Below are 56,435 nucleotides of genomic sequence, written 5' to 3' on the forward strand. Positions count from 1 at the left end.
ACGCACACCCCCAACAAACAACAAATCCCCAGGTAGTTCACCGAAACGGTGTGTTACATGGGGACGTCGCCAAGCACTGCTGCCTAGTAGAGCTCTTCCTCCTGAGTGCGCTCGATGGTCGCCCCCAGCGTTTGCAGGTTCTCTACAAAGTTGGGATATCCGCGATCGATGTGGAAAACATCGTGGACGGTAGTCGTCTCATCTGCACAGAGCGCAGAGAGCACCAAACCGGCGCCCGCGCGAATGTCGGAGCTCCAGACATGCGTTGAAGACAACCGCTCCTGGCCGCGGATGACAACATGGTGGCCATCCACCTGAGCGTCGGCGCCGAGGCGCAACATCTCATCGACGAATCGGAAACGGGACTCGAACACGTTCTCCGTAATGATGGAAGTACCTTCCGCAACCGCGGACAGTCCAATAGCGATGGGCTGAAGATCCGTTGGAAAGCCTGGGTAAGGCAGCGTTTGGTAGTCCACGGCGGTGGGGCGCCCATCCATACGCACGCGGAAGCCGTTGACATAGTCCTCAATATCGGCACCGGCCGACTTGAGCTTTTCCAAAGGCAGGTGCAGGTGCTTGGGAGCGATGCCGCCCACCGTAATATCTCCGCGCGTCATGACTGCGGCATAGGCCCACGTCCCGGCCACGATGCGGTCACCGATGACCTCGTGTTCCGTCGGCTGAAGCTTGTCCACACCGCGAATCGTGATGGTGGACGTACCTTCACCAGTGATGTCAGCACCCATTTCCTTAAGCATCAGGCACAGATCGACGATTTCCGGTTCGCGGGCGGCGTTGTGGAGCTGAGTTTCGCCGTCGGCAAGCACGGCAGCGGTAAGAATATTCTCTGTGGCGCCCACAGAGGGGAAATCGAGCTTGATGCTTGCGCCGTGCAGGTGGTCAACCTCCGCTACGACGGCACCGTGCTCAATACGCGTGCTCGCACCCATTTTTTCGAGTCCGGACTGGTGCATGTCCAAGGGGCGGGAGCCAATGGCATCTCCACCCGGCAAAGCCACCTTGGCGTGACCGCACCGCGCCGTCAGCGGACCTAGCACGCACACGGACGCGCGGAACTGCCGCACGGCGTCGAAGTCCGCGTTGGAGTGCAGCTCGGCCGGAGTGGTGATGCGCACTGTGTGGCCATCGATCTCCACTGAGCACCCGAGACCTTCGAGGACCTTGCGCATCAGGGGAACATCAAGAATTTCAGGACAGTTGGTCAGCGTGGTCGTGCCCTCCGCCAACAGTGCCGCAGCCATCAGCTTCAGCACACTGTTTTTGGCACCGTCCACCTTGACGGTGCCCTGCAGGCGCGCCCCACCGGAGACAATAAATTGGTCTTTCACGCCCACCCAACTTACCTACAATCAGGGCAGCGCGCCGATACGACGGGCCGCATTGACCGCTTCATAGCGGGTGTGGGCCCCCAGTTTGCGCATGACAGAACGCAGATAAGACTTCACCGTTTCGGCTCCGATGCCCATTTCCTCTGCCGCCTCAACGTTGGTGTGCCCCAACGCCACGCAAGACAAAACATCGAGCTCGCGCGCAGACAACTTGGTGGTCTGCTTCACGCGCACCGGGGAGACCATCTGGTCGCAGAGGGCTTCCAATTCCTTGCGGAGGTCCTCATCGTTGACGCGGTTAGCCAGCATCCGCAGCTTGGAGTGCGTCGAGCGCACCTGCTCCCATTCGGCGCCGTTCATCACGTGCCCGCGAGCGGCGCCGCCCTTGCCCCCATCGGCGCGGCGCAGTGCGGAATTAACCGCTAAATCCTGCTCGAGGCAGCGGGCGGTCATGGTGACCTCCTCGATGACCTTGTCACCCAAGCGGACCGGCGAATGAACACCAACATAAAGAACGCCGCGGATCTCACGCTGCACAGTCACCGGCACCGCCACGATGGAGTGCAGTCCCTCATCCTGGATGTAACGGTCGTTCTCGTGGCTGATCGTCGTGGCGCGGGTGTAATCGGATACACCTACAGCGCGGCGAGTGCTGACAACGCGCCCGCCGACGCCCACATTCGCGTCAATCACCAAGTTCTGCAAGGCCGGGGTGCGCAGACCTACCCAGTGGGTAATCTGCAAACGATTATCCGGCAGCAAGGTTCCGTACATCGTAACGGGAATTCCCGTTGCGGTCTTCAGCGACGATAGCGCTGCGCGTACGGCTTCGTCATCATCCTTGAGTCGGTGCGGCTCCATGAGGCTCTCTCTTACTCGGGGGTAACCAGCAGGTGCACCCACATTCCCCGCCTGAAACGGGGGTAGGTGAACACTATTTGCGAAGTATAACCGTCCGACGGGGGTAATTCTAAATCGCACCGCGCCCTACTCCGTCACCCCAAATCCCACATACCATGCCCGAATGCTCTGTTCAGACTTTATATACTACTTTGTCTAGTAGCGGGGTGTAAGGTGTCTGCTGTACATCGGAAGTTATTTACAAGGAGTCCACATCGTGGCTGTATACGACAACATTCTAGAAACCATCGGCGGAACCCCGCTGGTCCGCCTCAACCGTTTGACCGAGGGCCTCGGCGCCGAGGTGCTCGTGAAGGTTGAGTCCTTCAACCCCGCAAATTCCGTCAAGGACCGCATCGCCAAGGCGATTGTCGACACCGCCGTAGAAGCCGGCGAGCTGAAGCCGGGCGGCACCATCGTTGAAGCCACCTCCGGCAACACCGGTATTGGCTTGGCGCTTGTCGGCGCAGCCCAGGGTTACAAGGTCATCCTGACCATGCCGGAGACCATGTCTAACGAGCGCAAGGTGCTGCTGCGCGCTTATGGCGCTGAGATCGTGTTGACCCCGGGCGCTGCCGGAATGAAGGGTGCCGTAGAGAAGGCCAACGAAATTATTGCCGAAACCCCCAACGCGATCCTGGCTTCCCAGTTCGCTAATGAAGCAAACCCGAAGATCCACGAGGCAACCACCGGCCCCGAGATCTGGGAGGACGCCGAGGGCAAGGTTGATGCTTTCGTAGCCGGCGTCGGCACCGGCGGCACCGTCACCGGCGTTGGTCGCTACCTGCGCTCCCAGAACCCGGATACCTACTTGGTAGCTGTAGAGCCCTCCGACTCCCCCGTCCTGTCCGAGGGCAAGGCAGGCCCGCACAAGATCCAGGGCATCGGCGCTAACTTCGTCCCGGAGGTTCTGGACCGCGAGATCCTCAACGAGGTTCTCACCGCCACCACCGAGGAATCTGTCTCCACTGCCCGCAAGCTGGCCACCGAGGAGGGCCTGCTCGTCGGCATTTCCTCCGGTGCCAACGTCTCCGCTGCTCTCAAGCTGGCTGCACGCGAAGAGTTCAAGGGCAAGACCATCGTGGTTGTCGCCCCGGACTTTGGTGAGCGTTATGTCTCCACCATCCTCTTCGAGGACATCCGCGAGGCTTAGAGTTCCCAGCGTGGCTTTCCGCGGGGCGTCGCAAAGCGCACTGCGGTGAGCACCCCGAATAAAAGCGCCCTCTGTGCTAGGGGGCGCTTTTTCTTTCTAGATAGGATGGTTTGCATGCACATCTTGAAGATGATTCGTGAAGACCTCGCCAACGCGCGCGAGCATGATCCGGCCGCGCGCGGCGACGTCGAGAACGCCGTGGTCTACTCCGGCCTCCACGCTATTTGGGCGCACCGCATTGCCCACCGCATGTGGAAGCGTGGCTGGCGCGGGCCGGCACGCATCTTGGCCCAGGTGAACCGCTTCTTCACCGGAATTGAGATCCACCCCGGCGCCACAATTGGTCGGCGCTTCTTCATTGACCACGGAATGGGAATCGTCATTGGTGAGACTGCCGAGATCGGCGATGGCGTTATGCTTTACCACGGTGTCACGCTCGGCGGCCAGGTTCTCACGCAGACAAAGCGCCACCCAACGATCGGGGACAACGTGACCATCGGCGCCGGCGCCAAGGTGCTGGGCCCCATCACTATCGGTGAGGGCTCCGCAGTGGGCGCCAATGCGGTGGTGACGAAGGATGTACCCCCTCATCACACCGCTACGGGTATTCCCGCTAAGAACCGTCCTCGCAAGAAGGATGAGCGCATCAAGCTGGTGGACCCAGACTTCTACATCTAAGGGCGGCCGACTCCGTATTTAGAGGTTGCCCTCACGGTTAGTCAGACGCTGGTATTCAGGGTTCTTCTCAATAAACCGCGCCACGGCGCTGCACGTTGGGATGACTTGGCGGGCTATCGTCGAGTCATCATCCAACGCCGCCTTGATCAGAGGCTTGGACAGGCCTTGGCCTTGAAAAGACTCAAAAATTTCCGTGTGCGTAAATTCGCGCGTGGTGGCGGAGTCACTGTATTCAGCGAAGCCTGCTTCCTCGCCATCGACGGTGATGACGAAGCGGGATCGATCGGTTTGGTGCGCAACTGAAGTAGTCATGGTGCCCCATTAAACCAAAAAGCAGCAGACCACTAGAGCAACTCCGGGGGAACAAGGAAACAAAAGAGCCCCCTCCAGTACTGGAGGGGGCTTTCTTGTGGCCAGAGCCAGGATCGAACTGGCGACCCCACACTTTTCAGGCGTGTGCTCTACCGACTGAGCTATCTGGCCAGAAGCCACAAGGACTTCGGCGACCCTGACGGGACTTGAACCCGCGACCTCCGCCGTGACAGGGCGGCGCGCTAACCAACTGCGCCACAGGGCCATTTTCAATTATCTCTTGTGCGCTGGGCACGAATAAGTACTCTACACAAAGCTTGAGAAACACACCAAATCAGCATGTCATCTACGGTTTTTAGGAGTAAAGAAGTATCGTCCACGTGACTGCCACACAGCACCTAGACCTATCGGTCCCGACCCCGCCTTGAGTGGGCTATGACAAGCAAAACAATTCAAGCCTCGAAGCGTGTTTCTACAAACACCGCTCCGAGGCTTGGTATGGCGACCCTGACGGGACTTGAACCCGCGACCTCCGCCGTGACAGGGCGGCGCGCTAACCAACTGCGCCACAGGGCCATACATATTGACTTATGTACCAACACGTTAGTGTTGGTACCCCCAACGGGATTCGAACCCGTGCCGCCGCCGTGAAAGGGCGGTGTCCTAGGCCGCTAGACGATGGGGGCCCGTTGCCTTGAGGCAACTTTGTAAAAATATACTGGAGACATCCCTACTTAACCAAATCGCCCCGGCAGAAAGGCGGAAAACCATGGCTGACCAGCGCGATACTTGCTCCTGCCACGAGCCCGGCGTTCACGGCTACAACTCCGATAGCGAGCAAAAGGCAAAATACTTAGCGCGTCTCAAGCGCATCGAGGGCCAAACCAGAGGCATCCACCGCATGATTGCGGAAGACCAATATTGCATCGACATCATCACGCAGATCTCCGCGGTCACCTCAGCGCTCGAGAACGTCTCCCTAGCGCTGCTAGAAGACCACATAGAGCACTGCGTGGCAGGAGCCGCCGCCGAGGACGGGCAAGTAGCCACAGAGAAGCTAGAGGAGGCCATGCGGGCCATCCGGAAGCTCGTGAAGAGCTAGAGGAGCAAAGCCTGCTGAGTGGGCCACCCTACAACGCAAAAGAGCCGCCCGAAGGCGGCTCTTTCTGTGGGCCCTGCGGGGCTCGAACCCGCGACCTGCGGATTAAAAGTCCGTAGCTCTACCAACTGAGCTAAAGGCCCAACGCCCATCCATCTTAGTAGGTGACACTAAGGAAAAGGAAATGGCCCTCACCTCCAGCGGTAAGGGCCACGACCGAGCGGCATGAGCGATTAACCGCGCATGTCACCCTTCTCCATGAAGTTCACCTGGAAGTCAAAGGCGGTCTTCAGATCGTGCGGGGTGTGCTGGAACTTATTAGCCTTGGCACGCTCGTAGTATTCCTCAAGCAGCGGGCGGTAGTCCGGGTGCGCCACGGCGATAACCTTCTCCACGCGCTCCTTCGGAGCGAGACCACGCAGGTCCGCCACACCGTACTCGGTGATGATGACCATGGTGTCGTGCTCGGTGTGGTCGGTGTGGGACACGAACGGCACGATGGCGGAGATTGCGCCATCCTTGGCCACCGACGGGGAGACGAAGGTGGAGATGTAAGCATTACGGGTGAAGTCACCGGAGCCACCGGTACCGTTCATGATGCGGGAACCGGAGACGTTGGTGGAGTTGATGTTGCCGTAAATGTCGCCCTCAATCATGCCGTTGGAGGAGATCAAGCCAACGCGGCGAATAACCTCCGGGTGGTTGGACACCTGCTGTGGGCGCAGGATGATGTGCTTGGCGTAGCGCTCAGCCTCAGCGTTCATCTTGTCCGCGTACTCCGGGGACAGAGCGAAGGAGGTAGCGGAGGCGACGGTCATCTTGCCGGCGTCGATCAAATCGAGCATGCCGTCCTGGATAACCTCGGTGTACGCCTGAATGTTTTCAAACTTGGAGTCCAGCAGGCCGGCCATCACAGCGTTCGGGACGTTGCCCACACCGGACTGCATGATGAACTTGTCGTACTCAAGGCGGCCAGCAGCGACCTCGCCCTCGAGGAACTCGATGAAGTTCGCAGCAATCTTCTCGGAGACCTCATCCGGAGCCTTGAACGGTGCGTTGCGGTCCGGAGCGTCGGTCTTGACCACTGCCACGACCTTCTCTTCTGGGATCTCAATGTAGGTGGTGCCAACACGGTCGGCCGGCTTGGTGATCGGAATGGGCTGACGGTTCGGCAGCTTCTCAATCCGGTAGATATCGTGCATGCCCTCAAGGTTGAGGGACTGCCACTCATTCACCTCGATGATGATCTTGTCGGCGGCCTCAATGTATTCGAGGTTGTTGCCCACGGCCGAGGACGGAACGATGTTTCCGTTCTCGTCGATACGCACGGCCTCAATAATGGCTACCTGGAAGTCACCGTAGAAGCCCTCCTCTACCTGCTGACCGGAGTGCGAAAGGTGGATGTCCTGGTACAGCGCGGAGCCGTCGTTGAAGCGTCCACGCAGAACTGGGTCGGAATTGTACGGGGAGCGGAAGCGGATGGCGTTAGCCTCAGCCAGCACGCCGTCGCAGTCCGGGGCAGTCGAAGCGCCGGAGAAGACGTCAATCTTGAACTCTTCACCCGCCTCGTGAGCCGCCTTTGCCTTTTCCGCGATGGCGGTAGGCAGGGCCTTGGGGTAGCCAGCACCAGTGAAGCCGGAGATTCCCACACGGTCACCGTGATTGACGAACTTAGCTGCCTCGTCAGCGCTCATAACGAGCTTCTCAAACGGCGCGTATGCAATTCTCTCAGACATGAGTCCTCCTTTTATGTGCAGAAAAGACCTAGGTTACGGTCCTTTCCTATTAGTTACATGCACCACACTAGCGAATCGGTGGCGAATTTACCGCACTCTGCCCCAAACCGTGTGCACCCCTCACTTTTTTCATCAGAATTTGCCACCCTAGGCTTGTTCCGCGCACAATTGGCGGCGTGACTCTTGCTATCGGAAACATCCAGCTCAACTCCCCCGTTGTCCTCGCCCCTATGGCGGGCGTGACCAACGTGGCCTTTCGCGTGCTGTGCCGCGAGCAAGAGATAGCGAAGACCGGAACCGTCTCCGGCCTCTACGTGTGTGAAATGGTCACCGCACGCGCCCTCGTTGAGCGCAACCCAAAGACCTTGCACATGACCACGTTTGCCCCCGAAGAACAGCCGCGCTCACTGCAGCTGTACACCGTCGATCCGGAGTACACGTACAAGGCGGCCAAGATGATCGTGGACGAGAACCTCGCAGACCACATCGACATGAACTTCGGCTGCCCGGTTCCCAAGGTCACGCGCCGCGGCGGTGGTTCTGCCCTGCCCTATAAGCGCCGTTTGTTTGGCAACATTGTCGCTGCGGCCGTCAAAGCCACGGAGGGCACGGACATTCCAGTCACCGTCAAGATGCGCGTCGGCATCGATGACGAGCACAAAACGCACCTCGACGCCGGCCGGATCGCCGTTGCTGAGGGTGCCGCGGCCGTCGCTCTCCACGGTCGCACGGCGGCCCAACGCTACTCCGGCCACGCCGACTGGGGAGAGATTGCCCGCCTCAAGGAACACCTAGCGGATACTGGCATTCCCGTCTTGGGTAACGGCGATATCTTCAAGGCAACCGATGCGCACGACATGATGGAGCAAACGGGATGCGACGGCGTCGTCGTAGGCCGCGGCTGTTTGGGCCGCCCCTGGCTCTTCGCGGAGCTCTCCGCCCACCTGCGGGGTGAGCCGGTGCCGCCGGAGCCCACTTTGGGGGAAGTCACGCAGATTATGATTCGCCACGCCGAACTGCTGACACAGCACGAAGGCGAGCGCCAGGCCAGCCGCGATATTCGCAAGCATATTGGGTGGTACCTCCGAGGCTTTCCGGTGGGCGGCCAGGTACGCGCGGGGCTTTCTCGCGTCAATTCCTTGGAGGATCTGCGCGAGCTATTGGCGCCGTGGGCGGACTCGCCCGCGCTTGCCGACGACGCCGATGGCGCCCGCGGCCGCCAGGGTTCACCCGCCAAGGTGGTCCTGCCCGAAGGGTGGCTCGATGATCCGGAAGATGCCACGGTTCCGGAAGGCGCGGAGATCATGCACTCCGGAGGCTAGGAGCAGAACCTGCCTTGATCGTGTTGCCCGACAGGCACTAGACCAATAGTTGGGCTAAAGTACGTGGCATGCGCGCAGCTTACCGTGAACAGTTGGATAACTTTGCCCATGATCTGATCATCATGAGCACGACCGTCCATAGGTTGATGACTCTTGCCTCCCAGGCATTAATCGAGGCTTCCCTGCAACCAGCTGAGGAGGCCGTGTCGCTGCGCGATGAACTGGATGAGGTCCGCACGCGCTGTGAAGACCGTGCGGTGTCCCTTCTGGCCTTGGAGAACCCTATGGCCAAGGACCTACGCCAAGTGATCTCCTCCATCTATATTGTGGAAGATTTCTACCGCATGGGCCGCCTATCCCAGCACATTGCAACGAGCGCGCGTCGCCGCCACCCAGAGCCGGTTGTACCGGCAGAAATCATGGGCTATTTCGAGGAGTACACCCGCCTCGTCCTCGACATGTCTGCAGGGCTCAAAGACATCCTCATCACCCGCGATCCGGAGCTCGCGCTGCGCCTGACCGAAGATGACGATGCCGTGGATGACATCAACCATCACCTGCTGCGCATGCTGACCCAGCGGGAGTGGAAGGGAACGGTGCGCCAAGCCGTGGAGACTTCGCAGCTGTCACGCTACTACGAGCGATTCGCAGATCATTGTGCCGCCGCTGCCGGGCGCATCATCTACCTGGCCACGGGCTTGGACCCGGATCGCTATATGCGCAAGCGCGACCAGGAGCAGCGCGACGCCGAGATGGAAGCCCGCATGGCGGAGCTCGAGCGCCAATTCCGCAACTAGGCAGGCGTGTGGGCGTGGGTGATCCACCCGGCTCGATCCGAAGCACAAGAAAGCCGGCGCCTCTCCTAGACCTTAAACAGGTGAGAGAGGGCGCCGGCTTTGGGCACTAGTGGCATTTAGCCGAAGCGGCCAGAGATGTAATCCTCGGTGTCCTTCTTGGACGGGTTTTCGAAGATCTTGGTGGTGTCATCGAACTCGACGAGGTGGCCCGGCTTGCCGGTGGCCTCTAGAGAGAAGAAACCAGTCTTATCGGACACGCGGGCTGCCTGCTGCATGTTGTGGGTCACGATAACGATGGTGAAGTTTTCCTTCAGCTCGTGGATGAGGTCCTCAACAGCCAGGGTGGAAATCGGGTCCAGCGCCGAGCACGGCTCATCCATGAGGAGAACCTCCGGCTCCACGGCAATCGCACGGGCGATGCACAGGCGCTGCTGCTGACCACCCGACAAGCCGCCGCCCGGCTTATCCAGACGGTCCTTCACCTCGTCCCAGAGGTTAGCGCCGCGCAGGGACTTCTCGGCGACTTCCTTGAGCTTCTTCTTGTTCTTCTCACCGGACAGCTTCAGGCCGGCGACAACGTTGTCCTCGATGGACATGGTCGGGAACGGGTTGGCCTTCTGGAATACCATGCCGATGGTGTTGCGGACAGACACCGGGTCAACCTTGGAGCCGTAGATGTTCTGTCCATCCAAGAGGATCTCACCCTTGACGTAGGCGCCGGGGATGACCTCGTGCATACGGTTGAGGGTGCGCAGAACGGTGGACTTACCGCAGCCGGAGGGGCCGATGAAGGCGGTGACGGCCTTCGCCGGAATTTGCATGTTGACATTCTGTACGGCGTGGAAGTCACCGTAGTAGATGTTCACGTCGTTGAGCTCAAGCTTGGACATGAGTAGTGCTCCTATTGGGGGTAGGTGGAAAGTGAATACGGTTACTTCTTGACGGAGAACTTCGCCGAAACGATGCGCGCGCCGATATTGAGAATCGCGATGAGGACAACCAACGTGAGGGCGGCGCCCCACAGCTTGTCCAAGACAGCCGGATCAGCACCGGACTTGTACATATCCAGCATCATCAGTGGCAGCGAGGACTGCGCGCCCTTGAGGGCATCCCAGTTGATGGAGGACGTAGAGCCCACCAACACCAGCACCGGCGCGGACTCACCCATGATGCGGGCCACGGCGAGCATGATGCCGGTGACGATGCCGGAGAGAGCGGTCGGCAGAACGATGCGGGCGATGGTCTTCCACTTCGGTACACCGAGGGCATAGGAAGCCTCACGCAGGTCCATGGGGACCACACGGAGCATCTCCTCCGTATTGCGGACCACAATCGGAATCATCAGGAGTACCAAGGACAGCGCCACAGCCATACCGGAGCGCTTGAAGCCGAACAGCGTAATCCACATGGCGAAGATGAACAGTGCGGCCACGATGGAGGGCACACCGGACAGAATGTCCACCATGAAGGTGGTGAGGCGGCTCAGGGGGCCACCGCGGGAGTACTCCACAAGGTAAATCGCGGTAAAGATACCAATCGGAACCGAAATAACGGTCGCGATGATGGTCTGAACGAACGTACCGATGATGGCGTGCAGTGCACCACCGCCGGCTTCAGTATCCAGGATGCCGCGCTGGGATTCGGTCCACCACTCGGGGCTCAGGACAGCACCGGAACCGCGAACGATGAGCTCGAAGAGGACCCACAGCAGCGGGATCATGGCGATGATCATCGTCGCCCACACGAGAACGGTGGCGATGTTGTTGGTGGTCTTGCGGCTCGAGGAAATATCCAGGAAGGTCGGGCCGGAAGAAGCCGGGACAGAGTTAGAGGTTGTAGTCGTAGTCATCTCTGTTCCCTCCTTACTTGCTCTTCACGATGGAACGGGCAATTGCGTTGACCACGAAGGTCAGAAGGAACAGCATGAGGCCTGCAGCGATGTAGGCGCCGGCACGCATCTCATTACCGAACTCTGCGGCCGCCAAGGCAATGGCGGTGGCGAAGGTGGTACCGCCATCGAACAGCGAGAAGCGGAAGTCGACCAACGGGGAGACAACCATGTACAGCGCCATGGTCTCACCCAGCGCGCGACCCAGGCCCAGCATCGAGCCGGCAATATAGCCGGACATACCGAAGGGAAGGACCGTCATACGAATAACTTCCCAGCGGGTGGCGCCGAGTGCCAAGGCAGACTCGATCTGGCCCGGAGGGGTCTGCACGAAGACCTCGCGGGCGGTGGCGGCGATGATCGGCAGGATCATCACTGCCAGAACGATGCCACCGGTGAGGACGTTGCGGCCCGTCGCAAAGTGCGGGGAGTTGTCGTAGACCTTGAACAGGAAGAAGCCACCTGCCCAGGAGTGCAGCCACGTGTAGAAGCCGGACAATGCGGGGCCGAGAACCTGCCAGCCCCACAGGCCGTACACGATGGACGGCACGGCAGCGAGCATGTCAACGAGGAAGGCCAGCGGCTTCACTAGCTTGGCCGGCGCGTAGTTGGACAAGAAGATAGCAATACCGAGTGCCACCGGCATCGCGATGATGAGTGCCACGATGGAAATCAGCACGGTGTGGCCGAACATGGTCGGAATACCGAACTTCATTGCGTCGGTATCGGTGGTTTCCCAACGCTCACCGTAGGTGAAGAAACCTACGATGCCGCCCTCGTTGACGGCAAGGGAAGGGACCGCTTGCCACACAAGGAAGACTGCGATGGCAGCGATCATCACCGTGATTAGCGTGGCGGACGCAGTGGACAGGAATTCAAAGACACGATCGCCCGGGCGCTTGACACCCGTTTTAACGGCCGGAGTAGGGGCAGCATCAGCGGTGGATGCATGCGCGCTGGGACGGATCGCCGAAACGGCATCCTCCCTCGTGGATGACGCTGTGGTGAGATTATTGTCTGCCATGAGACTAGGGAATCCTTTTCAACGGGATCAATGAAAAATGCGGGACACGCTACCGCCCCCAAAGCGCTCGTTAACGGCGGATTGGGGGCGGAAGTGTGTATGTAAACGGCAACTACGGAACTAAGGCCCGCAGTCAGCGGCGCTTACTGGATAGCGTCGACAGCTGCCTTCAGGCGCTCGAGGTGGTCACCAGCAACCGGGATGAAGCCGGCGTTCTCCAGCTCGTCGTTCTGGTTATCCAGGACGGTGTTGAAGAAAGCCTTCACCAGAGCGGAGGTCTCCTCATCGTAGCCAGCGGAGCAGACGATGTTGTAGGTGGTCAGGATGAGCGGGTATGCACCCTCGTCGTTGGAAGCGAAGAGCTTGTCGGAGTCAACGACCATGTCGTGCTCGGAGGCGGTCTCCTTGAAAGCAAGGTGGTCCAGAGCAACGCCGACGGACTCAGCGTTGAGCTCAACCGGGCCGTTGCCGAAGTCAATCTTGGCAATCTTGACGCCATCGGCTTCCTTCTGGTGAGCGTAGCCAGCCTCAACGTAGGTGATAGCACCCTCGATGGAAGCGACCTGGTCAGCCACACCGGAGGAACCGTTAGCGCCCTCACCAACAGCATCTGGGAACTGCTTGCCCTCGCTGTCCCAGTTGCCAGTAGCGGCGGTCAGGAACTTCTGGAAGTTGTCGGAGGTACCGGACTCATCAGAGCGGAAGATAACGGTGATGTTCTTGTCCGGCAGGTCGGTGCCCTCGTTCTCAGCCTTGATGGCGTCATCATTCCACTTGGTGATCTCGCCCTTGAAAATCTTAGCCAGGGTGTCGGTGGAGAGGTTGACCTCGGTGTCACCCAGGTTGTAGGCGATAGCAACCGGGCCGATGGTGGTCGGCAGGTGCCATGCATCGTTGCCATCGCAACGCTCCTTAGCAGCCTCAACCTCACCCTTGTCCTCCTTCAGGGCGGAGTCGGAACCAGCGAAGTCAACGGTGCCACCGTTGAAAGCCTTCACACCAGCGCCGGAACCGGAGGAGGTGTAGGAGAAGTTAGCATCCGGATGCTCGTTCAGGAAGGCCTTCTCGAAGACAGACATTGCGGACTTCTGGGAGGAAGCGCCCTCACCAGAGAGGTCACCGGAGACCTCTACGGAGTCGGAGCCGCCATCGGCGGAATCAGACTCGTTGGACTCGGAGCAGGCAACGAGAGCGGTGGAGGTGGCGGCGACGATGCCGAAGATAGCGGCAGTGCGCTTGAAGTTGCGAATCACGGGGAACCTTTCCGGTACGGATACAAGAGAATGATTTTTCGAGGAAATCGCCCCCAACCCTCTCCAAAGGCAAGCGCGATTAACTCACGGGAAGTAAAGCTATATGCGGAGGGTTAACCCCACAGGGATCAAGAGGTGAACAATCGGTTAACTTGTACCAAAAGGCGGTGAGACTAGTCACTTTTCGCCCAGACGCAGTGCTCCTCCGCAGTACCAAAGCCGAGCTTCTCATAGGCCTTTACTGCCGGCTCATTGTCCGCCTCGACGTACAAGATGACCTTGTCCGCTCCTTTAGCGACCATGCGCTGCAAGCCAGCGGTGAGCAACGGGCCGCCGAGCCCGCGCCCGCGATAGTCCTCGCTCAGCCCCACAACATAGACCTCACCGAAGGCTGGGATGTCCTCCTCATGCCATTTCAGCCAGTGAAAGCCGGCCATGGTTGGGGCACTGTGCTCACCACCGTGCGAATCCCACAGGAAGAGCACGTCGGCCGGATCGAACCATTCGGCTTCCATCCCGCGGTGTAAACGCTCCAGGTCCCACCCACCTTGCTCTGGGTGCCAGGAAAAAGCCTCGTTGTTGGCTCGTAACCACTCCGCCTCGACGTACTCGCGCCCGAAACGCTCGACCGACTCCGTGTACGTGCAGATCTCTAGGCCTTCGACCTTTGCGGACGCTTCCTCCGCCGCGCGTAGGTCCCGTCCCTCAATCGCCATGACGAGCAGGCGCCTGACGACGTCCATCCCATTGCGCTTCGCCAGCGCCTGGGCGGCCGGGAGGTTGCCATGAGCCCAGATCTGGGGGGAGGTTGGGAGGGCGTCGACAAGCGCCTGCCCCACCCCGCGCCCGCGGTGTTCGACGTCGACGACGAGCTCTACCGTCTGCCCTTCGACGGCAGCCACACCTGTTATCTCACCGTCTTCAAGTGCGAGCAGGTGGCGGTGCCCAAGGCGACCATCTCGCAGGCCGACCACAAACTGCTCGGAGAACGGCGCATAACCATCGTGCGTTTCGGCGCGTGTGGCCAGCTCCTCCACGCGCTGTGCCAAATCCGGATTCTGCGGCAGGGTAAGGGTCCCAATATTCATGTTTCCCAGCTTACGTGCGGTAGTAATAGAAGGGTGACCGTCATCTACCTCAGCCGCCCCGTCGTCCGACTCGCCGCCGTCGCGGGAGTGGTTCTGACCGCATGGCTGGCGGATTCCGCGGTGGCGATGCATGCCGAGCACACCGTGGCACAGAAGGCGAAAGCCAGTTCCCAGCTGGAAAATAGCCCCAATGTGTATATCGGCGGCGTTCCTTTTACCCTCGGCGCTCTGACCAAAGAGGTTCCTTACCTCGAGGTCAACTCCTCCGACGTGGAGGTGCCCAAGCTCGGGATGGTCAACGCCTCCACGACGCTGCGCGATATCACCATTCGTCCCGAACAGCTCTTCAGCGGGGACCTAGAAGGTGCACCGGTCTCCACTTACACGCGCAGCATTAGCATCGACGGAGTAGCCCTCGGCCGCCTGCTGGGCATTACGGACCTATCCATCGCCAACCCAGATGACATGTCCCCCACCGGCGGCCCGTCTGCCGAAGCGGAGCTCACCGGCACGCTGCCGGGAGACACCACCAAGTCCACGGCGACGGTAACGTTGCGCCTCGTTGGGCCGGAATTTCGCATGAGCGTCTACGGGACCGATGATGAGCGCCTCAAGAAAGCATTCGGGTTGGTCTTGGATACCCGTCAACTACCGTTGCCTGCCCAGGCCACCTCCGTGAAGCTGCACGGCGGTTCCATTACGTTCGAGGTGCAGCGCCGCAACATCACTTTGAAGACGGCGCAGCTCTCCCCTCTCGAAATCGATGGATCGGAGGAAAAGGCCGTCGAGGATGCAGCGCAAAAGGCACAGGACACCGCCAACGAAGTAGGCAGCGCACCGACGACGCCGCCGAGTTGGCGCCAAAACTAGTTGATGCGAACGAGGTCGCGCAGGATCCTGCGGACGTTGCGGTGTATGGGCGGGGCCGGATCGGTAGGAGCGAAGACTTCCAACGCGTCCGCCTCCGATTCCAGATGCACCTCCGTGAAGGTTCCCTCCGACTCTCCGTCTGCCTGGAAGCGGTGCGGCTTCGGGCACACCAAATCCACCTCGACGGCATCCTCAAAGTGCAGCGTTCGGGCATCCGTGACCTTATTCAGCCAGTGGCGGTGATCCACGCCAAAGAGGTGGAGCACGCCCACAAGACCATCAATGCCACCGAGGTCTGACACCCCGAAGAGGCCAAGGCCTTGGTCGAAAGAGTTGCGCGGATTCGTCACCACCGGCAGCGGTCCGAGGAAGGTCCACGGGTTGGTATTCGAGGTGAACATGACGGGCACGTCATCAGCCGAGAAGGTGTCTCCCGAGCCGGAGCGCGCACGCACGCTAATGCGCGGTGGGCGAATGCGGGCGCGCTGATAGGCCTGAAAGGCCACGGCCAAATAGCGCAACGGGGTAGCTGCAAAGCCCATTTCCCGAGCACGGTCCACGCGAGCGAGCACGTCGGCATCCAATCCGAAACCAGCGTTGACCGCGAACCACCGGTCATTCCACACCCCCAAGGACACGGTGCGGCGCGTATTGCGTTCCAGCATCCGAGCCAGCACGTGTGCTGCCTCGACTGGAGTATTGGGGAAGCCGAGGGCGCGGACGAAGACGTTGGCGGAGCCCGTGGGAATCACCGCGAGAGCCGGAATGTCCTGGGGGCTGGGACGTTCCGCGGAATCTGCGGGGCCCGACAGCCCGTTCACAATTTCGTTCACCGTGCCATCTCCCCCGAAAACCAAGATGACATCGAAGTCTTCCCTGGTCATGCCCCGCACTATATCCTCCGCGTGCCCCGGATAATGCGTAAAGCGAGCAAGCAGCTGCAGCCCCTCCACGTCCCGAATGACGGGCAGAACCTCACGGAAAAGGGCCGAATTCTGGCTCGTGGAGTTCGGGTTTGAGATCAGCAATGCGCGCATGACCCCCTAGACTACTGGAGCCTAGTGGTTTCCGCGGCGCCCCCACGACTACGCTGGGGCAGCATGAGCGAACAGACGAATAATGAGAATCACCCGGAAAACACCCAGCCGGAGAACGGCAAGATTGATGGCAACGCAGCCGTCAACCAAGCCGCGGAAGCATGGAAGGATGCTGCCTCCCGCAACATCCCCACCGTTGATGTAGCAGAGAATCCTTTGCCCGATGAGACGGCAAACCTGCGTCAGGGTCCGTCGCTGCACGATGGACTCTTGGGGCTTCTCCCCCTCGTCGGCGTGTGGCAGGGCGAAGGCCAGGCCCACAGCGCCGACGGCGAGCAGTACGCCTTTGGCCAGCAGCTCATCATCGCCCACGACGGTGAGAACTACCTGACCTACACCTCCCGCACCTGGAAGATCGATTCCGAGGGCAACCCGGCGGGCCCGGACGTGCGCGAATCCGGATTCTGGCGCATCTCTCTCAAGGACGAGATTGAGATGACCTACACCTCCTCCAATGGTGTCAACGAGATCTTCTACGGCTCCCTGTTCAACGAGCGCGCTTGGCAGCTGGAGTCCGCCTCCACCATGGTGACGGAGACAGGCCCCGCCAACCTCGGCCCCGGCAAGCGCATGTACGGCCTGATGCCGAACAACAACTTGGGCTGGGTCGATGAGCGGCTTGTCGACGGCGAGATGCGCCCCTTCATGTCCGCCGAGCTCACCCGTGTGGCAGGCTAGCTAGCAGGCGAGCTAGCCGCATAAGGGAATCTAGCGGGCCAGGGCGACGTCGATCAGCGCGCGTATTTCTTCTGCGTTCGCCGGCGCCTTGAGCTTCGTGTCATCGAGGCGCGTCACCCGCACCGCTGTGCGCACCGAGGAGACCAGCCACACCGAGTCAGCCTCCTCGAGGTAGCTCAGGTTGAGCTCCTTCGCCTTGCAGCGATATCCCTGTTCTGAGGCGTATTCAAACAGCGCGGCCTGCGTGGTTCCGGGGAGTATCCCCTTACCCGCGGGGGTGCGCAGCTTGGTTCCCTTAACCGCCACCACGGTTGAGGTAGCCCCCTCCAAGACCTGCCCCGTGTCGGGGTCGGTAAAGATCACATCATCAAATCCGCGCTCGCGGGCCAGCCGCAGTGTGGCCATGGTTGCCGCATAGTTCAACGTCTTGGCCGGCAGCTCCTCCGCCACCTGCCACAATCGCGGCGTACTCATGACCTTGACGCCCTTCGCACGCTGCGCCACCACATCCTCCGGGATTTCCTGAACCGCGACCCAGGCCGTGGGCACCCCGGTGGAGGCCCGGCCGCGGGTATAGGTCCACGTGCACTTGGCTTCGAGCGGCGATTCACCCGTGTCCCCCGCGCCGGCGGGGCCATAAAAATCGGCGATAGCCAGCGCGGTGGCTTCCTCCCACTTGTGCATCGGCGGCTCCGGCAAATTCAGAGCCTGGGCGGAGTGTCGGAAGCGCTCCGCGTGGCGGTGAAGGTTCGCCGCCTTGCCATCACGCACTAGAAGGGATTCAAAAATCCCGTCTCCGCGCGTGACCGCGGCATCATCCCAGTAGACCAACGGTAGGTTCGGCATGTGGCGCCGCACCGATCCCCCAAACGGCTCCACGACGTAGATGACCGGCTCTTTTCTGCGCTGAAGGCTCATAGCCCCGATTATGCCCTACCATCGGAGGGCGTGAGTTACTCTTCGCCACTTCTTTCCCGGCCCGGAGCCGCTGAGTTCCAGGGCACCACGCTCGTCGATGTCTCCGGGGTCCCCTGGCACTACGGCAACCCCCTCGTCGAGCAGCGCGCGGTGGAAACAGGTTCAGCCGTCATCGACCGCTCCCATCGCCGCGTCATCGCGGTTTCTGGGCCCGATGCCCGAGCCTTCCTGAATAACCTCCTGAGTCAAAAGCTCGATGACGTGGACGCCGGCTTTTCCGCAGGTGCCCTTGACCTCAATATTCAGGGCCACGTCCTGCACCACATGGATCTATCTTTCGACGGGAAAACCTTCTACCTCGATGTGCCGGCGGCGCAGTTCGAGTCTTTGCGAGATTTCCTCACCGCCATGGTGTTCTGGTCCCAGGTCACCGTAGAGGAAGTAGACGTGGCGGTCATCAGCGTCCTCGGTCAAGCGCTGGACAAACCTTCTACGGCCCTGGTGGAGAGGCCCGTGCACTGGCCGGGCTACCCGCGCCAGGACTTCCTCGTGCCGCGGGACAAACTAGACGCAGCGGTGCAAGAGTTGGAGGCCCAGGGCGGAAGCTTAGCGGGGCTCATGGCTTTTACCGCCGAGCGCGTGCGGGCACGCGAGCCCGAACTAGCCGCAGATCTCGATGCAAAGACTATCGCCCACGAGGTTCCGCATTGGATCCGGCGCAGCGAGGAGCAGCCCGCGTTCGTTCACTTGGACAAGGGCTGCTACCGCGGGCAGGAGACCGTCGCGCGCGTAGAAAACCTTGGGCGCTCTCCCCGTTTATTGGTGCTGCTCTACCTCGACGGCTCCGCCCCGGAGCAACCGAAGAGCGGAGCGGACATCACGTCGGGCGGGCGTCGCGTGGGCAGGCTCGGCACCGTGGTGGAGGACTGTGAGTATGGCCCCATCGCGCTTGGTCTAGTAAAGCGCAGCGCCCTCGACCATGGAGAGCTGGCCATTGGTCCGGTAGCAGCATCGATCGAGCCGGATTCCATCCCTGCCGATGAAGGCCCGAAGGCCGGCCGTGCCGCTGTGGATCGCCTGCGCGGAAAATAGTGGCACATTACACAATGGACTATTTGCCGCAGGGTGGAGCACTTTTCAGCACACCGCTAGGGGGTAGTTCGGAATTTTTTCGTCACACAGGCTATGGTGTCTTACAGGAACATACACATATCTGACTAAGACGATGGGGCGGCCAAGAATCCCTGGACCGCCCTACACACCTCAAGGGGGTCATGCACATGGGACGCGGACGCGCCAAGGCAAAGCAGACCAAAGTTGCACGCCAGCTGAAGTACAATTCGCCCGAGATGGATCTGGATTCGCTCCAGCGTGAACTCGCCTCACAGAACTCCAAGCGCTCCAGCGATGAGGACGAGGATCAATACTCGGAGTACGCGGATTACGAGGACTATGCGGATCGCTGGGACTCGGACGAGTGGGATGAGGATGATTCCGAGGAGCGCTAAGCGCGCGAATCACTTCCCCATTCTGTACATGCACAGCACGTAAGCGAAGGGCCGGAGATGCCTCCCCTCTTAGTGAGGGGCGCCTCCGGCCCTGTTCCTTTTCTTCAGAACCTAGAACCCTGGGTGCTCGCCGGTCATGAGGACGCGCGGCTCGCCTTCTTCGGCGACACGGACGGTGCCCAGCTCCCATGCCTCAACGTGGCGGGCGGTCATCATGGCCAACGCGCGCTCGCGATCCTCCGGCGCAACGACGGCGATCATGCCAACGCCCATGTTGAACGTCTTCTCCATTTCCTCGAGGGCAACCTTGCCCACGGAGGAGATGGTCTTGAAGATCTGGCCCGGAGTCCACGTCGAGCGATTAACCTCAGCGGTCAGGCCCTCTGGGATCACGCGCTCGAGGTTGCCCGCGAGGCCACCGCCGGTGACGTGGCAGAAGGTCGACACCGCGCACTCAGATACCAGCGCCAGGCAGTCCTTGGCGTAGATGCGGGTAGGCTCCAAAAGCTCCTCACCGAGGGTGCGGCCCAAGTCTTCCATGTAGCCATCGAGCGGCAGACCGGCCTGCTCCAGCAGCACGTAGCGCGCCAAGGAGTAGCCGTTGGAGTGCAGGCCAGAGGACTTCATAGCGATAAGGACGTCGCCGTCACGTACCTTGTCGGGGCCGAGGAGCTCATCGGCCTCCACCACACCGACGGCGGTGGCGGAAACATCGTACTCATCTTTGCCCATGACGCCTGGGTGCTCAGCGGTCTCGCCGCCCAGCAGCGCTGCACCTGCCTGCACGCAGCCCTCAGCAATGCCCTTGACAATGTCCGCGACCTTTTCCGGAACAACCTCGCCCACGGCGATGTAGTCCTGGAGGAAGAGCGGCTCGGCGCCGCACACGACGAGGTCATCAACACACATGGCAACCAGGTCAATGCCGATGGTGTCGTGCTTATCCATGGCTTGAGCCACGGCCAGCTTGGTGCCCACGCCGTCTGACCCGGCCGCGAGGACCGGCTCCTTGTACTCGCCCAGCTTAAACAGGCCGGCGAAACCGCCCAGCCCGCCCATGACCTCCGGGCGGGAGGCACGCTTGGCGTGCGGGGTGATTAGCTCAACTGCGCGGTCGCCTTCCTCAATGTTGACGCCGGCGGCAGCATACGTGTTCTCGCTCATGAGTGACTTAGTCCTTAATCGTTAGTTGTCGTCGAGCCCTGCAGGGTACGCACGGCCTCAGCATTGGGGTTTCCGGCGGGCAGTCCAAGCGGGTACTCGCCATCGAAGCAGGCACAGCACAATTCGCTGCGGGGCTGCTCGGTGGCCGCCACCATCTCATCGGTGGAGACGAAGCCCAGCGAATCTGCACCGATTGCCGTGCAGATGGTCTGCGCCACTTCCTCCGGGTCATCGGAGGGGTTGGCATTAGCAATCAGTTCACCCGGGGAGGCGAAGTCGATGCCGTAGAAGCACGGCCACTTTACCGGCGGGGAGGCGATGCGCACGTGGACCTCGGCAGCGCCGGCTTCCCGCAACATCCGGATCAGGGCGCGCTGCGTGTTGCCGCGGACGATCGAATCATCCACCACCACGATGGACTTGCCGTCAATGACCTCCCGCAACGGGTTGAGCTTGAGGCGGATGCCCATCTGGCGTTGAGACTGCGTGGGCTGGATAAAGGTGCGGCCCACGTAGGAATTCTTGACCAAGCCATGTGCAAAGGTCAGCCCAGATTCGCGGGCATAGCCCACGGCGGCCGGGTTGCCGGACTCGGGAACGGGGATCACCATGTCCGCGTCGGGCGCTGGGTACTGGCGCGCTAGGCGACGCCCAATTTCCACACGCGTGGCATTGACGGAGCGGCCTTTGATGTTTGTATCCGGCCGCGCCAGGTAGACGTATTCGAAGACGCAGCCGTGGCGCTTGGTCTCCGCGAAGCGCTCGGAGCGAATACCGGTCTCATCAATAGCGACGAGCTCGCCGGGTTCGATCTCCCGGATGAACTGCGCACCCACGATATCGAGGGCGCAGGTCTCGCTCGCCACCACCCAGCCGGTGCTAAGGCGGCCGAGGGCGAGCGGACGCACGCCGTGCGGATCGCGGGCGGCATACAGCGTGTGACCGTCGGTAAAGGTCAGGCAGTATGCCCCCTTGACCCTGGGCAACAGCTGAAGTGCCGAGTCGAAGACTGAATTATTTTCGCTGACGCCATCCGCCAACAAGATGGACAGGCACATGGAGTCCGAGACGGATTCTTCGTGCGGCTTGATGAGCCCGCGTTCCACGGCCTCGGCGCGCAGCTCCACGTAATTCACCAAGTTTCCATTGTGGCCGAGTGCAATGTCGACGCCGCTGGGCGACGTCCCAAACATCGGCTGCACATTCGACCATTCCTTGCCGCCCGCAGTGGAGTACCGCGTGTGGCCAACAGCCACGTTTCCGTGCAGAGAGGTCAGGATGGATTCATCGAAGACATTGGACACTAGGCCCATGTCTTTGAAGACCACGATGCGGTCATCATCCCCCACCGCGATGCCCGCGGCCTCCTGGCCGCGGTGTTGGAGGGCAAAGAGGCCGAAGTAGGTTAGCTTGGAAACCTCTTCGCCTGGTGCCCAGACACCGAAAACTCCGCATTCTTCGCGGGGCTCGGGATCCAGGCTGGGATCCGTCGACAGGGGCTTAGTTATGCTCTGGACGTGTTCAGCTACCACGGCGCTAATCCTAGCCGTTCCGGCCAGTGAAAACTAACGGAATCACGGGCAAGTAGGCAGCAATCTCGTGGGCACGGGAGCCGGAGGCGTCCACACGGCCGTCGCCAAGCGCCTGCTCCCACCCCATGGCACCCGTAGCCAGCTGCAGCCACGTCAGGGGATCCATCTCCACCACGTTCGGAGGGGTGCCCCGGGTATGGCGAGGCCCGGCGATACACTGCACTGCCACGAATGGGGGGACCCGCAGCTCCACGGAGTGGCCCGGCGCGTCTGCCTCCACCAGGCGGGCCGTGGTGCGTGTAGCGGCCGCAAGCGCAGCGCGACCTGGTTTTTCCGCCCCTTGAGGATCGTGGATCCACTCCGCCACTGCTTCGACGGCGGCGCGGGCCGTGGCGGCATCAACGGCCTTCTTCATCTGGTCACCACGCTCCCTGATACTTTGTTATCCATGTCACCAACCATGCCATCAAGCTCGTCGGAAGAAAAGAAGTCCGTTCCCCACGAGAAGTCCCCTTCCCTCACCCTGCGGTTTATGGCCGCCCCCACCGATCTCACCATCGCCGGCGCCCAGGGCATCGGCGGCGGCCGCGTCCTGGAATGGATCGATAAGGCCGCCTATGCGTGCGCGGTTCAATGGTCCGGTACCTACTGCGTGACTGCCTACGTGGGCCATATTCACTTCACGCGCCCCATCCCCTCAGGCCACCTCGTGGAGGTGCGCTCGCGCATCGCGATGACGGGGCGCTCCTCCATGCACATCGTCAACGAGGTGCTTTCCGCCGACCCGCGCGATGGCATTTTTACTCGCGCGTGCGACTGCCTCGTCATCTTCGTGGCCAAGGACACGGAAACAGGTAAGTCGGTCGCCGTGCCGCCGCTGGTTCCGGACACCGTAGAGCACCAGCGTGTGTGGGAAGCCGCGGAATCCCGCATCGAGCTGCGCCAAGCCATCGAAGCGGAGATGGAAAAGCAGACTTATGATGGCCCTTCCGATGCCCCTCGAATGGTCACCCGCTTCTTGGCTAAGCCCACTGACGTCAACTGGGGCGGCAATGTCCACGGTGGTACGGCCATGGAATGGATTGATGAGGCCGGCGCTGCCTGCACCATGGAGTGGTCAGGAGAGCACACAGTGGCGGTCTATGCCGGCGGCATTCGCTTCTACCGGCCTATCCATATCGGAGACCTCATCGAGGTCGATGCCCGCATGATGCGCACGGATACCCGCTCGATGCAAATGTCGATCCACGTCCGCGCGGGTAACCCGCGCGGTGGCCGCGAGAAACTAGAAACCGCCATCCACGCCACTGTGGCCTACATGGGCATGGACGCTGACTGGCAGCCGCTCGCCGCCCGCCAGTTTGTCCCCCGCACCGAAGAAGACAAGCGCCTGTGGGAGCACGCCGGTATTCTCCGCGGCCTGCGCGGCAAGTACTCCCCGAAGCCTCTGGTGGTGGCGCCACAGCACCAGCACGTGGACTAACCTAGGCCAGCCCTCCACCCCATCACTAGGGCGGGGCCGCAGCTAGTTCAGCGGCTCAACCCGACACGCCACGTGGAGGGTGCTCGGATCCTTGGCTTTGCGCAACGTGACGGTGCGCGCTCCGATCTCAGTGTTTGTGGCGACACTCGGAGCCACAAACACGCCCGTCGTCGCTGGAAGAATAACCGGCTTGTAGAAGTCCGCGCTGATGCGTACAGCACTTGAAAGGGTGCCGTCGAGCACCGACAACATCCGGGCGTGCGTATACATGCCGTGCGCGATGGGCGCGGGAAAACCGAAGAGCTTGGCGCCCACGGTGGAGACGTGGATGGGGTTCTTATCGCCGGATGCCGCGGCATAAACGCGGGTGCTCTCGGGGCTAAAGCGCAGCGTTGCCGTGGGCGTTCCCGCCTCATCATCAGGGAAGTCGAGGAAGCGCTCGGCTTCAGGGCGCGTTCGCACCTGCCGCGGGGTGTCCTTGGTGAATTTCGCGCCCTGGCCTAGGAAAACCGAAGTCTGGCGCCAGATCTCCTCACCACCCACGCTGTACGTGGTCACCATATCGATGACCAGCCCCTTGCGGTGCGGGCGGAGGTTTTCCGCGTGCACGGAGATGTCGCAGCTTTCGTCGACGCGTAGCGGGCGGGTCTGCTCGATGCGGTTCGACAGGTGCACCACGCCGACTGCGGGAAAAGGAAAGTCCTGTGCCGCCATCACCTTGATTGCGAGTGGGAAGGCCAGCGCATACAGGTAGGTGGCGGGCAACTCATTGCCCAGGCGCAGGCCCGTGGCTTGGCAGTAGCGAGCCAGGTGCGCGGTATCGACGCGCACTCCCTCGACGCGGTAGGCGGTCTGCGGGTCGTCGACCTTGCGCTTGCCGGCCCCCAGCCCGGGGATGGGCACCGCGCCTACCATGAGTGAGCGGTAAAGGGCGGGAAGGTCAGGAATCTCGTTGAGTGTGGTGACGTTCATTTATGCTCCCATGAGGTTCTGGCCGCACACGCGGACCGTGTTGCCGCTCACCGCGGCGGAGGCCGAGGCAGCGAAGAAGGCGACGGTCTCCGCGACGTCGACAGGCAAACCACCTTGCTGCAGTGAGTTCAGGCGCCGGCCGATTTCGCGCGGCCCAGTGGGCATCGCCGCAGTCATGGCGGTTTCGATGAATCCGGGGGCAACAGCGTTGATGGTGGAGCCATTCTCCGCCAAGACGGAGCGCAAGGAATCAACGAGCCCGATGATGCCTGCCTTCGTCGTGGCGTAGTTGGTCTGGCCGCGGTTGCCGGAAATGCCGGCCATGGAGGACACACCAACCACGGCCGCCCCCGGCGCGAGGGCTCCGGATTCGAGGAGGTTTTCGGTAATGCGTACCGGTGCCAGCAGGTTAACAGCAAGGACAGCGTCCCACTGCCCCTCGTTCATGTTGGCCAGCAGCTTGTCGCGGGTGATTCCAGCGTTGTGGACGATGACGTCAATAGCTCGACCATGACGCTCCTGGGCGTGCTGGGCAATCTTGTCCGCGGCCTGAGGGTCAGTGACATCGAGAGGCAGCGCGGTGCCTTTGACCTTGTTCGCGGTCTTCGCCAGGTGTTCGCTAGCTTGCGGGACGTCGATGCAGATGACGCTGGCACCGTCGCGGGCCAGCACCTCGGCGATGGTAGCGCCAATACCGCGAGCAGCACCGGTGACCACCGCGAGGCGCCCGTCGAGCGGCTTCTCCCACTTCGCTGACTCACCTCCGCGTGCGGGGGAGCCCTCACTCACCGCGCCCACGCGGACCACCTGGCCATCCACGAAGGCCGACTTCCCGGAGAGGAAGAAGCGGAGGGTGGACTCCACCTCCGCGGTGGCCGCAGGATCTACCCACACCAGGTTCACGGTGCCGCCCTTGCGCATCTCCTTGGCCAAGGAGCGCGTAAAGCCTTCGAGTGCGCGCGCGGTAATCCGGGCGTCGATAGTATCTGCAGCCTCCGGGGTGGTGCCGACAACCACGAGGCGCGCGCACGGCAAGAGGTTGCGCATCTGTGGGTTGAAGAAGTCATACAGCTCGCGCAACTGCTCGGGGGTCTCTAGGCCGGTGGCATCGAAGACGAGGGCGGCGCGCGGGGCCTCCGCAGAGGCGTTGATGATCTGGTAATCCACGGCTAGCTGGGAGCGAAGAAAGTCGGCGATGCGTCCCTGGCCGCCAATGACGATGGGGCCATCGAGCGCCGGTTCGCCTACTTTATGACGACGCAGGGGGTGGCCCTGGGGTACACCCGCTTTGGCGGCAAGCGGAGAGTTGATGAGCTTCTCGGCAATGGTGACGTGCGGCATAAGGTGACGCATTCCTTTCTGAGATCTTCACAACCTTGCGAGCATTATTTTGCTAGTTGCAAGGCCCGTTAATTGAGTGATAGAACTAACAATATCACCTTAGTTGTGATGCGAAACGCGCGGTGGGATTGCTACCCCCTCCCACTGGGGCGATTCGCACCAGACCACTCGCGAAGGAGTTTTTGATGACCAACCCCCCGCACCGCGTAGCCATCCTCGGTGGCAACCGCATTCCCTTTGCTCGCTCCAATAAGCAGTACGCTCACGCGTCCAACCAAGACATGCTCACCAGTGCGCTCGACGGCCTCGTGGCGCGCTACGGGCTGCACGACGAACGCCTCGGCCTCGTCGCCGCGGGTGCCGTGCTCAAGCACTCCCGCGATTTCAACCTCACTCGCGAGTCGGTCCTCGGTTCCGCGCTCGACTCGACCACCCCAGCTATTGACGTGCAGCAGGCCTGCTGCACCTCCCTGGCGGCGGCTATCCACGTCGGCGATGCCATTGCCCAGGGCCGAATTTCCGCCGGCATCGCGGGAGGCACGGACACCACCTCGGATGCCCCGCTGGCCGTCAATGACACCCTGCGCCGCACGCTGCTCAACCTCACCCGCGCCAAGACCGCCGCTCAGCGCGCCCAGCTCATCGGTTCCATCCGACCCTCGCAGTTAGCCCCGGAGCAGCCGCAGAACGGCGAGCCGCGCACCGGATTGTCCATGGGAGATCACGCCGCCATCACCGCCCGCGAAATGAACGTGAGCCGCGAAGCCCAGGACGAGCTGGCACTCGCCTCCCACCAGAACCTCCATCAGGCCTGGGAAGAGGGCTTCTTCGATGACCTCACCACCGGATTCCTCGGCGTCAACCGCGATACCAACCTGCGCCCGGATTCCTCCCTGGAGGCCCTAGCCAAGCTCAAGCCGGTCTTCGGCAAGCGCGATGCCGAACAGCACGGCACGCAGGCCACCATGACCGCGGGCAATTCCACACCGCTGACCGACGGCGCCTCCGTCGCCCTGCTGAGCTCCGAGGAGTGGGCAGCCGAGCACAATATCGAGCCCCGCGCCTTCCTCGTCGATTCCGAGACCGCGGCGGTCGATTTTGTCCACGGCCCCGATGGGCTTCTCATGGCGCCGACCTACGCGGTCCCGCGCCTGCTGGAGCGCAACAACCTGACCCTCCAGGACTTCGACTTTTACGAAGTCCACGAGGCCTTCGCGTCCCAGGTACTCGCCACCCTGTCTGCATGGGAGGACGAGACCTACTGCCGCGAGCGCCTCGGCCTGCAGTCTGCGCTGGGCCCCATCGACCGCGCCAAGCTCAACGTCAAGGGCTCCTCCCTTGCCGCTGGGCACCCCTTCGCCGCCACCGGCACCCGCATCCTCGCCACTACCGCCAAGATTCTCGAAGAAAACGGTGGTGGGCGCGCCCTCGTCTCCATCTGTGCGGCCGGCGGCCAGGGTGTTGCAGCCATCGTCGAGCGTTAAGAAACTTCCCTCCCCAGAAAGGACCCCCACCATGCCACTCACCAAGTCTTCCTCGGACACGAAATCCGTCTCACCAGAACTCAACAACCAGGCCACGACCGACGCCCCCAAGGCCGAGGCCCGCAGCCCGCACCGCCTGCCCACCACCCCGAAGCCCTCAGTGGCCACAGAACTGGCTGCGCTTCTCGACGGCCCCCACGCCGCCTTCCGCCAGGAGCTGCGCACCTTCCTCAACGACCCTTCGCTCTTCCCGAAGCCGGACCTGCCGATGGCAGAGCAGCGCCAGCACACCTTTGACAACCTCTCCAAGGTCCGCGATTTCGGCGGTTTCAACCACGGCCTGCGCCGCGCCAACGGCGGTTCCGGTAAGCCGAACCTGTCCACCTTCACCCTGGAGGGCCTAGCCTGGGTTGATGGTTCACTGGCTATTAAGTCCGGCGTGCAGTGGGGCCTGTGGGGCGGCGCCCTGGATCAGCTCGGCACTGAACGCCACCTCGAGTGGGTCAAGAAAGCCGCCAGCCTGGAGCTGCCAGGCTGCTTCGCTATGACCGAGCGCGGCCACGGCTCTGACGTGCAGTCCCTGGAAACCACCGCCACCTTCGACCCAGAGACCAACGAGTTCGTCATCAACACCCCCTCCGATTCCGCGGTGAAGAACTACATCGGCAACGCCGCCAAGGACGGCCGTGCGGCCGTCGTCTTCACCCAGCTGATCACCCCTGACAGCGATGGCCGCTCCCACGGCGTGCACGCCATCATCGTCCCGATCCGCGATGAAGAAGGCAACGAGCTGCCAGGCGTTACCCTGGGTGATCATGGCCACAAGGGTGGTTTGGTAGGCGTCGATAATGGCACCCTGCGCTTCGACAACGTCCGCGTGCCGCGCGAAAACCTCCTCAACCGCTTCGCCGATGTGGACGAAAATGGCAGGTACACCTCCCCCATCGAGTCCAAGAATGCCCGCTTCTTTACCATGCTGGGCACCCTCATCCGCGGCCGCATCGGTGTCTCCGGTGCGGCGGGCGCGGCCACCGAGGCCTCCCTGGACATCGCCATTCGCTACGCCAACCGCCGCCGCCAGTTTGAGGGCGCGACCGGCGCTGAGAAGCGCCTCATCGAGCACCGCCAGCACCGCCGCCGTCTGCTCATTCCGTTGGCCCGCACCTATGCGCTGCACCTGCTCTACAACCAGATTCTGGAGCGCTACCAGGAGCAAAACGATCAGCACGAGGACGGCACGTGGTCAGTGACGGAGCCGACCGAGGAGCAGAAGTTCGCCTCCCGCGAGATGGAATCCCTGGCCGCGGCCATCAAAGCTGCGCAGACCCAGCACGCCACCCGCACCATCCAGGAATGCCGCGAGGCTTGCGGCGGCGCTGGCTACATGTCGGAGAACCGCCTGACTACCTACCGCGCTGACTCCGATGTCTTCGCCACCTTCGAGGGCGATAACACCGTGCTCATCCAGATGGTGGGCAAGAACCTGCTCACCGCCTATGGCCGCGCGATGAATGACATGAGCCCGTGGGACACCGTGAAATACGCAGCCTCCACCGCCACCGATGTGGTTCGTCGCCGCTATGGATTCACCACCCGCCTGCAAAGCCTCGTGGACCGCGTGAACCCCTCCGAGGCTTCGCTTTTCGACGCCACCTACCAGGCCAAGCTGATCGACGACCGTGCCCAGTCCATCCTCTTCTCCCTCGTGCGCCGCATCCAGCCGGCCCGCAAGGCCGATAAGGTGCAGGCTGCCGCCATCGTGGATCAGTGCCAGGATCACCTCATCGCCGCCGGCTGGGCCCGCGTGGATACCTTGTTGGTCCAGGCCATGATTGAGGCAGAGGAGCGTCTTGAGGAAGGTTCGCTGGCACGCCAGGTCTTTGAGCAGCTGCGCCACCTCTTCGTCTTCGACACCTTGGTCCAGCACGCGGGCTGGTACCAGGAACACAACCTGATCCCGGCAGGCCGCATCAAGGCCGCCCGCGCCGCCATCAACGACCTCGTGGATTCGCTGGCACCGTGGTCCGTCGTGCTCGTCGATGCCTTCGGCGTTCCGCCTGAGGTACACAACATCCCGATGCTGACCGAGGCCGGAGTGGATCCGCTCCACGTCTAGTCACTCCACGCATAGTGAGGGCACTTTCGCCATCTGGCGGGGTGCCCTCCCTAGTTTTCTGAAAGTAGCGATAGGGGCTGGTTACTCTCTGAGCTATGACCACACAGCATCCGATGTTCTCCAGTTCCTTCCCACCCGCCGATGATCTCCTTGAGCCAAGTCCGCTTCGCAATGACATCGCATTGCGCCTCTGCCACGGCGAATCTCGCCAGGACATCCACAACGACTACATTGAAGTCCTCGATGACCCCTCCGAATGGGAGGCCAGCTACGAGGAACCTTATCCAGAGGATTTTGACACCATCATCGACGAAGTCGCCGCAGAATACGGCCGGCTGGTCACAGAAAAGTCGGAGGATGTTAAGCGCCTCGAAGCCCTGCGCGAGGAGCTTGCTCAGCGCGATATCTCCTTCACGTTCAACGAGGCCTGGGATCTCTCAGACGGCGTCTGGGTAGGCTCCAAGCTCGCTGAGAAGGAAGGCCGCAGCGGCTATGCCTACTGCCACCGACAGGACATCAGCCGAGTTATTTACGACGGCGAGCTGTACTTCGGTTTCTCCGCGATGGAGGAAAACGAAGAAGCAACCATCAAGGTCGGCGAGCAACTCGTCGAGGCCCTGCGCGCCGTGGGCTTTGATCCCGAGTGGAATGGCTCGACGACAGCGCGCGTTCTGTGCCAGGACGTCGCTCTCGAATTCCCCCTCGCCGAAGATCTCACCGATGCCGAGTAAATAGCCCCACAACGCTAGCCCTGTATAGGGCTAGCCCGCCACAACCATCCAGATGGCTACCATGTGCACCACCGCCGCGGCGATCGTCGCGGTGTGGAAGTGTTCGTGGTAGCCATACCAGCGCGCATTACGCCCCGGCCACTTGAAGCCGTACATCAACGCACCCAGCGAGTACACCACCCCACCTGCGAACAGCAGCCACACTACAGCCGGCCCCGCGGACTGCCACAGGTTTGGCAGCAGCGGCAGAATGAGCCAGCCCAGGACGAGGTAGACCACCACATCCAACCACCGCGGATGATTGATCCACACCAAATTCAAGACCACGCCCATGATGGCGCCCACCCACGCCGCAGTTAGCATCCATAGCGCCTGCGTCGGCTCCAGCACGATGGCGCACAGCGGCGTGTACGTCGCCGCGATAAACACAGAAATCGTCGCGTGGTCAGCACGCCGCCACCATTGCACCGCGCGCATCGATACCCACGGCCAGCGGTGGTACAGGGCTGAGACCGTAAAGAGCCCCACCACTCCCACGCCGTAGACCGTCACCGCGAGACCCTGCCACCACGGCAACGTCATCCACCCAAAGGTAATGAGGACGGTCGATGCGATGAGGGAAGCAATCGCGGCAAAGAAATGGCCCCAGCCGCGCGTCAGTGGACGCGGACCACGGTCCGCCATCCAATAGGTGCGCTGGATGAGCTGCTCCATCGTGCTGTGTTCGCGCATAGAGCTGTCTTCAACTGGAAACTCTTGCGGGGAGGATATGTGAGCACTGGGTGCGTTCATAGTGAGGGCCCTTGCCTTGTCTGAAATGAGGGTCATGCGAATAACGCATTCACCCTCAAAACTTACGTACCCGTAACTATACGGCGGGGCGCTGCAGCGGACAAGGGCTAAGCGAAAGTTACCGCCAGGTTTTCTGCCGCTATGTGCAGTTCGAAGGCGCCGACAAAGTAAACTTCACTATTTGTGTTTTCCTATGTCTCAGTTCCTCGCCGCACCGCGACGTTGCTCGCGGCCGTCATGGTGGCGCTGGGGGCGGCGTCGGCAGGCGTCGGCTCCGCTTCCGCTCAGTCCAGCACGATCGGCGAGGTTTCCTCGCGCGTGACCAACCCGCAGCCCTGGCTGGGCGACGAGCCTTTCATCACCTCACAGCGCCACATGGGCGGCAACCACTGGGTGGTGGACGTGTGGTCCCCGGCCAACCGTGCGGTGATTTCCAATAACGTCCTGCTCCCCGAGGGCGATAAGCCGCGCCCCTCCTTCTACCTGCTGCCCGGCGTGGAGGGCGGCCAGGCGGGCATGAACTGGATGACGCACACCGATATTCGCCAATGGGCCGTGGGCAAGAACGTCAACGTGGTGATGCCACTCGGCGGCGCCTATTCTCTCTACACCGATTGGGATAACGAGGATCCCATCTTGGGCGTCAACAAGTGGAACACCTACATGACCACTGAGTTGCCCCCGCTGATCGACGCCGAATTCCACGGCACCGGCCGCGATGCCATTGGTGGTGTTTCCTCCACCGGCGGTGCTGCACTCGACATCGCCGGCCACGCCCCACAGCGCTACAAGGCCGCGGCCTCCTACTCCGGCTGCCCGGTGCGCTCCGGCGCGATTGGCTTCCCCACTTCCACCGCGATGATGGCCTACGGCGGCGGCTCCTCCTTCAACGCGTGGGGCCTGCCGGGCTCCCCGCAGTGGTTCGACCACGACCCCAACGCTAATCCCGGCCGCCTTCGCGACGTCGAGGTCTTCGTGGGCTCGGCCTCCGGCACCCCGGGCCCCATCGATGGCACGAACAAGCCCAGCCAGTGGCTCGGGCCCCGCGCGATAGAGATGGTGGCCAACCACTGCTCGGAGGAATTCACCCGCAACGCCCGCAACGCCGGGGTGCGCGTGAACCGTTACTTCAGCCCCCAAGGCTCGCACACCTTCGGCCTCTTCTCTCACCAGATGAAGCTGAGCTGGGACCAGACCATCGCCCGCACCATCGGTGCTTAAGTAATAACAGGTTGCCGCCTCACTTCGGGCGATGTCCCCGATGCACCCTAATTTCACAGAGCCTCGGATGAACAACTAGACCTTCAACGTGCACGTCTACCTGAAAAGTGGGATTGACGCATTTCAAGGTCCTGCGGTAAAATGCTGGTTAATAGTTCAGCCCGCCCGGTTTCTCTTCGGAAACTCGGAGTGGGCTGGATCTCTATTTACGCCGTTCCGCCGAACCGATCCCCACAACAACTCGTCCCCTCTCTAGATTGGCTTCCCATGTCTTCATCGCTCAAGCCAGCAGCGACCATTGACGAGCATATTATTCGGTTGCAAAGCCGTGGCATGAAGATCGACAAAGCTTTAGCTGAACAATGGTTTTCACACGTTAGCTACTACCGACTTTCTGCCTATTGGTATCCAGCCAGACAATTCAATGAAGACGGAACTAGTCGTTCAAGTCACTTCGTCGATGGTACCGATTTTGTGCACGTCATCTCCTTATATGAAGCCGATAGGAAACTCCGCACCCTGATCCATGACGGAATGGAGCGAATCGAAGTAGCGATGCGAACCAAGCTCGTCGAGCTGCTATGTACTCGACACCCCAATGATCCTACTTTCTACCTCCGCTCAGACGACTTTCGGCCAAACTTCGACCACGTGTCGTGGCTGAGTACAGCGTATGGACGACTCGCGAGGGCAAAGAAGAACGACGCCGTGAAGCACTACATTGATGAATACGGTGGACAGTATCCCATGTGGGTTGTGGCTGAAGTGCTCGATTTTTCGGATATTTCAAAGCTCTATGCAGGCTTAGGATCCAACGATCAGCGATCGATTTCGGAAGCGCTGGATATAAAGATCGACTTCGCTAGTTTGAATAGGAATCAGAAGCAAAAACTTACGAAAAAACATCCGCTGGCAAGTTGGCTCGAGCAGCTAACTATCATTCGGAATACGTGTGCGCACCATGGAAGGCTATGGAATCGTTCTTTTGCTCCGGCTCCAACTGAAGTTATCCGTAGCAATGGGAGCCTTTACCTCCTGCCAGAGATTCAAAGTGAAAAGCTATTCGGCGCTTTAATTGTCATGGCGCATATGCTACGAACCGTGTCCCCTGGGACTACCTGGCCTGACAAAGTAGTGGCATCATTAAACCAGCACTTCCTCACGAATCCTCTTGTTGAAAAAGCCAGTATCGGAATTCAAAGCGACTGGGATGAAAAGACACTTTAAGTTCTTTTCATGCCTTTGAAGCAACAAACAGTTGCGAATTTCGTGGGTCTTACGAAGCGGCTCTTCGGGGAAAGAAAAGCCCAGCCGAAGCTGGGCTTTTCTTCTAGAAACTGCGGGACAAGCAGCGTGAGTGGGGCCTACTCCACCACGGAGTTTGCCCCGACCGCGTGGCCGAAGAGGTCCGGCAGGATTGCAGCCCAGGCCTCACGCAGCTCAGAAACGGCGATGGACTCGCCGCCGAGTTCCAGTTCACCGTTGTCGGTGGTCTGGCCGACGACGACGGCCGGTACACCGCACTCCTCAGCGCGCTGCAGCAGCATGTCGACGCGGTCCGCGGTCGTCGCCACGAGCACGCGGGAGGCGGACTCGGAGAAGGCAGCCACGAAGGCATCCTCATGGACCTTGGACAGGTCCAGACTCAAGCCCACGCCGCTGCGCTTGGCCATCTCGAATGCGGTGACGGCAAGGCCACCCTCGGAGATGTCGTGTGCAGCGGTCAAGCCTTCGTTGCCCACGAAGAAGTCCGCGAGGCGCTGCTCGTTGGCCAGGTCCACCTGCGGCGGCAGACCATTCAAACCATTCTCCGACTCATTTCCTTGCTCACGAGCGCTGACCTGCTGCCAGATGGAGCCGCCAAATTCATCCTTGGTCTCACCCAGCAGCACGAGTACCTCCGGCTCCTCCACGAGGCCGAGCTCGTTGCCGATGGACTTGTGGACGTCATCGATAACGCCGAGGACGCCCACGACGGGCGTCGGCAAGATCGGCTCCTCGCCGGTCTGGTTGTAGAAGGAGACGTTGCCGCCGGAGACCGGGATGCCGAGTTCCACGGCGCCGTCGGCAAGCCCATGCACGGACTCGCGGAACTGCCACATCACGTCCGGGTTTTCCGGGGAGCCGTAGTTGAGGCAGTTGGTAATGGCCACCGGGCGGGCACCGGTGACGGCGACGTTGCGGTAGGCCTCCGCCAGCGCCAGGCGGGTGCCCATGTTCGGGTCCAGCTTGGTGTAGCGACCAGAGGCATCGGCCGATACCGCGATACCGCGGCCGGTCTCCTCGTCGATGCGCAGCACACCAGCGTTCGCGTGGTGGGACTGCACGGTGTTGCCGCGCACGTAGCGGTCGTACTGGTTGGTGATGAAATCACGCGAGCACAGCGCCGGGGAGGCCACAAGCTTCTTCAGCGCCACGGTGAGGTCCTGCTTCTCGACGCCCTGGAACTCCTGCAGCGCATCCTGCCACTCCGGGCGGGCATAGGGGCGGTCGTAGACCGGGGCCTCGTCCGCGATGGTGCCGGCCGGGGCGTCCACGACGACCTCGCCCTGGTGGCGGATAATGAGGTGCTTGCCGGTGGTAACCTCACCGATCTCAGCGCAGGTGACATCCCAATGCGCGCAGATCTCCTTGAACTTCTCCACGTTCTCCGGGGTCACCACGGCACACATGCGCTCCTGGGACTCGGAGGCGAGGATCTCTGCAGCGGTCATATCCTTTGCGCGCAGCGGGACGTTGTCCAGGTTGATCTCCATGCCACCATCGCCGGCGGCGGCCAGCTCGGAGGTGGCGCAGGCCAGGCCCGCACCGCCCAAGTCCTGGATGCCCACGACGATGCCGGACTTGTACAGCTCCAGGCAGCACTCGATGAGAACCTTCTCCGCGAACGGGTCACCCACCTGCACGGCCGGCAGCTTGCGCTCGGCGCCGTCCTCGAAGGTGTCAGAAGCCAGCACGGACACGCCACCGATGCCATCGAGGCCGGTGCGCGAACCGAAGAGCATGACCTTGTTGCCGGTACCGGAGGCAAAAGCGAGCTTGAGGTCCTCGACCTTCAGCGTGCCCACGCACAGCGCGTTGACCAGCGGGTTACCGGCATAGGACTCATCAAAAACAGTTTCGCCGCCAATGTTGGGCAGGCCCAAGCAGTTGCCGTAGTGCGAAATACCGCCGACAACACCGGGCAAAACGCGCTTGGTGTCGGGAGCATCAGCCGGGCCGAAGCGCAGCTGGTCCATCACGGCAATCGGGCGAGCCCCCATGGCCATGATGTCGCGGACGATGCCGCCCACGCCGGTGGCCGCACCCTGGTGCGGCTCCACGTAGGACGGGTGGTTGTGGGACTCCACGCGGAAGGTCACCGCGTTGCCGTCTCCGATATCCACCACGCCGGCGTTCTCACCGATGCCGGCGAGAATCTTGGAGCCCATCTCTTCCGTCATGGTCTCGCCAAAATAGCGCAGGTGCGTCTTGGAGGACTTATAGGAGCAGTGCTCCGACCACATCACCGAGTACATGGTCAGCTCGGCGTCGGTGGGGCGGCGGCCCAGGATTTCGCGGATGTGCGCGTATTCGTCATCCTTCAGGCCCAACTCGCGGTAGGGCTGGTCCAGCTCAGGCTGCGCGGCCGCCTGCTCGACGGTGTCGTTGTGTACGGTCATTGTTTCTCCTTATAACCGTCGGCGCGGGTTAAGCGACGACCTTGAGGGCGGACACAAACAAACCCAGACCGTCGGTGGACGGGCCGGTGAGAAGATCGATGGCATGCTCTGGGTGCGGCATCAGCCCCACCACGTTGCCGGCCTCGTTGGTGATGCCGGCGATGCCGTTGATGGAGCCGTTGAAGTTATCGGTATAGCGGAAGACCACGCGGCCCTCGCCCTCCAAGCGCTCCACGGTCTCCGCATCTGCTTGGAAACGGCCCTCGCCGTGCTTCGCCGGGATGAGGATCCGCTGGCCCTGCTCAAACTCGCTAGTCCAGGAGGTCTGTGCGTTCGCCACCTCGAGGTAGGTATCCACGCAGTGGAAGTGCAAGCCCTGGTTACGGGTCAGGGCGCCGGGCAGCAGGCCGGCCTCCGTCAAAATCTGGAAGCCGTTGCAAATGCCGAGCACCGGCATGCCCTTATTCGCTGCTTCCACCACCGCGCGCATGACCGGGGCCAGCGCAGAGATGGCGCCGGAGCGCAGGTAGTCACCGTAGGAAAAGCCGCCGGGAACAACGACGGCGTCCACTCCTCGCAGGTCCTCATCCGCATGCCACAGGGACACGACGTCGGCGCCGGCGGTGCGGGCGGCGCGGGCCGCGTCGACGTCGTCAAGCGTGCCGGGGAAGGTAATAACGCCGATCTTCATTACTGGATAACCTCGTAGTCCTCGATCACGGTGTTCGCCAGAAGGGTGGACGCAACCTTCTCGAGTTCCTCGGCGCTGACCGAATCATCGACTTCAATTTCAAAGCGCTTGCCCTGGCGCACGTCGCTGACACCAGCAACCCCCAGGCGGCCCAGCGCGCGGACGACGGCCTGACCTTGCGGGTCCAAAATCTCGGCCTTGGGCATGACATTGACAACTACACGAGCCATGAAAATTCTGCCTTACTGTGCGTGAGTATAGGTGCCCCGCCAGTCTATCCCGCCAGCGGGAAAGATTCGGAATCTTTGGGGGTGGTGAATTCAAACCAAACGGCTGAAGAATTCTTGGGGAATCCCGGCTTAACCCCCAGCTCGCGCGTTGTCCTCCGGTATCCCGTGGCGGCGAAGGCAGGTAGAACCAGATGCGTTGTCATTTTCTCGCTGATTAAAGGAACCTCTCATGCGCCTCACACGCATCGGCTCTCTCGCCATCGCTGCATTAGTGTCTACCTGCGTCGTTGTCCCCCAGGCCGGCGCCGCGGTGGATGGCTCCACTGCCGTCATCTCGGAGGTCTATGGTGGCGGCGGCAACAAGGGTGCCGCTTTTACCCATGACTTCATCGAGCTCTACAACCCGACGGATAGCGCCATTGACCTCTCCGGCTGGTCCGTCGAATATTTTTCCTCCTCCGGCAACTCGGGCGGCAAGCACGACCTGTCCGGTTCCATCCCGGCCGGGGGTTACTTCCTCATCCAGGAAGGTGGCGGCGGCGCAGGCGATCCGCTGCCCACCCCGGATCACGAGGGCAAGCTGTCCATGTCCGGCTCCAAGGGCTCGGTGAAGCTTTACGACGCCTCCGGGGCCGAGGTGGACCTCGTGGGGTACGGGGCGGCGTCGCTCAGCGAGGGCTCCCCCACCAAAGCCTTGAACAACTCCACCTCCGCCCAGCGCGACACCGAGGGGACCGATACCGACGACAACTCCGCGGACTTCTCTGCGGCTGCGCCAACGCCGAAGTCGGCCGGCGGTGCAGCCCCGCAACCGGACCCCACCCCGACCGAGCCAGGCGCGACCGTCACCATCCCGGGGATTCAAGGCACCGGCGCGGAGTCCCCACTCAAGGGCCAGAACGTCACCACGCAGGGCGTCGTCACCGCGGTGTGGAAGGGTGAGAAGTCCCTCAACGGCTTCACCATCCAGACCCCGGGCACGGGAAAGACCGCGCCGACCGAGGCCTCCGAGGCCGTCTTCGTCTACACCGGTGGTACCGGCTTCTACCCAGAGATTGGGGATTCCGTCGAGGTCACCGGCACCGTTGATGAGTACTACGGGCAGACTCAAATCTCGTTGAGCACTGGATCCACGCTTGACGACGCCCTCTCCCCCGTCACCCCGCTGGCCATCGATGCCCTGCCGGAAGGCGATGCGGCGCGAGAGAAGCTCGAGTCCATGCTGCTCAAGCCTGGCGTGCACACCGTGACTGATAACTACGGTCTCAACCGCTTCGGCGAGCTCGGGCTAGCGCCGGGCACTGAGGCGCTGCGTCAGCCCACCGATATTGTCTCCCCGGGCACCCAGGAACAAAAGAACATGGAAGCCGCTAACGCGGCAAAGTACGTCATCTTGGACGACGGTTCCACGCGCGACTTCTCCCGTGATGGCGCCTCGACGAAGCTGCCCTACATCATGCAGAACGGCTCGGATGTGAAGACCATCCGCACCACCAACCAGGTGGAGTTTGCCGACTCTGGCGTCATCCTGGGCTACGGCCACGAGCAGTGGCGCTTCCAGCCCACCACGATGATTACGGGTGACTCCGTAACCGCAGACCTACCGATTACGTGGGACCCGGCCCGCCCGGAGGCCCCGCAGGTGGCTGGCGATTACACCGTGGCGGCGTTTAACGTGCTGAACTTCTTCATCAACCTAGGTGAGGACAACGGCGCGAAGGCGTACAAGGACCGTTTCGGTAACGGTGTGGGTTCTGATAGCGGCACCTTCCGCGGCGCGTGGTCGGAGTCTGCGTTCAACGACCAGAAGGGCAAGATCCTCACCGCGCTGGAGGGCCTCGATGCCGACGTCATTGGCTTGTCGGAGATTGAGAACGCCGCGAATACCGTGGGTGGCTCCTACGACGATGCTGTGAAGTACCTCGTAGATGAACTCAACACCCGCGCGGAATCCGAAAAGTGGGATTACGTCAAGGCCCCGGCGAACTCCGCGGCGGACTCGGATGTCATCCGCACTGCGATCATCTACAAGAAGGACCGCGTCCAGCCAGTAGGTGAGGCCACCTTGCTGGAGGACGAGCGTTTCAAGGGCACCGCCCGCACCCCGCTCGCTGCGGAGTTCAAGCCGGTTGCTGACAAGTGCGCTCCTGAGGGCCCAGATTCCTTCGTGGTGGTCACCAAACATTTCAAGTCCAAGGGTTCGGTGGCTAACGGCGACAAGGACACCGGCGACGGCCAGGGCAACAACCCCAACGTGCGCAATGCCCACGCCCAGGCTGTCCTCGATGGTTTGTCCAAGCAGCCGCAGTGGCAGGAGAAGGCCACCTTCGTCATGGGTGACTTGAACGCTTACTCCAAGGAAGACGCCATCTCCATCTTCCGCAACGCTGGCTACACCATCCCGGTTGAGGAACTCAACCCGGAGTCTGAGTGGCAGGCAGTGGCCTCTTACCAGTTCTCCGGCCGCATTGGCTCCCTGGACCACATCCTGGCCAACGAGCACGTCGATGCCCAGGCTGCACAGACCTGGAACATCAACTCCGATGAGCCGATTGCCATGGAGTACTCTCGCCGCAACTACACCGGCGGCGATGTCTTTGAGGCCGATAACCCCTACCGCTCCTCCGACCACGACCCGGTCAAGGTGGGTTTCAACCTTGCCCAGGTTTCCCGCTCTGCTGACGATCTTAAGGACTGTGACAAGACCGAGGACCCAGCGCCGACTGACGAAGCCCGCGGCATCAAGTCCGTCACCATTGACGACAATGGACATCTCATCATCACCTACACCGACGGCACCACCGAGGATGCTGGCAAGGTCGTCGGCTCCGATGGCAAGGACGGTAAAGACGGCGACAAGGGCGACAAGGGCGATGCCGGCCAGGACGGTAAGGACGGCGCCGACGGTAAAGGCGGCCGTGGTATCAAGTCCGTGACTACCAACGACAAGGGCGAGGTGGTCGTCACCTACACCGACGGCACCTCTGAGATTCTCGGTACCCTCGCCGGTTCGAAGGGCGACCAGGGCATGCCGGGCCGCGATGGCTTCGATGGCGCACCAGGCCGCGACGGCACCGATGGCCGCGATGGCGCAAACGGTAAAGACGGCAAGGACGGCCGCGGTATTAAGTCCGTGACCACGGATGCCGACGGTAACCTCGTCATCACCTACACCGACGGCACCTCAGAAACCGTCAAGTCCGGCGACAAGCCGGCGACCCCGGCAGGTGGTTCCTCTGTGAGTGAGCGTTGCTTGCCGACGGTCCTCGGCCTCACCATCCCAGCAGCCCTCGCCATCCCACTGGCCTTCCTCGGGAACATCAGCGCGCAGTTCAATATCCCGGGCCTTGAGCCGGTACAGAAGCAAATTGAGTCGCTGACGTACAACGTCACGCGCAACATCCCACGCGAGGCTCAGTACGCAGCTGGTGGTATCGGCCTGCTGGCAGTCCTCGGCATCATTGCCGCTGCCTGTGTCCCAACCGAGTCTGAATAGAGCGCTCTCCCGAGTTTAATGTGTGCGTTTTGTATGTAAGCCTTGGACTCAAGGTCATTTTTCTCCGAGCGTAACGGACATTTCGTGTGGATTTAGGAACCCCGCCCCAGCCTTTTCTTACGCCTAGGCTGGGGTTCCATTCGTAGTCGATGTGGGCGTCGTATGTGGCTGGTCGCCGTTTGGGTGGCCGCGCCGTTTGAGTTCTTCTTTCGCCCAGGTAGCGCGTGGTGCTTTTCTCCTTGGCGTTCGAAGTCTTGTTACTTGGCTAACTCCAGTGGCGCTACAGGTTCTTCGGTGTGGGTATCGAGCCACCAGTCTGAAGGGTCCCAAGTTTTGTCCGTCATGGATAAGCTTTCAAGTCATGCCCGGAGACAACAGGTCCATATAGCTCCCGCAGAGAAAACCAACCCCGACTAACCCACCCACGAGGTTGGCAACCTATATAGGATCCCCAGCGCAGCCGGCCAGTCGGACCCGATGAAACAAGAGGCCACCCCTCCCCTATTTGGGGGAACACGAGGCAACATCAAACCGCCTGACGGTTGCACGGCCCTTTTCGATGCCTCATAATTCACTGCAAGGTGAATGGGAATTACCCCAGTTCACCCCACACATCATCATCTCTCACCTGCAAAGGATACTCATGAAGTTCTCTCTTCGGAAATCTACTATCGCAGCAATAGTGGCTACAATAACCTGCCTGTCCCCCACCGTAGCAAATGCTCAAACCCAAGCATTTCACGACTCTGTGGTGGGCGTGTCAGAAACAGGCGAGGAGCTATTCCTGCCAATTGCAACTGATAACGATGACCTCAACTCTGGCACGGAGGCAGTTGGACTTTCCGGATTTCCAAACACGGCGACCTCCCAAGACCGCGAAACCACGGTAGGGACTTACTCGATTATCGGTACCGATGATCGGCAAAAGGCATCTCCCAACCCGGCTATCGTCCAGATCCAGCGAGACGGCTTTAACCATTGTACTGGCTGGATGATTTCACCAGATACTCTCATTACGGCTGCCCACTGCCTTTACGAAAAAGATAAGCAGCGATGGACTCCAAAGCTCATTTTCCGTCCATCAGATTGGAGCCAGTGGTCTTATACCTTTGCGTCCCAAAAGTGGGTATCCGCCAAATACCCCACTACCGGGTCCGCCGATCACGACTGGGGAGTTGTAAAGTTTGCAAAGCCGATTTCTTCCAGCTGGTTTGGAATTAAACCGAGCGATACTTCTTCCGCTTTCTCCGGGCAAAAAGCAACTGTCACCGGATTTCCAGGAGAAAAAGGCGAGGGCCTGATTCGCGACTACGGACAACTGTGGACAATGAGCGGAATCCTTCAACCAGGAACCCAAACTCGACTCTGCTATAACTTGGACACCACGGGCGGACAAAGCGGCTCGCCAGTCTATACCACAGACAACGCTGCCATCGGCATTCACACGCATGGCATCAGCGATCTCGGCTGCCCTGAAAACAGTGCCCTACGTATCAGCCCAAGCATGCTAAATACCTTCAATGACATTAAGGAGATCCAAAACAATGCAACCACAGATCCCGGTTCCAGCTCAGGTTCAAGCTCTCATTAATAACCCCAGTAACCTTCTCGGACTCATTGGTACCGTTCTGGGCATTATTTCCCTAGTTGTTGCAATCAGTGTCGGCCAAGGCCTCCCCAACGATGGGCAGTCCAAGCCTAATGCAGGAGAATCAACGATTCGCGTTGTAACCTCCAGTGGTAACTCGGCAGGCGAATGTAAGCTTATTGGCCTTTCGCAGGAAAAGGTACACACGACTAATGCCAAAGGCGTGTACTTCTACGCGTTGGAACCTGGTTCGCATACCATCAACGCATCTTGTTCAGGGCTTTCCAGTCTTTCCTCCGCGCGAGCGCTCGAGGGTAGTCAGGAAGTAACCGTGAATGACGAGCCGGTGATGGTAAAGATTGTTGTTAAGTAGATTGGCCCTAACTTTCTTGGTTCTAAAGAGCTAAGAGAAACACGCGTGTGCCCCCAGGGAAACCTCCTGGGGGCACACGCTTTTCAATGAACCACACCTAATTCGAGAGGGAACCGTACTTTCGTACGCGCCCGTATGAGAAGCTGGCGCATTTAATGACAGCAGCAAAACATCATTTTCAAACAAATGAACGCTTTTAAACCTCTGCCCCAAGAGCGCCAAACGCTTATCTGCATGTGTTTACACGGGCAGTTGGCTGTAAACCTGTAAAGACCCCATCACCTTCAATGCACATCGCGATGATCTGTTTGAAGTTAGCCACAAGAACTAGCTTTTCCAAGTAGAAGTTGACGCAACGCCACCGAGTCGTGGCGCCTCCAACACCCCCATGTAGTACCGAGTACGCGCTAGACGCCGCCAACAGTGCAGCCGGACACCCGCCAGCATTACTGACGGAGCTTCCTGCCACTAACTCACTGACCCGCGACGCCGGAATACTCGCTAAGTTCGTCTCTGCTCAGCCAGGTCAAGCCCCTCATAAGAGAGGCTTTTCTCGCTCCGATTGCGGGTGGGGCAATTGAAACCTACGTCCGCTACCGCAATTCGGGGATTGCGCTCGTGAAACACGCAGCCAGCACACCCGACGGGTTCACAAACCTACACCGCGTCTAATTCGGCCACACCCCAAAGAAAAAGAGGTTGGTGGGCTATTCGGCGTGCGTGAAAACGGAATAGTCGGCGGGGCGGGCACCTGCTGCCATGGCGCGCTCGGCAGCCTTGAGGAAATCGGAAACAACCTTGCGGTCATCAAGGTTGCGTCCCGAAATGGACAGGCGCACGGTATTGCCGCGCTCGGCGGAGCGCTCCGCGGCGCGGATGATGTTGCGGCGCCACCACTTCGCAGAACCAAAACCCTCACCAAAGGACAGGTTGCGGGCTTGGTGGAGCTCGCCAGAGCGCAAATCATGGATACCTCGGGTAGAGGCGGCGAAGTCGAAGTCAAACTCGGGAAGGACAGTGAGCGTGCCTTCCGACATGCGCCAGCGCGGCGGCGCAAAGATAGTGGGTTCGAAACCGATCTTTGCCATCTGCCGCGTCGCCCCCTTCAGGCGCAGACGTGCCTCGTGCGCATCCAAGTTCGCGAACTCCGCGCGGCGGCCCTGAACTGCTTGGTCGAAGCCGTTGAGAATGAGCACGCGGCCGCCCTCCGCTTGATCACGCAACCACGATCGCGTCGACTCATCCTTAGCTAGGTGCCAATTGCCATCGATGTGTGGCGCTACGAGCAAGGACACCGGGATATCCGCTTTATCGAACTGCTCCAGCAGGTCAGCGGCCTGCCTTCGGGTGTCGTCGAAGATACTGGAAATCGAAACCAAAAGGTGGCCATGCATAAGGAAAATTATCGCATAGCCACCGCGCCGCCGCGCGCCGAGCGGGGGTGATGCTTAAGCCTCCGCCCCCGTAGCTTGGTTAATCAGCCACGCATACTCGAATGCTGCTTGCCGCCACTTGGCATAGCGGCCAGACACACCACCATGGCCGGCGGCCATCTCCGTCTTGAGGAGGAACTCGCCGCCGGTGGCGACGTCGCGAAGCTTGGCTACCCACTTCGCCGGCTCCACATAGAGCACGCGGGTGTCATTGAGCGAGGTCAACGCCAGGATATTGGGATACTCCTGCGGCGCAATATTTTCATACGGCGAGTAGGAGGCCATGTAGTCGTAGACCTCCGGGTCATGGTACGGGTCGCCCCATTCTTCCCACTCCACCACCGTGAGCGGCAACTCCGGCATCAGAATAGACGTCAACGGATCCACGAACGGCACGTTCGCCTCGATGGCCTTGAACCTATCCGGTGCCATGTTGGCCACCGCGCCCATGAGCAGGCCACCGGCGGAACCGCCCTCCGCTACCAAGGTGTCAGGCGTGGTCACCCGGCGCGCGATGAGGTCATCGGCCACCGCGATGAAGTCCGTAAACGTATTCTTCTTCGCCAGCATTTTGCCGTCGTCGTACCAGTTGCGGCCCATCTCACCACCACCGCGCACGTGCGCCATGGCAAAGATCATGCCGCGGTCCATGAGAGACAAACGGAAGACCGAGAAATACGGGTCCATGTTCGCCTCATAGGAGCCGTAGCCATACAGCAGCGTCGGGTTCGGCTGCGTGCGGTCGAGGTCCGCGCGGTGCACGATGGACACCGGCACCTTCGTCCCGTCAGGTGCTTCAGACCAGACGCGGTAAGCCACGTACTCATCCTTGTCATAGCCGCCAGGGACTTCCTGTTCCTTCAGCAGCGTGTACTCGCCGGTCGCCACGCGGTAATCAAAGAGCTGGGCCGGCTGGATGAAGGAGGTATAGCTCACGCGCAGCACCGGCGCGTCCCACTCGGGGTTACCGGCCACGCCGACGGTGTAGAGCTCCTCGTTGAAGTGAAGCTCGTCGAAGCGCGCCCACCCTTGGCGCACATCCATCACCGCTGCACGGCCGATCCCGCCGCGGCGATAGCCCACGATAATCTGGTCGCGGTAACAATCCACGCCCTCAATGCGCACTGTGTCATCGTGTGGCATGAGGACGGTGAGTTCGCGCAAGGCTGGAAGGTCATCGGAGACAGGACAGTAACCTAAGGCAAAGTTGGGGCCGGTGGCATTGTGCGTGACCACCCAATAATCGGTGCCGCCCACCACGGCGTGGTCGACGTCGTAGTCCACGCCGGTCTCGCGCGCCCACAGGCAGCGGAAATCGCCCTCCGGGTTGTCCTGCTCGAGCACCCACGCCTCATTCGTCGTCTTCGAGCCGGAGACAATCATGATGTACTTCTCGCTGCGTGTCGTGCCCACGCCGATGCCGAAGCGCGAATCCTCCTCGCGCATGACCACGACGTCCTCCGACTGTGGGGTGCCAACGCGGTGGCGCCACACGGTGTCCGGCCGCCACGCGTCATCCACGGTGGTGTAGAAGATGAATTCCTCCCCGACCCACGTCGCACCATAGAAGATGCCTTCCAGACGATCCTCCAACAGCTCGCCTGAACGCAGGTCCTTGATGAAAAGCTCAAAGCGCTCATCGCCGGCCACGTCGACCGAATAGGCCAGCAAATCACCGGAATCGCTCACCGAAGAAGCACCCAGGGCGAAGAAGTCGTGGCCTTCGGCGAGCGCGTTGACGTCGAGAAGCACCTGCTCCCCTTCCGGCGCCCCCGTCTCCGGGATGGTCGGCGGGGTCCACGGATCGGAGCCTTCCGAGACCGGGATGCGGCAGCTATAGCCGTACTCCTTACCTTCCTCGGTACGGCCGTAGTACCAGTACTTGCCGCGGCGCTGGGGCACGGACATGTCCGTCTGCTTGATGCGGGACTTGACCTCGGAGAAGATATTCTCCGTCAAGGTCTCCAGGTGTGCGGTGCGCTCCTTGGTGTAGGCGTTTTCAGCCTCCAGATACTCGCGGGTTTCCGGCGCCTCCTTCGCGCGCAGCCACTCGTAGTTATCGACGAAGCTGCGGCCATGAAACTCACGCGTCACCGGGCGCTTAGCAGCAATCGGTGCGTTCATTCAGCCTCCTTAAAAGGTGGTTCCGGACAGGCGCTCAAAGGCCTCAACATAACGCGCGCGGGTAGCCTGGACAACGTCATCCGGCAGGCGCGGCGGCGTGGACTCCTTGTCCCAGCCGGAATTGGTGAGCCAATCGCGCACATACTGCTTATCAAAGGAAGGCTGGACTTTGCCTTCCTCATAGGTATCGGCCGGCCAGTAGCGCGAGGAGTCCGGTGTGAGGACTTCATCGGCCAAGACCAAAGTGCCGTGCTTATCGACGCCAAACTCGAACTTCGTATCCGCCAAAATAATGCCCTTCTCCTCCGCCAACGCGGCGGCCTTGGCATAAATGCGCAGGGTGGCATCGCGCAGCTCTTCGGCGCGCTCGCGGCCGAGCTTGTCCACGACGACATCGAAGGAGACGTTCTCATCGTGGTCGCCCTGCTCCGCCTTGGTGGCCGGGGTGAAGATGGGCTCGGGCAGGCGGGAAGCTTCGGTCAACCCCTCGGGCAGCTCGACGCCGCACACGCTGCCGGATGCCTGGTATTCCTTCAGCCCGGAGCCGGTGAGATAGCCGCGGGCGACACACTCGAAGGGCAGCATGTCAAGCTTCTGCACCACCATGGCGCGGCCAAGGACTTCCTCGGGGATGCGCTCGTCATCGAGCGGTCCGGCCAAGTGGTTGGGGAAGTCGATGGCGTCGAAGAAGAACTTCGACGTCGCCGTGAGCACGCGGCCCTTGTCGGGGATGGCCGGCTCGAGAGCGTGGTCATAGGCGGAAATGCGGTCGGAGACCACCATGAGCAGGGTGTTGTCATCGATTTCGTAGATATCGCGCACCTTGCCGGAGGCGATGTGGGCATAGGAAGAAAGTTCTGGACGCATGACATACATTCTAGACCCGTCTAGACTGCTTCAAGATACGTCCCAATCCCGAGGAGCTAAGCCCGTGCACTCTCGCCTGACCTCCCTTTTGACCTCCGCTGCGCTGGTGGGCGCCGCCCTGTCTGTGCCCGCTGCGCACGCAGCCGACATCTCCGTGCGCGAGTCCGCCCACGGACAGTGGCTGTGCACGATGTCGGCGTCGGCCACGGATCGCGCACTAGCCCGCGATGTCCGGGCGGGCTACATCAACACCATCCGCGCGACCTCGGAGAAGATTCAAGCGCAGTTCCCGAAGCTGGACTTCTCCGCGTACACCTCGCGCGATATCAGCAAGGCTCCGGGCTACGCGGCGACGGTGGCCGCGCTGGGCAAGGCCGGCTACACGGGCGCGGATATGGTCATCATCATGGTCGGCGCGTCCGCCCCGGAGGACCTGGTGGAGGATGAATCGGTGCTGTTGCCGGGGGATGCCGAATACTCCATCAATGCGGCGAAGTCCCGGACTGAGAAGGGACCGGCACCGTTGTTGTCGACGGGTAGCGATTTCAGCCCTAAGCTGCGCGCCGCTCTGGCAGAAAACCAGGCTCAAGAAAAGGAAGCCGTCGACGCCTTCAACGCCGCCCAATCGCAGTCTTTCGCGGAGTGTGTAGAGGAGCTGCGCGGGCGCGGCGCTCAGGAGGGCATCCAGCCGGTGCCCGAGCTGCCCATTCCGGGGCAGACGACGCAGCAGCAAACCTCGTCCACGGGAGCGGCGGTCCTCGGCGTCATGACGGTGCTCACCGTGCTGGTGATCGGCGGCTACCTTGCTACCAACGGCAAATCCCTCGGCGGCTTCGAGCTGCCGGTGCTGCGCATCCCCGGGATAGCCTAAGAGCTAGTGCAGGGTTGCCCGTGGCCGTGGGAGGAAGGTCATTTCGATCAAATAGGGGCCAGAAAATTGAAGTTCTGGGGCCTTATTTGATCGAAACGTACGTGGACCGGGCCAGCGCGGTACGTTTTCGAAAAATAGCGTCCCGAAAACTCGTCGTTGAGAGGGCTTGTCTGCGAAAACGTACCGCCAAGGGTGAAACTAGAGGATTTCGCCCGGGGTGTAGGCGGCGGCCTGCGGGTGCTGATCAGCAATCGCCTTGATGCGGCCCAGAATCTGGCTCACCTGCGATTCGGCGGCGCCGATGAAGGCGTGCTTGTCCGACAGCGCGGCCTCGAGGGCAGCGGCATCGAGCGGCAAGCGCTCGTCGGCAGCCAGGCGCTCAATGAGGTCCTGCTCCCCACCATTCTCACGCATGTTGAGCGCCACGGCGACGGCATTTTCCTTGATGACCTCGTGCGCAGTCTCACGGCCCACGCCCGCGCGCACCGCCGCCATGAGGATACGGGTGGTGGCGAGGAACGGCAGGTAGCGCTCCAGCTCGCGGTCAATCATGGCCGGGAAAGCACCGAACTCGTCGAGCACGGTGAGGAAGGTTTCAAACATGCCGTCTATAGCGAAGAAGGCGTCAGGCAGCGCCACGCGGCGTACCACCGAACAGAACACGTCGCCCTCGTTCCACTGCTGGCCGGACAGGTCCGCCACCATCGTCAGGTAACCGCGCAGGATGACCTGGAAGCCACCGACGCGCTCGCAGGAGCGGGCATTCATCTTGTGCGGCATCGCGGAGGAACCAACCTGGCCCTCCTTGAAGCCTTCAGTCACGGTTTCGTTGCCAGCCATGAGGCGAATGGTCGTTGCCAGCGAGGAAGGCCCAGCGCCCAGCTCCACCAGCGCGGAAACAGCATCAAAGTCGAGGGAGCGCGGGTAGACCTGGCCCACCGAGTTGAAGACGCGGGAGAATCCCAGGTGATCCGCAATGCGGGTCTCCAACGCGGCGAGCTTGTCTTCGGATCCGCCCATGAGGTCGAGCATGTCCTGCGAAGTGCCCATCGGGCCCTTGATGCCGCGCAGCGGATAGCGGCTCAGCAGCGATTCCACGCGCTCGATGCCCAGCAGGAGCTCGTCGGCAGCGGAGGCGAAACGCTTGCCCAGGGTCGTGGCCTGAGCGGCGACGTTGTGGGAACGGCCCGCCATCACCAGCGTTTGGTACTGCGCGGCACGCTCACCGATGCGCGAAACCACCGCGATGGCCTTATCGCGGGTTAGCTCCAAAGAACGCAGAATCTGCAGCTGCTCCACGTTCTCCGTCAGGTCACGCGAGGTCATGCCCTTGTGGATGTGCTCGCAGCCGGCTAGGGCGTTGAACTCCTCGATGCGCGCCTTGACGTCGTGGCGCGTAACGCGCTCACGCTCCGCGATGGAGGCGAGGTTGACGTTCTCAACCTGCGCCTCGTAAGCAGCGATAGCCGAGACAGGGATGTCGACGCCAAGATCCTTCTGCGCCGTCATCACCGCAATCCACAGCTGGCGCTCCAGGATGATCTTGTGTTCCGGGGACCAGATTTCAGCCATCTCTGGGGAGGCGTATCGAGCGGACAGGACGTTGGAAATGTTCTTCTTTTCAGCCACGTCGCTCATTATTCCACGCCGCACCCCAAAGGAGGCATTATCAGGGGATTAGATGCTAATCTGCCCCTTCTCCGCCGGCAGTGCAATGTCCGTGCGGAAGAAGCTGCCCTCCAGCTCGATGCCGCCGAGAACCTCGTAGGCGGCTGCGCGGGCATCAGCGAGGGTGGCACCGCGACCGAGAACGTTGAGGACGCGACCACCGTTGGAGACGTAGCCGCCCTCCCCCGTGGTGGTACCGGCGTGCAGAACCCGGGTGGGATCATCAAGATCCGGCGAGGCAATCGGATCGCCCTTGCGCGGCGAAGCCGGGTAGCCCTCGGCGGCCAGCACCACGGTGACGGCATAGCCGTCTTCCCACTCCAGCGGCGCCAGCTCCGCTAGCTGTCCGGTAGCGGTGGCATTCAGGACCTCTCCGAGCGGAGATTTCAGCAAAGCGAGCACCGCCTGCGTTTCCGGGTCACCGAAGCGGGCATTGAATTCCACCACGGCTGGGCCTTCCTTGCCCCACGCCAGGCCGGCGTACAGCAAGCCAGAGTACGGGGTGCCACGCTTGACCATTTCCTTAGCCACGGGGACGCAGACTTCGTCGACGATGCGCTGGACGCCGTCGGCAGGCAGCCACGGCAGCGGGGTGTAGGCGCCCATGCCGCCGGTGTTGGGGCCCTCATCGTTGTCGTAGGCGCGCTTGTGGTCCTGCGCTGGGAGCAGCGGGACGACGGTCTCGCCGTCCACCAAGCAGAACAGGGAGACCTCCGGGCCGTCGAGGAAGGACTCGAGCAGCACCGGGTTGCCCACGGCGTGAACCGCATCAACGTGCGCGCGGGCCGCGTCGCGGGACTCGGTCACCACGACGCCCTTGCCGCCGGCCAAGCCGTCGTCCTTAACCACGAAGTGCGGGCCGAAACGATCGAGGGCGGCCTCGATGTCCTCATCGCTGGTGCCGGGGGCGAGCTGCTCCGCGCGGGCGGTGCGCACGCCGGCGGCCGCCATCACGTCCTTAGCAAAGGCCTTGGAACCTTCGATCTGTGCCGCGCTTGCCGACGGCCCGAAGACCGCGATGCCGCGCTCACGCAGTGCATCCGCCACGCCTTTCACCAGCGGCACCTCCGGTCCAATGACGACGAGGTCCGCTGCGATGTCCACTGCCAGCTCCGTCATGCGTGCAGGATCGTCCACCTGGGAATACTCCGGGTGGACGGTGGCCTGCATCTTATGCGCCGGGGAACCGGGGGCAATGTGCAGATCGGTAACAGAAGGGTCAGCTTTCAGGCCGGTGAGCAGGGCGTGTTCGCGGCCGCCCGAGCCGATAACGAGAATGCGCATGCCGTCTATCTTAACTGGCGGTAGCCTAGGGGCCATGTCTTCCGTATTTACAAAGATCATCGAGGGCGAGCTGCCTGCTCGCTTTGTGTACCGCGACGAGAAGTGCGTGGCGTTTTTGTCCATCGAGCCGCTGCGTTATGGCCACACCTTGGTGGTGCCGGTCGAAGAGGTCGATAAGTGGACTGACCTCGATTCAGAAACCTGGGCACACCTCAACGAGATCGCTCTAGAGATCGGTGGCGCCATCAAGACGGCCTTCGACACCCCACGCACCGGCTACATCATCGCTGGCTTCGACGTTCCCCATACCCACATCCACCTCTTCCCCACCGAGAAGATGGAAGACTACGACTTCGCCAAGGCCTTCGCTGCCGACGCCACCGACCCCGCCGCCATGGACGAGGCCGCCGCGCGCATCCGCCAGCACCTCGGCACGGACGAGGATGGCCGCCGCGACAGCTAAGAGCTGACTGCTACCTTTCGGCAGCTAGGCACTAGCTGCCGCCTTGGGCAGGCAGATGGTGAAGACCGCTCCGCTGCCCAGCTCCGAATCCACGGAGATTGAACCGCCGTGCTGCTCGACGAGTGATTTCACGATGGCCAAGCCCAAACCCGAGCCACCCGTATCGCGGGTGCGCGAGGTGTCTGCACGGTAGAAGCGCTCAAAGATATGGGCCACGTCTTCGGGGGAGATGCCCTTGCCGTCATCGGCAACGTCGATAAGCACGTGCTCCTCGTCGTCGCGCAAGGTCAGCGTCACCGACGCCTCCTCGCCGCCGTGGCGGATACCGTTGGATACCAAATTGAGCAGCACTTGGTGCAGGCGGTCCGCGTCACCGTTGACCATTGGAATCCCGGAGGCCTCGTTGTTGACGTTGATGGTGCGGCCCGCAAAAGCCGCCCGCGCCGAGGAACCCACTGACAGCACAAGTTCCAGCATGTCAACCTCGCGCATGTCCAGGCGCGAGCCCTCCGCGCGCGTCAGGGCCAGCAGATCCTCCACGAGCAACGACATCCGCTTAGACTCGGCATCGATCTTGCTGAAGACAAACTCCGCATCCTGGGTAGCCCCCGAGCGGTACAGCTCCGTGTAGCCGCGCAGGCTGGTCAGCGGCGTGCGCAGCTCGTGGGAGGCATCGCCGACGAAGCGGCGCATTTGCTGTTCTTTTTCCTGCGCATCGACGACGGAATTCTGCAGCTGCCCCAGCATGACGTTGAGCGCTGCAGCAAGCTGCCCCACTTCAGTGTGCAACGGCCACTCCGGCACGCGCTTGTCCAGGTTGCCCGCCGCGATTTGGGAAGCCGTTTTCTCGACCACGCGCAGCGGCCGCAGCGCCCGGTGGATCAGCCACATGCCCACCACCGCGATGATCAGCATGACCAAGGCCGCGATGATCACCTGGACAATCGCCAACCCTTTCAGGATGGAGTTTTCCGTCGTCATGTCTTTGGCGACGACCACCACGGAACCATCCCGTTGGAGTTTGGCCACGGCCCGCCATTCGGTCTCGCCCTGAATCGAGCGCACGGTGGTGGGTTCCCCGCCGACGATCACGTTGCGTGCATCGGGCAACGCCGCGATGGGCCGCGTGGTCACCACGGAGCCATCGGGATAGTACGCCAGCGCCACATAGTCCGTCGGGGGTCGGCGGCTTCCGTCCTGCGGCATATAAAAGGACTCGTCGAGGTTGCTGGCCCAGGAGCTGTGGGCGTCGTTAAGCTCGGTGTCCACTCGGGTGTAGAGCACGTTGCGCATGATCGACGACACCGCCAGGGAGGACATGGCCAGGCCAAGCCCCGATACCAGCACCATGAGGACAAGTAGCCACGTGCGCAGGGGCAGCGCTTTGGGGCGCTGCATACGCCGGCGCGGGGCTTTATCCCGCACCAGCGTCACCCCGGATTGTGGGGCCTGAATATTCGCGGTGGGTTCGCTCATAGTGGATGAGCCTACGAGCGCGGCATGCGCAGCACGTAACCGACACCGCGGACGGTGTGAATAAGCGGGGTATCGCCGGTATCAATTTTGCGGCGTAGGTAGGAAATGTAGGACTCGACCACGTTGCCGTCACCACCAAAGTCGTAGTGCCAGACATTATCCAGAATCTTGGACTTGGACAGCACCACCTCGCGGTTCTGCATGAGGTAGCGCAGCAGGTTGAACTCGGTGGGCGAAAGCTCCACGATCTCCCCCGCCTTGGTGACCTCATGGGTGTCATCGTTGAGAGTGAGGTCGGCATAGGTCATGGTGGCGTCGCCGTCTTGGTCATCCACCGCGTTACCGCGGCGCAGAATCACGCGCAAGCGGGTGATGACCTCTTCCAGGCTGAAGGGCTTGGTGACGTAATCATCCGCGCCAATGGTCAGGCCGTGGATGCGCTGGTCCACGCTGTCCTTGGCGGTCAGGTAGAGCACGGGGCCGTCGAGGCCCTCTGCGCGTAGCTTGCCCAGCAGCTCAAAGCCGTCCATGCCCGGCATCATGACGTCCATGATGTAAGCGTCTGGATTGATCTCACGCGCGATGCGCAGGGCCTCGTTGCCGGAGTTGGCGCTGTGTACGTCGAAACCTTGAAACTTTAGGGAGACGGTGAGCAACTCAACGATATTGGGCTCGTCATCGACGACAAGTACCTTGACGTCCTTCGAATCATCCATGGTCCCGCTTTGGTCCTTTCTCCGCTTCTCCTGACGCCTGGTGGCGCCAGGGATATCTCATTCAAGGTGAGAAGTATTGCACTCTGGCTTCCAAGGGTACTGAGCGGAGTCTGTACGTGCGCTGTGAACCGACTAGTCCCAGGCGAGATTGTCCAGATCCACCCCTTCCGCCTGGGCTTGCGCCTCAATCAGCTGGCGCAAATAGTCGGCGTTACCGCGGTAAGTCTCGTTAAACCGCGGGTCCTCGCAGTACATGCGCGCCAGGATCACCTGCTTGGACCTCGACACCGGGTACCACTGGGCGATGAGGGCGCGGTGCTTGTCGACGATCTCCTTCGCCTCCTCGCCGCCCGGTTCAAGTCCTGCGTCCGCGGCCTCCTCTAGCTCGGCCGCAAAGTTCTCATGGTCCACTGAGAATTCCTCCCAGTCCTTCTTTCCCATCGAATCTGCGACGGCCGCACTGGCCGCCCATTCTTTGCTGTCTCCCCACTTCTCGTGGGCTTCTTCCTGCAGTTGGGGCCATGCGTCACCCAGGTTCCGCACTTTTTGGCTGGGGCTTAGGTTCTTATCCATTTCGGTCTCCTCAATTAGTCTTTCCACTGCGTACAACATGGCGTCGACGTTGGCTCGCCGCTTCTGCAAGGCCTCGTGTTGGGCGCGGAGGCGGGGCAGGGTGGCGGACGAGGGGGCATCGAGAAGCACTGCGATGTCCTTCAGCTCAATCCCGACGCTGCGATAAATCAGGATGTCCATCCCGCGTTGCACATCGTCTTCGGTGTAGAGGCGGTGATCGCCCCCGGTGCGCCACTGGGGGCTAAGCAGGCCGATGTCATCCCAGTGCCGCAGGGTGCGGGTGGTGACTTTCAAAATTCCGGCCACATCGCCGATGCTGTAGTCGTTACGCATGTCGTTGAGCCTAAAAGTTCACGTCACGTTAAGTGCAACTCCATCCACTCGGCAGGTGTTTTTGCCTACGATAATGAAGCATGACGCAAGCCTCGAAGCGCACTGACCGCCTCACCGTGGCTGCTTGGGCCCTGTGGGACTGGGGTTCGGCCGCCTTCAACGCGGTGCTCGTGACGTTTATTTTCTCGGTCTATCTCACCGATTCGGTGGGCCAGCAGATTGACTCGCAGTTCACCCCGGCGCAGTGGCTGTCGTGGTCCATGACGGTGGCGGGCCTGGTGATCTTTGCGGTGACCCCCGTGATGGGGCAGCGCTCTGACCGGTTGGGCACGCGGCGTCGCGCGCTGGGCTTCTGGTCGCTGCTGACCTTCCTGGTCATGGCCAGCCTGTTCTTCATCCGCAATGATGCGCCCGCGTATTTCTGGCTCGGCCTCATCGGCCTAGCGGTAGGTTCGGTGACCATCCAATTCGCGGAGGTCAACTACTTTGCCCAACTCAACCAGGTGGCCACCGAGGACAGAGTGGGCCGCGTATCCGGCCTGGGCTGGTCGGCAGGCTATTTCGGCGGCATCGTACTGCTGCTCATCTGCTACTTCGGCTTCGTCTCCGGCGAGGGCGGCGGACTGGGGCTGTCCACGGAGGGTGGCTGGAATGTTCGGCTCGTGGCACTGCTTTCGGCGGCGTGGTTTGGGCTGTCTGCCATCCCCGTGTTGCTGCGCGTGCCGGAGATTGCACCGTCGGGTGAAAGAACGGGCGGCCTCGCGGCCTCTTACCGGGAGCTATGGCGCACGGTGCACACGCTGTGGCGGGAGGACCGCAACGCCTTTGCCTTCCTCTTCGCTTCTGCCATCTTCCGCGATGGCCTGTCCGCGGTGTTTAGCTTCGGCGCCGTGCTGGGCGTATCCGTCTATGGGCTTTCGCCTGGCGACGTCCTCATCTTCGGTGTTGCCGCCAACGTTGCCGCCGCGCTGGGCGCGGTAGCGGGCGGGCTTATCGACGACCACGTGGGGCCCAAAGCCATCATCCTCACCTGCCTGGCCATCTTGACGCTCATGGCCGGGATCATGTTTGTGGCGCAGGGGCCGACGGCCTTCTGGATCTGCGGGCTCATCCTGTGTCTCTGCGTCGGACCGGCCCAGGCCTCCGCCCGCGGCTTCTTGGCGCGTGTGGCCCCGCCGGGGCGCGAAGGCGAGATGTTTGGCCTCTACGCCACGACCGGCCGAGCCGTGGCGTGGTTGACGCCCTTCCTCTTTGGCGTCTTCGTTTCCCTCCTCGGGCAGGGAGATCGGGGAGGCGTGCTCGCCATCGGGCTAGTCTTGCTCGTTGGCGCGCTGGTCCTCATCCCAGTCAAAGACCCCGCGAAGGCATAACGCTTTCGCGGGGTGGAACCGCAGGGTGTGGGTCCCTTTTAATGTGCGGCGCTTAACGCCGACACATTAAAAGTCCTGCGGGCGCGGAATATTGCGCAGGTTGGACTTCGCCATGGAGAGCATCTGGCCCACGCCACCACCGAAGACGGTGCGGGTTGCCGCCTTGGAGAATCCGAGCAGCTGCTCAAAGGTCAGTGTGGGCGGCAGGGAGAGGGCGTTGGGGTCGGTGACGACGTCGATAAGCGCAGGCCCATCGTAGGCCAAGGCCTCCTTGATGAGGCGCGGCGCATCCTTCGGATCCTCGATGCGGAAGTGCTTGATGCCCGCACCCTCCGCAATCTTGGCGTAGTTGACGTGCTCGTGGTCGGTCTCATGCTCCGGCAGGCCCTGGACCAGCATCTCCAACTTGACCATGCCGAGGGAAGAGTTGTTGAACACGAACATCTTCACCGGCAGGTTGTGCAGCTTCACCGTGAGCAGCTCGCCCATGAGCATGGACAGCCCACCGTCGCCGGAGAAGGTGATGACCTGGCGGTCCGGGTGCGCTGCCTGCGCACCGATGGCCATCGGCAGGGCGTTGGCCATGGTGCCGTGGCGGAAGGAACCGATCTGCTCGCGCTTGCCGTTCGCAGTAATGTAGCGCGCGCCCCAGACATTGCACATGCCGGTATCGACGGTGAAGATGGCGTCTTCATCGGCCTGCTGGTC

50 protein-coding genes, 5 tRNA genes and 1 pseudogene (1 of these 56 running past the window's edge) are annotated in these 56,435 nt (G+C 61.6%); 21 read left to right on the forward strand and 35 right to left on the reverse strand.

Annotated features, from left to right (window positions below):
- Positions 1 to 83 precede the first annotated feature (83 nt).
- Both murA and ramA read right to left on the reverse strand, forming a co-directional pair.
- Positions 84 to 1,352 (reverse strand): UDP-N-acetylglucosamine 1-carboxyvinyltransferase, encoded by a 1,269-nt coding sequence (murA, locus tag HMPREF2807_RS05370; RefSeq protein ID WP_046649321.1) that lies wholly within the window; start codon positions 1,350 to 1,352, stop codon positions 84 to 86.
- A gap of 21 nt (positions 1,353 to 1,373) precedes the next feature.
- Positions 1,374 to 2,213, reverse strand: a complete 840-nt coding sequence (gene ramA / locus HMPREF2807_RS05375) for an acetate metabolism transcriptional regulator RamA (protein WP_046649294.1) — start codon at positions 2,211 to 2,213, stop codon at positions 1,374 to 1,376.
- 253 nt (positions 2,214 to 2,466) lie between these two features.
- Between ramA and cysK the strand changes: the two genes are divergently transcribed.
- Together cysK and epsC are read left to right on the forward strand one after the other, a co-directional pair.
- The gene (gene cysK / locus HMPREF2807_RS05380) at positions 2,467 to 3,405 is read left to right on the forward strand and encodes a cysteine synthase A (protein ID WP_175973585.1); all 939 of its coding nucleotides are present in this window, start codon (positions 2,467 to 2,469) and stop codon (positions 3,403 to 3,405) included.
- 114 nt (positions 3,406 to 3,519) lie between these two features.
- A complete protein-coding gene (gene epsC / locus HMPREF2807_RS05385; RefSeq protein ID WP_118779504.1) occupies positions 3,520 to 4,083 on the forward strand; it encodes a serine O-acetyltransferase EpsC in 564 nt (187 codons plus the stop codon).
- 18 nt (positions 4,084 to 4,101) lie between these two features.
- On the opposite strand, the gene HMPREF2807_RS05390 is transcribed toward epsC, so the two are convergent.
- The 5 genes from HMPREF2807_RS05390 to HMPREF2807_RS05410 form a co-directional block, all read right to left on the reverse strand.
- Complete coding sequence (locus tag HMPREF2807_RS05390; RefSeq protein ID WP_049157635.1) at positions 4,102 to 4,395, reverse strand: GNAT family N-acetyltransferase; 294 nt, start codon at positions 4,393 to 4,395, stop codon at positions 4,102 to 4,104.
- Positions 4,396 to 4,493: 98 nt separating this feature from the next.
- Positions 4,494 to 4,566, reverse strand: a tRNA-Phe gene (locus tag HMPREF2807_RS05395).
- A 20-nt stretch (positions 4,567 to 4,586) separates the two neighbouring features.
- A tRNA-Asp gene (locus tag HMPREF2807_RS05400) sits at positions 4,587 to 4,660 on the reverse strand.
- Between the two features lie 234 nt (positions 4,661 to 4,894).
- Positions 4,895 to 4,971 (reverse strand) — tRNA-Asp (locus HMPREF2807_RS05405).
- Positions 4,972 to 5,005: 34 nt separating this feature from the next.
- Positions 5,006 to 5,081, reverse strand: a tRNA-Glu gene (locus HMPREF2807_RS05410).
- 83 nt (positions 5,082 to 5,164) lie between these two features.
- On the opposite strand from HMPREF2807_RS05410, the gene HMPREF2807_RS05415 reads away from it, so the two are divergent.
- Complete coding sequence (locus tag HMPREF2807_RS05415) at positions 5,165 to 5,497, forward strand: metal-sensitive transcriptional regulator (protein WP_046649297.1); 333 nt, start codon at positions 5,165 to 5,167, stop codon at positions 5,495 to 5,497.
- A gap of 67 nt (positions 5,498 to 5,564) precedes the next feature.
- Here HMPREF2807_RS05415 and HMPREF2807_RS05420 read toward each other — a convergent pair.
- Positions 5,565 to 5,637, reverse strand: a tRNA-Lys gene (locus HMPREF2807_RS05420).
- Positions 5,638 to 5,727: 90 nt separating this feature from the next.
- Positions 5,728 to 7,230: an acetyl-CoA hydrolase/transferase family protein gene (locus HMPREF2807_RS05425; protein WP_046649298.1), complete on the reverse strand. Its 1,503-nt coding sequence runs from the start codon at positions 7,228 to 7,230 to the stop codon at positions 5,728 to 5,730.
- A gap of 176 nt (positions 7,231 to 7,406) precedes the next feature.
- On the opposite strand from HMPREF2807_RS05425, the gene dusB reads away from it, so the two are divergent.
- Both dusB and phoU read left to right on the forward strand, forming a co-directional pair.
- The gene (gene dusB, locus HMPREF2807_RS05430) at positions 7,407 to 8,552 is read left to right on the forward strand and encodes a tRNA dihydrouridine synthase DusB (RefSeq protein WP_046649299.1); all 1,146 of its coding nucleotides are present in this window, start codon (positions 7,407 to 7,409) and stop codon (positions 8,550 to 8,552) included.
- A 68-nt stretch (positions 8,553 to 8,620) separates the two neighbouring features.
- Positions 8,621 to 9,349 (forward strand): phosphate signaling complex protein PhoU, encoded by a 729-nt coding sequence (gene phoU, locus HMPREF2807_RS05435; protein WP_049157153.1) that lies wholly within the window; start codon positions 8,621 to 8,623, stop codon positions 9,347 to 9,349.
- Positions 9,350 to 9,465: 116 nt separating this feature from the next.
- On the opposite strand, the gene pstB is transcribed toward phoU, so the two are convergent.
- The 5 genes from pstB to mshD form a co-directional block, all read right to left on the reverse strand.
- Positions 9,466 to 10,239 carry a phosphate ABC transporter ATP-binding protein PstB gene (pstB, locus tag HMPREF2807_RS05440; RefSeq protein ID WP_046649300.1) on the reverse strand — a complete coding sequence of 258 codons (774 nt, stop codon included), beginning with the start codon at positions 10,237 to 10,239 and terminating at the stop codon, positions 9,466 to 9,468.
- Between the two features lie 41 nt (positions 10,240 to 10,280).
- Positions 10,281 to 11,198 (reverse strand): phosphate ABC transporter permease PstA, encoded by a 918-nt coding sequence (pstA, locus tag HMPREF2807_RS05445; protein ID WP_070511015.1) that lies wholly within the window; start codon positions 11,196 to 11,198, stop codon positions 10,281 to 10,283.
- A gap of 13 nt (positions 11,199 to 11,211) precedes the next feature.
- Positions 11,212 to 12,261: a phosphate ABC transporter permease subunit PstC gene (gene pstC / locus HMPREF2807_RS05450; protein WP_070511017.1), complete on the reverse strand. Its 1,050-nt coding sequence runs from the start codon at positions 12,259 to 12,261 to the stop codon at positions 11,212 to 11,214.
- 143 nt (positions 12,262 to 12,404) lie between these two features.
- A complete protein-coding gene (gene pstS, locus HMPREF2807_RS05455; RefSeq protein WP_070511019.1) occupies positions 12,405 to 13,514 on the reverse strand; it encodes a phosphate ABC transporter substrate-binding protein PstS in 1,110 nt (369 codons plus the stop codon).
- Positions 13,515 to 13,687: 173 nt separating this feature from the next.
- Complete coding sequence (gene mshD / locus HMPREF2807_RS05460; RefSeq protein WP_070511021.1) at positions 13,688 to 14,602, reverse strand: mycothiol synthase; 915 nt, start codon at positions 14,600 to 14,602, stop codon at positions 13,688 to 13,690.
- A 33-nt stretch (positions 14,603 to 14,635) separates the two neighbouring features.
- Here mshD and HMPREF2807_RS05465 point away from each other — a divergent pair, with 33 nt between their 5' ends.
- Positions 14,636 to 15,472, forward strand: a complete 837-nt coding sequence (locus HMPREF2807_RS05465) for an LmeA family phospholipid-binding protein (protein WP_046649304.1) — start codon at positions 14,636 to 14,638, stop codon at positions 15,470 to 15,472.
- On the opposite strand, the gene HMPREF2807_RS05470 is transcribed toward HMPREF2807_RS05465, so the two are convergent.
- Entirely contained in the window at positions 15,469 to 16,509 is a 1,041-nt protein-coding gene (locus HMPREF2807_RS05470) for a diacylglycerol/lipid kinase family protein (protein WP_070511023.1), read from the reverse strand. The genes HMPREF2807_RS05465 and HMPREF2807_RS05470 overlap by 4 nt on opposite strands.
- 63 nt (positions 16,510 to 16,572) lie before the next feature.
- Between HMPREF2807_RS05470 and HMPREF2807_RS05475 the strand changes: the two genes are divergently transcribed.
- Complete coding sequence (locus tag HMPREF2807_RS05475) at positions 16,573 to 17,247, forward strand: heme-binding beta-barrel domain-containing protein (protein ID WP_046649306.1); 675 nt, start codon at positions 16,573 to 16,575, stop codon at positions 17,245 to 17,247.
- A gap of 30 nt (positions 17,248 to 17,277) precedes the next feature.
- On the opposite strand, the gene HMPREF2807_RS05480 is transcribed toward HMPREF2807_RS05475, so the two are convergent.
- Complete coding sequence (locus tag HMPREF2807_RS05480) at positions 17,278 to 18,165, reverse strand: aminodeoxychorismate lyase (RefSeq protein WP_070511025.1); 888 nt, start codon at positions 18,163 to 18,165, stop codon at positions 17,278 to 17,280.
- A gap of 30 nt (positions 18,166 to 18,195) precedes the next feature.
- Between HMPREF2807_RS05480 and HMPREF2807_RS05485 the strand changes: the two genes are divergently transcribed.
- Complete coding sequence (locus tag HMPREF2807_RS05485; RefSeq protein WP_070511028.1) at positions 18,196 to 19,257, forward strand: CAF17-like 4Fe-4S cluster assembly/insertion protein YgfZ; 1,062 nt, start codon at positions 18,196 to 18,198, stop codon at positions 19,255 to 19,257.
- Positions 19,258 to 19,445: 188 nt separating this feature from the next.
- Positions 19,446 to 19,673 (forward strand): DUF3073 domain-containing protein, encoded by a 228-nt coding sequence (locus tag HMPREF2807_RS05490; RefSeq protein WP_070511197.1) that lies wholly within the window; start codon positions 19,446 to 19,448, stop codon positions 19,671 to 19,673.
- A gap of 111 nt (positions 19,674 to 19,784) precedes the next feature.
- Here the strand turns inward: HMPREF2807_RS05490 and purM are convergent, their stop codons facing one another.
- The 3 genes from purM to HMPREF2807_RS05505 are packed head-to-tail and all read right to left on the reverse strand — an operon-like array spanning position 19,785 to position 22,784.
- Positions 19,785 to 20,837 (reverse strand): phosphoribosylformylglycinamidine cyclo-ligase, encoded by a 1,053-nt coding sequence (gene purM, locus HMPREF2807_RS05495; RefSeq protein WP_046649308.1) that lies wholly within the window; start codon positions 20,835 to 20,837, stop codon positions 19,785 to 19,787.
- A 14-nt stretch (positions 20,838 to 20,851) separates the two neighbouring features.
- Positions 20,852 to 22,369 carry an amidophosphoribosyltransferase gene (purF, locus tag HMPREF2807_RS05500; protein ID WP_070511030.1) on the reverse strand — a complete coding sequence of 506 codons (1,518 nt, stop codon included), beginning with the start codon at positions 22,367 to 22,369 and terminating at the stop codon, positions 20,852 to 20,854.
- A gap of 10 nt (positions 22,370 to 22,379) precedes the next feature.
- On the reverse strand, positions 22,380 to 22,784 hold the full coding sequence (locus tag HMPREF2807_RS05505) for a sterol carrier family protein (protein WP_070511032.1): 405 nt from the start codon (positions 22,782 to 22,784) through the stop codon (positions 22,380 to 22,382).
- Positions 22,785 to 22,817: 33 nt separating this feature from the next.
- Here HMPREF2807_RS05505 and HMPREF2807_RS05510 point away from each other — a divergent pair, with 33 nt between their 5' ends.
- On the forward strand, positions 22,818 to 23,852 hold the full coding sequence (locus tag HMPREF2807_RS05510; RefSeq protein ID WP_049157174.1) for an acyl-CoA thioesterase: 1,035 nt from the start codon (positions 22,818 to 22,820) through the stop codon (positions 23,850 to 23,852).
- A gap of 42 nt (positions 23,853 to 23,894) precedes the next feature.
- On the opposite strand, the gene HMPREF2807_RS05515 is transcribed toward HMPREF2807_RS05510, so the two are convergent.
- The gene (locus HMPREF2807_RS05515) at positions 23,895 to 24,824 is read right to left on the reverse strand and encodes a MaoC/PaaZ C-terminal domain-containing protein (protein ID WP_070511034.1); all 930 of its coding nucleotides are present in this window, start codon (positions 24,822 to 24,824) and stop codon (positions 23,895 to 23,897) included.
- Entirely contained in the window at positions 24,825 to 26,165 is a 1,341-nt protein-coding gene (locus tag HMPREF2807_RS05520) for a 3-oxoacyl-ACP reductase (protein WP_049157178.1), read from the reverse strand.
- Positions 26,166 to 26,350: 185 nt separating this feature from the next.
- On the opposite strand from HMPREF2807_RS05520, the gene HMPREF2807_RS05525 reads away from it, so the two are divergent.
- From HMPREF2807_RS05525 to HMPREF2807_RS05535, 3 genes are all read left to right on the forward strand, one after another.
- Positions 26,351 to 27,649 (forward strand): acetyl-CoA C-acetyltransferase, encoded by a 1,299-nt coding sequence (locus HMPREF2807_RS05525; RefSeq protein WP_070511036.1) that lies wholly within the window; start codon positions 26,351 to 26,353, stop codon positions 27,647 to 27,649.
- A 31-nt stretch (positions 27,650 to 27,680) separates the two neighbouring features.
- Complete coding sequence (locus HMPREF2807_RS05530) at positions 27,681 to 29,765, forward strand: acyl-CoA dehydrogenase family protein (RefSeq protein ID WP_070511038.1); 2,085 nt, start codon at positions 27,681 to 27,683, stop codon at positions 29,763 to 29,765.
- 95 nt (positions 29,766 to 29,860) lie between these two features.
- A complete protein-coding gene (locus HMPREF2807_RS05535; protein WP_049157184.1) occupies positions 29,861 to 30,496 on the forward strand; it encodes a DUF6891 domain-containing protein in 636 nt (211 codons plus the stop codon).
- A gap of 30 nt (positions 30,497 to 30,526) precedes the next feature.
- Here HMPREF2807_RS05535 and HMPREF2807_RS05540 read toward each other — a convergent pair whose 3' ends face one another.
- On the reverse strand, positions 30,527 to 31,228 hold the full coding sequence (locus tag HMPREF2807_RS05540) for a PAQR family membrane homeostasis protein TrhA (RefSeq protein ID WP_046649317.1): 702 nt from the start codon (positions 31,226 to 31,228) through the stop codon (positions 30,527 to 30,529).
- 243 nt (positions 31,229 to 31,471) lie between these two features.
- Here HMPREF2807_RS05540 and HMPREF2807_RS05545 point away from each other — a divergent pair, with 243 nt between their 5' ends.
- Positions 31,472 to 32,509 (forward strand): alpha/beta hydrolase, encoded by a 1,038-nt coding sequence (locus HMPREF2807_RS05545; RefSeq protein ID WP_046649318.1) that lies wholly within the window; start codon positions 31,472 to 31,474, stop codon positions 32,507 to 32,509.
- Positions 32,510 to 32,776: 267 nt separating this feature from the next.
- Positions 32,777 to 33,736, forward strand: coding sequence for an Abi family protein (locus tag HMPREF2807_RS05550; protein ID WP_070511040.1), 960 nt, complete (start codon positions 32,777 to 32,779; stop codon positions 33,734 to 33,736).
- A gap of 137 nt (positions 33,737 to 33,873) precedes the next feature.
- Here HMPREF2807_RS05550 and purL read toward each other — a convergent pair whose 3' ends face one another.
- The 3 genes from purL to purS are packed head-to-tail and all read right to left on the reverse strand — an operon-like array spanning position 33,874 to position 37,092.
- Positions 33,874 to 36,171: a phosphoribosylformylglycinamidine synthase subunit PurL gene (gene purL, locus HMPREF2807_RS05555; RefSeq protein WP_070511042.1), complete on the reverse strand. Its 2,298-nt coding sequence runs from the start codon at positions 36,169 to 36,171 to the stop codon at positions 33,874 to 33,876.
- Positions 36,172 to 36,199: 28 nt separating this feature from the next.
- A complete protein-coding gene (gene purQ, locus HMPREF2807_RS05560; protein ID WP_010188961.1) occupies positions 36,200 to 36,862 on the reverse strand; it encodes a phosphoribosylformylglycinamidine synthase subunit PurQ in 663 nt (220 codons plus the stop codon).
- Positions 36,862 to 37,092: a phosphoribosylformylglycinamidine synthase subunit PurS gene (purS, locus tag HMPREF2807_RS05565; protein WP_039676532.1), complete on the reverse strand. Its 231-nt coding sequence runs from the start codon at positions 37,090 to 37,092 to the stop codon at positions 36,862 to 36,864. The genes purQ and purS overlap by 1 nt, the downstream gene beginning before the upstream one ends.
- A 229-nt stretch (positions 37,093 to 37,321) precedes the next feature.
- Here purS and HMPREF2807_RS05570 point away from each other — a divergent pair, with 229 nt between their 5' ends.
- The gene (locus tag HMPREF2807_RS05570) at positions 37,322 to 40,588 is read left to right on the forward strand and encodes an ExeM/NucH family extracellular endonuclease (protein ID WP_232751632.1); all 3,267 of its coding nucleotides are present in this window, start codon (positions 37,322 to 37,324) and stop codon (positions 40,586 to 40,588) included.
- 100 nt (positions 40,589 to 40,688) lie between these two features.
- Here HMPREF2807_RS05570 and HMPREF2807_RS13720 read toward each other — a convergent pair.
- A pseudogene (locus HMPREF2807_RS13720) lies at positions 40,689 to 40,905 on the reverse strand (IS256 family transposase); the annotation flags it as partial.
- A gap of 326 nt (positions 40,906 to 41,231) precedes the next feature.
- On the opposite strand from HMPREF2807_RS13720, the gene HMPREF2807_RS13485 reads away from it, so the two are divergent.
- On the forward strand, positions 41,232 to 42,179 hold the full coding sequence (locus HMPREF2807_RS13485) for a trypsin-like serine peptidase (RefSeq protein ID WP_158010531.1): 948 nt from the start codon (positions 41,232 to 41,234) through the stop codon (positions 42,177 to 42,179).
- Complete coding sequence (locus tag HMPREF2807_RS13895) at positions 42,133 to 42,549, forward strand: hypothetical protein (RefSeq protein ID WP_049154756.1); 417 nt, start codon at positions 42,133 to 42,135, stop codon at positions 42,547 to 42,549. Before HMPREF2807_RS13485 ends, HMPREF2807_RS13895 begins: the two co-directional genes overlap by 47 nt.
- 707 nt (positions 42,550 to 43,256) lie before the next feature.
- Here the strand turns inward: HMPREF2807_RS13895 and HMPREF2807_RS05580 are convergent.
- The 3 genes from HMPREF2807_RS05580 to HMPREF2807_RS13725 are packed head-to-tail and all read right to left on the reverse strand — an operon-like array spanning position 43,257 to position 46,973.
- A complete protein-coding gene (locus HMPREF2807_RS05580) occupies positions 43,257 to 43,943 on the reverse strand; it encodes a DUF2334 domain-containing protein (RefSeq protein WP_049154755.1) in 687 nt (228 codons plus the stop codon).
- A gap of 54 nt (positions 43,944 to 43,997) precedes the next feature.
- Positions 43,998 to 46,106 carry a S9 family peptidase gene (locus HMPREF2807_RS05585; RefSeq protein WP_070511044.1) on the reverse strand — a complete coding sequence of 703 codons (2,109 nt, stop codon included), beginning with the start codon at positions 46,104 to 46,106 and terminating at the stop codon, positions 43,998 to 44,000.
- Between the two features lie 9 nt (positions 46,107 to 46,115).
- Complete coding sequence (locus HMPREF2807_RS13725) at positions 46,116 to 46,973, reverse strand: phosphoribosylaminoimidazolesuccinocarboxamide synthase (RefSeq protein WP_070511199.1); 858 nt, start codon at positions 46,971 to 46,973, stop codon at positions 46,116 to 46,118.
- A gap of 64 nt (positions 46,974 to 47,037) precedes the next feature.
- On the opposite strand from HMPREF2807_RS13725, the gene HMPREF2807_RS05595 reads away from it, so the two are divergent.
- Positions 47,038 to 47,844, forward strand: a complete 807-nt coding sequence (locus tag HMPREF2807_RS05595) for a serine/threonine protein kinase (RefSeq protein ID WP_070511046.1) — start codon at positions 47,038 to 47,040, stop codon at positions 47,842 to 47,844.
- A gap of 198 nt (positions 47,845 to 48,042) precedes the next feature.
- Here HMPREF2807_RS05595 and purB read toward each other — a convergent pair whose 3' ends face one another.
- Positions 48,043 to 49,482, reverse strand: a complete 1,440-nt coding sequence (gene purB, locus HMPREF2807_RS05600; RefSeq protein WP_070511048.1) for an adenylosuccinate lyase — start codon at positions 49,480 to 49,482, stop codon at positions 48,043 to 48,045.
- Between the two features lie 39 nt (positions 49,483 to 49,521).
- Positions 49,522 to 50,796, reverse strand: a complete 1,275-nt coding sequence (purD, locus tag HMPREF2807_RS05605; protein ID WP_070511050.1) for a phosphoribosylamine--glycine ligase — start codon at positions 50,794 to 50,796, stop codon at positions 49,522 to 49,524.
- Positions 50,797 to 50,830: 34 nt separating this feature from the next.
- Between purD and HMPREF2807_RS05610 the strand changes: the two genes are divergently transcribed.
- A complete protein-coding gene (locus tag HMPREF2807_RS05610; protein WP_046649286.1) occupies positions 50,831 to 51,259 on the forward strand; it encodes an HIT family protein in 429 nt (142 codons plus the stop codon).
- Positions 51,260 to 51,283: 24 nt separating this feature from the next.
- Here the strand turns inward: HMPREF2807_RS05610 and HMPREF2807_RS05615 are convergent, their stop codons facing one another.
- From HMPREF2807_RS05615 to HMPREF2807_RS05625, 3 genes are all read right to left on the reverse strand, one after another.
- Positions 51,284 to 52,735 (reverse strand): sensor histidine kinase, encoded by a 1,452-nt coding sequence (locus HMPREF2807_RS05615; protein WP_070511053.1) that lies wholly within the window; start codon positions 52,733 to 52,735, stop codon positions 51,284 to 51,286.
- Between the two features lie 11 nt (positions 52,736 to 52,746).
- Complete coding sequence (locus HMPREF2807_RS05620; protein WP_046649284.1) at positions 52,747 to 53,451, reverse strand: response regulator transcription factor; 705 nt, start codon at positions 53,449 to 53,451, stop codon at positions 52,747 to 52,749.
- Positions 53,452 to 53,583: 132 nt separating this feature from the next.
- Positions 53,584 to 54,357 (reverse strand): MerR family transcriptional regulator, encoded by a 774-nt coding sequence (locus HMPREF2807_RS05625; RefSeq protein ID WP_070511055.1) that lies wholly within the window; start codon positions 54,355 to 54,357, stop codon positions 53,584 to 53,586.
- An 80-nt stretch (positions 54,358 to 54,437) separates the two neighbouring features.
- Here HMPREF2807_RS05625 and HMPREF2807_RS05630 point away from each other — a divergent pair, with 80 nt between their 5' ends.
- The gene (locus HMPREF2807_RS05630) at positions 54,438 to 55,727 is read left to right on the forward strand and encodes an MFS transporter (protein WP_070511057.1); all 1,290 of its coding nucleotides are present in this window, start codon (positions 54,438 to 54,440) and stop codon (positions 55,725 to 55,727) included.
- A 66-nt stretch (positions 55,728 to 55,793) separates the two neighbouring features.
- On the opposite strand, the gene HMPREF2807_RS05635 is transcribed toward HMPREF2807_RS05630, so the two are convergent.
- Positions 55,794 to 56,435: the 3' portion of a pyruvate dehydrogenase gene (locus HMPREF2807_RS05635; RefSeq protein WP_046649281.1), read on the reverse strand. 1,104 nt of this gene lie beyond the right edge of the window; 642 of the gene's 1,746 nt are visible here — the last part of the coding sequence; its start codon lies off the right edge, out of view; its stop codon occupies positions 55,794 to 55,796.

Source organism: Corynebacterium sp. HMSC074A09 (assembly GCF_001811545.1).
In the GTDB taxonomy this organism is placed as follows: domain Bacteria; phylum Actinomycetota; class Actinomycetes; order Mycobacteriales; family Mycobacteriaceae; genus Corynebacterium; species Corynebacterium hiratae.

Coding starts and splice junctions, on each gene's coding strand:
- HMPREF2807_RS05530 (WP_070511038.1), top strand. CDS start 27,681: ATGCCACTCACCAAGTCTTCCTCGGACACGAAATCCGTCTCACCAGAA.
- HMPREF2807_RS05610 (WP_046649286.1), top strand. CDS start 50,831: ATGTCTTCCGTATTTACAAAGATCATCGAGGGCGAGCTGCCTGCTCGC.
- pstA (WP_070511015.1), bottom strand. CDS start 11,198: ATGACTACGACTACAACCTCTAACTCTGTCCCGGCTTCTTCCGGCCCG.
- pstC (WP_070511017.1), bottom strand. CDS start 12,261: ATGGCAGACAATAATCTCACCACAGCGTCATCCACGAGGGAGGATGCC.
- phoU (WP_049157153.1), top strand. CDS start 8,621: ATGCGCGCAGCTTACCGTGAACAGTTGGATAACTTTGCCCATGATCTG.
- HMPREF2807_RS05580 (WP_049154755.1), bottom strand. CDS start 43,943: ATGCATGGCCACCTTTTGGTTTCGATTTCCAGTATCTTCGACGACACC.
- purM (WP_046649308.1), bottom strand. CDS start 20,837: ATGAGCGAGAACACGTATGCTGCCGCCGGCGTCAACATTGAGGAAGGC.
- HMPREF2807_RS05505 (WP_070511032.1), bottom strand. CDS start 22,784: ATGAAGAAGGCCGTTGATGCCGCCACGGCCCGCGCCGCCGTCGAAGCA.
- HMPREF2807_RS05390 (WP_049157635.1), bottom strand. CDS start 4,395: ATGACTACTTCAGTTGCGCACCAAACCGATCGATCCCGCTTCGTCATC.
- HMPREF2807_RS05535 (WP_049157184.1), top strand. CDS start 29,861: ATGACCACACAGCATCCGATGTTCTCCAGTTCCTTCCCACCCGCCGAT.
- HMPREF2807_RS13895 (WP_049154756.1), top strand. CDS start 42,133: ATGCAACCACAGATCCCGGTTCCAGCTCAGGTTCAAGCTCTCATTAAT.
- HMPREF2807_RS05475 (WP_046649306.1), top strand. CDS start 16,573: ATGAGCGAACAGACGAATAATGAGAATCACCCGGAAAACACCCAGCCG.
- HMPREF2807_RS05570 (WP_232751632.1), top strand. CDS start 37,322: ATGCGCCTCACACGCATCGGCTCTCTCGCCATCGCTGCATTAGTGTCT.
- HMPREF2807_RS05620 (WP_046649284.1), bottom strand. CDS start 53,451: ATGGATGATTCGAAGGACGTCAAGGTACTTGTCGTCGATGACGAGCCC.
- HMPREF2807_RS05520 (WP_049157178.1), bottom strand. CDS start 26,165: ATGCCGCACGTCACCATTGCCGAGAAGCTCATCAACTCTCCGCTTGCC.
- purL (WP_070511042.1), bottom strand. CDS start 36,171: ATGACCGTACACAACGACACCGTCGAGCAGGCGGCCGCGCAGCCTGAG.
- purD (WP_070511050.1), bottom strand. CDS start 50,796: ATGCGCATTCTCGTTATCGGCTCGGGCGGCCGCGAACACGCCCTGCTC.
- HMPREF2807_RS13485 (WP_158010531.1), top strand. CDS start 41,232: ATGAAGTTCTCTCTTCGGAAATCTACTATCGCAGCAATAGTGGCTACA.
- epsC (WP_118779504.1), top strand. CDS start 3,520: ATGCACATCTTGAAGATGATTCGTGAAGACCTCGCCAACGCGCGCGAG.
- purQ (WP_010188961.1), bottom strand. CDS start 36,862: ATGAAGATCGGCGTTATTACCTTCCCCGGCACGCTTGACGACGTCGAC.
- HMPREF2807_RS05525 (WP_070511036.1), top strand. CDS start 26,351: ATGACCAACCCCCCGCACCGCGTAGCCATCCTCGGTGGCAACCGCATT.
- HMPREF2807_RS05490 (WP_070511197.1), top strand. CDS start 19,446: ATGGGACGCGGACGCGCCAAGGCAAAGCAGACCAAAGTTGCACGCCAG.
- HMPREF2807_RS05480 (WP_070511025.1), bottom strand. CDS start 18,165: ATGAGCCTTCAGCGCAGAAAAGAGCCGGTCATCTACGTCGTGGAGCCG.
- ramA (WP_046649294.1), bottom strand. CDS start 2,213: ATGGAGCCGCACCGACTCAAGGATGATGACGAAGCCGTACGCGCAGCG.
- HMPREF2807_RS05425 (WP_046649298.1), bottom strand. CDS start 7,230: ATGTCTGAGAGAATTGCATACGCGCCGTTTGAGAAGCTCGTTATGAGC.
- HMPREF2807_RS05415 (WP_046649297.1), top strand. CDS start 5,165: ATGGCTGACCAGCGCGATACTTGCTCCTGCCACGAGCCCGGCGTTCAC.
- HMPREF2807_RS05630 (WP_070511057.1), top strand. CDS start 54,438: ATGACGCAAGCCTCGAAGCGCACTGACCGCCTCACCGTGGCTGCTTGG.
- purS (WP_039676532.1), bottom strand. CDS start 37,092: ATGGCTCGTGTAGTTGTCAATGTCATGCCCAAGGCCGAGATTTTGGAC.
- HMPREF2807_RS05510 (WP_049157174.1), top strand. CDS start 22,818: ATGTCACCAACCATGCCATCAAGCTCGTCGGAAGAAAAGAAGTCCGTT.
- HMPREF2807_RS05540 (WP_046649317.1), bottom strand. CDS start 31,228: ATGCGCGAACACAGCACGATGGAGCAGCTCATCCAGCGCACCTATTGG.
- HMPREF2807_RS05550 (WP_070511040.1), top strand. CDS start 32,777: ATGTCTTCATCGCTCAAGCCAGCAGCGACCATTGACGAGCATATTATT.
- HMPREF2807_RS05585 (WP_070511044.1), bottom strand. CDS start 46,106: ATGAACGCACCGATTGCTGCTAAGCGCCCGGTGACGCGTGAGTTTCAT.
- HMPREF2807_RS05625 (WP_070511055.1), bottom strand. CDS start 54,357: ATGCGTAACGACTACAGCATCGGCGATGTGGCCGGAATTTTGAAAGTC.
- HMPREF2807_RS05615 (WP_070511053.1), bottom strand. CDS start 52,735: ATGAGCGAACCCACCGCGAATATTCAGGCCCCACAATCCGGGGTGACG.
- pstB (WP_046649300.1), bottom strand. CDS start 10,239: ATGTCCAAGCTTGAGCTCAACGACGTGAACATCTACTACGGTGACTTC.
- HMPREF2807_RS05515 (WP_070511034.1), bottom strand. CDS start 24,824: ATGAACGTCACCACACTCAACGAGATTCCTGACCTTCCCGCCCTTTAC.
- purB (WP_070511048.1), bottom strand. CDS start 49,482: ATGAGCGACGTGGCTGAAAAGAAGAACATTTCCAACGTCCTGTCCGCT.
- HMPREF2807_RS05470 (WP_070511023.1), bottom strand. CDS start 16,509: ATGCGCGCATTGCTGATCTCAAACCCGAACTCCACGAGCCAGAATTCG.
- HMPREF2807_RS13725 (WP_070511199.1), bottom strand. CDS start 46,973: ATGCGTCCAGAACTTTCTTCCTATGCCCACATCGCCTCCGGCAAGGTG.
- mshD (WP_070511021.1), bottom strand. CDS start 14,602: ATGAATATTGGGACCCTTACCCTGCCGCAGAATCCGGATTTGGCACAG.